Annotated in this window: 51 protein-coding genes (2 of these 51 cut by a window edge); 22 read left to right on the forward strand and 29 right to left on the reverse strand. The window is 63.2% G+C overall.

Translation table 11 applies throughout. From position 1 onward, the window contains the following. Positions 1-114: the start of a multidrug effflux MFS transporter gene (locus MESCI2_RS0100845; RefSeq protein ID WP_027034886.1), read on the reverse strand. The gene continues 1,092 nt to the left of window position 1, outside the view; only the first 114 of its 1,206 coding nucleotides appear in the window; the start codon lies at positions 112-114; its stop codon lies beyond the left edge, outside the window. Between the two features lie 188 nt (positions 115-302). Here MESCI2_RS0100845 and MESCI2_RS0100850 point away from each other — a divergent pair, with 188 nt between their 5' ends. The 4 genes from MESCI2_RS0100850 to MESCI2_RS0100865 all read left to right on the forward strand — a co-directional run bounded on the left by MESCI2_RS0100850 (position 303) and on the right by MESCI2_RS0100865 (position 2,079). Then, complete coding sequence (locus MESCI2_RS0100850) at positions 303-989, forward strand: TetR/AcrR family transcriptional regulator (protein WP_027034887.1); 687 nt, start codon at positions 303-305, stop codon at positions 987-989. 118 nt (positions 990-1,107) lie between these two features. Beyond that, positions 1,108-1,644 (forward strand): SspB family protein, encoded by a 537-nt coding sequence (locus MESCI2_RS0100855; RefSeq protein ID WP_027034888.1) that lies wholly within the window; start codon positions 1,108-1,110, stop codon positions 1,642-1,644. A gap of 16 nt (positions 1,645-1,660) precedes the next feature. Continuing rightward, complete coding sequence (locus MESCI2_RS0100860) at positions 1,661-1,858, forward strand: DUF4169 family protein (RefSeq protein ID WP_027034889.1); 198 nt, start codon at positions 1,661-1,663, stop codon at positions 1,856-1,858. Then, on the forward strand, positions 1,855-2,079 hold the full coding sequence (locus MESCI2_RS0100865) for a ribbon-helix-helix domain-containing protein (protein WP_027034890.1): 225 nt from the start codon (positions 1,855-1,857) through the stop codon (positions 2,077-2,079). Before MESCI2_RS0100860 ends, MESCI2_RS0100865 begins: the two co-directional genes overlap by 4 nt. On the opposite strand, the gene MESCI2_RS0100870 is transcribed toward MESCI2_RS0100865, so the two are convergent. Next, positions 2,076-3,878 carry a chloride channel protein gene (locus MESCI2_RS0100870; protein ID WP_027034891.1) on the reverse strand — a complete coding sequence of 601 codons (1,803 nt, stop codon included), beginning with the start codon at positions 3,876-3,878 and terminating at the stop codon, positions 2,076-2,078. The genes MESCI2_RS0100865 and MESCI2_RS0100870 overlap by 4 nt on opposite strands. Before the next feature lie 157 nt (positions 3,879-4,035). Between MESCI2_RS0100870 and MESCI2_RS0100875 the strand changes: the two genes are divergently transcribed. Further along, a complete protein-coding gene (locus MESCI2_RS0100875) occupies positions 4,036-4,473 on the forward strand; it encodes a MarR family winged helix-turn-helix transcriptional regulator (protein WP_027034892.1) in 438 nt (145 codons plus the stop codon). 23 nt (positions 4,474-4,496) lie between these two features. Here MESCI2_RS0100875 and MESCI2_RS0100880 read toward each other — a convergent pair whose 3' ends face one another. Then, entirely contained in the window at positions 4,497-8,438 is a 3,942-nt protein-coding gene (locus MESCI2_RS0100880; RefSeq protein WP_027034893.1) for an AsmA family protein, read from the reverse strand. 132 nt (positions 8,439-8,570) lie between these two features. Here MESCI2_RS0100880 and MESCI2_RS0100885 point away from each other — a divergent pair, with 132 nt between their 5' ends. Then, entirely contained in the window at positions 8,571-9,533 is a 963-nt protein-coding gene (locus tag MESCI2_RS0100885; RefSeq protein WP_027034894.1) for a Dyp-type peroxidase, read from the forward strand. A gap of 65 nt (positions 9,534-9,598) precedes the next feature. Here MESCI2_RS0100885 and MESCI2_RS0100890 read toward each other — a convergent pair whose 3' ends face one another. From MESCI2_RS0100890 to MESCI2_RS0100900, 3 genes are all read right to left on the reverse strand, one after another. Further along, entirely contained in the window at positions 9,599-10,120 is a 522-nt protein-coding gene (locus MESCI2_RS0100890) for a hypothetical protein (RefSeq protein WP_027034895.1), read from the reverse strand. Between the two features lie 101 nt (positions 10,121-10,221). After that, on the reverse strand, positions 10,222-10,776 hold the full coding sequence (locus tag MESCI2_RS01000000134025; protein WP_032900277.1) for a hypothetical protein: 555 nt from the start codon (positions 10,774-10,776) through the stop codon (positions 10,222-10,224). Beyond that, the gene (locus MESCI2_RS0100900; RefSeq protein ID WP_027034896.1) at positions 10,777-12,195 is read right to left on the reverse strand and encodes an FAD-binding oxidoreductase; all 1,419 of its coding nucleotides are present in this window, start codon (positions 12,193-12,195) and stop codon (positions 10,777-10,779) included. 102 nt (positions 12,196-12,297) lie between these two features. Between MESCI2_RS0100900 and MESCI2_RS0100905 the strand changes: the two genes are divergently transcribed. Continuing rightward, the gene (locus MESCI2_RS0100905) at positions 12,298-12,777 is read left to right on the forward strand and encodes a thioesterase family protein (RefSeq protein ID WP_023813101.1); all 480 of its coding nucleotides are present in this window, start codon (positions 12,298-12,300) and stop codon (positions 12,775-12,777) included. Positions 12,778-13,012: 235 nt separating this feature from the next. Next, a complete protein-coding gene (locus MESCI2_RS0100910) occupies positions 13,013-13,210 on the forward strand; it encodes a hypothetical protein (protein WP_013531006.1) in 198 nt (65 codons plus the stop codon). 16 nt (positions 13,211-13,226) lie between these two features. Here the strand turns inward: MESCI2_RS0100910 and MESCI2_RS0100915 are convergent, their stop codons facing one another. Further along, positions 13,227-13,706: an Lrp/AsnC family transcriptional regulator gene (locus MESCI2_RS0100915; RefSeq protein WP_027034897.1), complete on the reverse strand. Its 480-nt coding sequence runs from the start codon at positions 13,704-13,706 to the stop codon at positions 13,227-13,229. Between the two features lie 89 nt (positions 13,707-13,795). On the opposite strand from MESCI2_RS0100915, the gene MESCI2_RS0100920 reads away from it, so the two are divergent. The 3 genes from MESCI2_RS0100920 to MESCI2_RS0100930 all read left to right on the forward strand — a co-directional run bounded on the left by MESCI2_RS0100920 (position 13,796) and on the right by MESCI2_RS0100930 (position 16,406). Beyond that, positions 13,796-14,704: an EamA family transporter gene (locus MESCI2_RS0100920; protein WP_027034898.1), complete on the forward strand. Its 909-nt coding sequence runs from the start codon at positions 13,796-13,798 to the stop codon at positions 14,702-14,704. Between the two features lie 110 nt (positions 14,705-14,814). After that, on the forward strand, positions 14,815-15,963 hold the full coding sequence (locus MESCI2_RS0100925; protein WP_027034899.1) for a histidine kinase dimerization/phosphoacceptor domain -containing protein: 1,149 nt from the start codon (positions 14,815-14,817) through the stop codon (positions 15,961-15,963). After that, the gene (locus MESCI2_RS0100930; protein ID WP_013531002.1) at positions 15,960-16,406 is read left to right on the forward strand and encodes a response regulator; all 447 of its coding nucleotides are present in this window, start codon (positions 15,960-15,962) and stop codon (positions 16,404-16,406) included. The genes MESCI2_RS0100925 and MESCI2_RS0100930 overlap by 4 nt, the downstream gene beginning before the upstream one ends. A 9-nt stretch (positions 16,407-16,415) precedes the next feature. On the opposite strand, the gene MESCI2_RS0100935 is transcribed toward MESCI2_RS0100930, so the two are convergent. Further along, the gene (locus MESCI2_RS0100935; protein WP_027034900.1) at positions 16,416-17,303 is read right to left on the reverse strand and encodes a dienelactone hydrolase family protein; all 888 of its coding nucleotides are present in this window, start codon (positions 17,301-17,303) and stop codon (positions 16,416-16,418) included. Between the two features lie 268 nt (positions 17,304-17,571). Between MESCI2_RS0100935 and MESCI2_RS1000000136405 the strand changes: the two genes are divergently transcribed. Continuing rightward, positions 17,572-17,727, forward strand: coding sequence for a hypothetical protein (locus MESCI2_RS1000000136405; RefSeq protein WP_197031523.1), 156 nt, complete (start codon positions 17,572-17,574; stop codon positions 17,725-17,727). 9 nt (positions 17,728-17,736) lie between these two features. Next, a complete protein-coding gene (locus MESCI2_RS0100945) occupies positions 17,737-18,171 on the forward strand; it encodes a hypothetical protein (protein ID WP_027034901.1) in 435 nt (144 codons plus the stop codon). A gap of 135 nt (positions 18,172-18,306) precedes the next feature. Here the strand turns inward: MESCI2_RS0100945 and MESCI2_RS0100950 are convergent, their stop codons facing one another. Then, entirely contained in the window at positions 18,307-20,622 is a 2,316-nt protein-coding gene (locus MESCI2_RS0100950) for a glucose/quinate/shikimate family membrane-bound PQQ-dependent dehydrogenase (RefSeq protein ID WP_027034902.1), read from the reverse strand. A gap of 274 nt (positions 20,623-20,896) precedes the next feature. Between MESCI2_RS0100950 and MESCI2_RS0100955 the strand changes: the two genes are divergently transcribed. Continuing rightward, positions 20,897-23,596: an ATP-dependent helicase gene (locus MESCI2_RS0100955; protein ID WP_027034903.1), complete on the forward strand. Its 2,700-nt coding sequence runs from the start codon at positions 20,897-20,899 to the stop codon at positions 23,594-23,596. Between the two features lie 7 nt (positions 23,597-23,603). Here the strand turns inward: MESCI2_RS0100955 and MESCI2_RS0100960 are convergent, their stop codons facing one another. The 6 genes from MESCI2_RS0100960 to MESCI2_RS0100985 all read right to left on the reverse strand — a co-directional run bounded on the left by MESCI2_RS0100960 (position 23,604) and on the right by MESCI2_RS0100985 (position 30,382). Then, positions 23,604-25,172: a DUF262 domain-containing protein gene (locus MESCI2_RS0100960; RefSeq protein ID WP_032900346.1), complete on the reverse strand. Its 1,569-nt coding sequence runs from the start codon at positions 25,170-25,172 to the stop codon at positions 23,604-23,606. Positions 25,173-25,407: 235 nt separating this feature from the next. Then, the gene (locus MESCI2_RS0100965) at positions 25,408-26,451 is read right to left on the reverse strand and encodes an ABC transporter permease (RefSeq protein ID WP_027034905.1); all 1,044 of its coding nucleotides are present in this window, start codon (positions 26,449-26,451) and stop codon (positions 25,408-25,410) included. Next, positions 26,448-27,245, reverse strand: coding sequence for an ATP-binding cassette domain-containing protein (locus MESCI2_RS0100970; RefSeq protein ID WP_013530993.1), 798 nt, complete (start codon positions 27,243-27,245; stop codon positions 26,448-26,450). The genes MESCI2_RS0100965 and MESCI2_RS0100970 overlap by 4 nt, the downstream gene beginning before the upstream one ends. 85 nt (positions 27,246-27,330) lie before the next feature. Next, positions 27,331-28,344, reverse strand: a complete 1,014-nt coding sequence (locus MESCI2_RS0100975; RefSeq protein WP_027034906.1) for a substrate-binding domain-containing protein — start codon at positions 28,342-28,344, stop codon at positions 27,331-27,333. 101 nt (positions 28,345-28,445) lie between these two features. Then, positions 28,446-29,354 carry a sugar phosphate isomerase/epimerase family protein gene (locus tag MESCI2_RS0100980; protein ID WP_027034907.1) on the reverse strand — a complete coding sequence of 303 codons (909 nt, stop codon included), beginning with the start codon at positions 29,352-29,354 and terminating at the stop codon, positions 28,446-28,448. Continuing rightward, positions 29,351-30,382 carry a Gfo/Idh/MocA family protein gene (locus tag MESCI2_RS0100985; RefSeq protein ID WP_027034908.1) on the reverse strand — a complete coding sequence of 344 codons (1,032 nt, stop codon included), beginning with the start codon at positions 30,380-30,382 and terminating at the stop codon, positions 29,351-29,353. The genes MESCI2_RS0100980 and MESCI2_RS0100985 overlap by 4 nt, the downstream gene beginning before the upstream one ends. Before the next feature lie 197 nt (positions 30,383-30,579). Here MESCI2_RS0100985 and MESCI2_RS0100990 point away from each other — a divergent pair, with 197 nt between their 5' ends. Continuing rightward, positions 30,580-31,605 (forward strand): LacI family DNA-binding transcriptional regulator, encoded by a 1,026-nt coding sequence (locus tag MESCI2_RS0100990; protein ID WP_027034909.1) that lies wholly within the window; start codon positions 30,580-30,582, stop codon positions 31,603-31,605. Positions 31,606-31,628: 23 nt separating this feature from the next. Here MESCI2_RS0100990 and MESCI2_RS0100995 read toward each other — a convergent pair whose 3' ends face one another. The 3 genes from MESCI2_RS0100995 to MESCI2_RS0101005 all read right to left on the reverse strand — a co-directional run bounded on the left by MESCI2_RS0100995 (position 31,629) and on the right by MESCI2_RS0101005 (position 36,040). Continuing rightward, a complete protein-coding gene (locus MESCI2_RS0100995; protein ID WP_027034910.1) occupies positions 31,629-31,943 on the reverse strand; it encodes a hypothetical protein in 315 nt (104 codons plus the stop codon). 119 nt (positions 31,944-32,062) lie between these two features. Further along, on the reverse strand, positions 32,063-33,616 hold the full coding sequence (locus tag MESCI2_RS0101000) for a trimethylamine methyltransferase family protein (RefSeq protein ID WP_027034911.1): 1,554 nt from the start codon (positions 33,614-33,616) through the stop codon (positions 32,063-32,065). 12 nt (positions 33,617-33,628) lie between these two features. Continuing rightward, complete coding sequence (locus MESCI2_RS0101005; RefSeq protein ID WP_027034912.1) at positions 33,629-36,040, reverse strand: GcvT family protein; 2,412 nt, start codon at positions 36,038-36,040, stop codon at positions 33,629-33,631. A gap of 309 nt (positions 36,041-36,349) precedes the next feature. On the opposite strand from MESCI2_RS0101005, the gene MESCI2_RS0101010 reads away from it, so the two are divergent. Next, on the forward strand, positions 36,350-37,825 hold the full coding sequence (locus MESCI2_RS0101010) for an esterase-like activity of phytase family protein (RefSeq protein WP_027034913.1): 1,476 nt from the start codon (positions 36,350-36,352) through the stop codon (positions 37,823-37,825). 77 nt (positions 37,826-37,902) lie between these two features. Here the strand turns inward: MESCI2_RS0101010 and MESCI2_RS0101015 are convergent, their stop codons facing one another. Further along, complete coding sequence (locus tag MESCI2_RS0101015; protein WP_027034914.1) at positions 37,903-38,688, reverse strand: L,D-transpeptidase; 786 nt, start codon at positions 38,686-38,688, stop codon at positions 37,903-37,905. Positions 38,689-38,859: 171 nt separating this feature from the next. Here MESCI2_RS0101015 and MESCI2_RS0101020 point away from each other — a divergent pair, with 171 nt between their 5' ends. Next, entirely contained in the window at positions 38,860-40,332 is a 1,473-nt protein-coding gene (locus MESCI2_RS0101020) for an MATE family efflux transporter (RefSeq protein WP_027034915.1), read from the forward strand. A gap of 33 nt (positions 40,333-40,365) precedes the next feature. On the opposite strand, the gene MESCI2_RS0101025 is transcribed toward MESCI2_RS0101020, so the two are convergent. Continuing rightward, positions 40,366-41,577 (reverse strand): MFS transporter, encoded by a 1,212-nt coding sequence (locus MESCI2_RS0101025; RefSeq protein ID WP_027034916.1) that lies wholly within the window; start codon positions 41,575-41,577, stop codon positions 40,366-40,368. Positions 41,578-41,767: 190 nt separating this feature from the next. Between MESCI2_RS0101025 and MESCI2_RS0101030 the strand changes: the two genes are divergently transcribed. Then, positions 41,768-42,343 carry a TMEM175 family protein gene (locus tag MESCI2_RS0101030; protein WP_027034917.1) on the forward strand — a complete coding sequence of 192 codons (576 nt, stop codon included), beginning with the start codon at positions 41,768-41,770 and terminating at the stop codon, positions 42,341-42,343. 18 nt (positions 42,344-42,361) lie between these two features. Here the strand turns inward: MESCI2_RS0101030 and MESCI2_RS0101035 are convergent, their stop codons facing one another. Beyond that, positions 42,362-42,643, reverse strand: a complete 282-nt coding sequence (locus MESCI2_RS0101035) for a hypothetical protein (RefSeq protein WP_023813121.1) — start codon at positions 42,641-42,643, stop codon at positions 42,362-42,364. A 188-nt stretch (positions 42,644-42,831) separates the two neighbouring features. Here MESCI2_RS0101035 and MESCI2_RS0101040 point away from each other — a divergent pair, with 188 nt between their 5' ends. Beyond that, positions 42,832-43,698 (forward strand): SDR family NAD(P)-dependent oxidoreductase, encoded by an 867-nt coding sequence (locus MESCI2_RS0101040; RefSeq protein WP_027034918.1) that lies wholly within the window; start codon positions 42,832-42,834, stop codon positions 43,696-43,698. Between the two features lie 3 nt (positions 43,699-43,701). On the opposite strand, the gene MESCI2_RS0101045 is transcribed toward MESCI2_RS0101040, so the two are convergent. From MESCI2_RS0101045 to MESCI2_RS0101055, 3 genes are all read right to left on the reverse strand, one after another. Further along, entirely contained in the window at positions 43,702-44,127 is a 426-nt protein-coding gene (locus tag MESCI2_RS0101045; protein ID WP_027034919.1) for a low affinity iron permease family protein, read from the reverse strand. 267 nt (positions 44,128-44,394) lie between these two features. Continuing rightward, positions 44,395-45,036: a DapH/DapD/GlmU-related protein gene (locus MESCI2_RS0101050; RefSeq protein WP_027034920.1), complete on the reverse strand. Its 642-nt coding sequence runs from the start codon at positions 45,034-45,036 to the stop codon at positions 44,395-44,397. A gap of 460 nt (positions 45,037-45,496) precedes the next feature. Beyond that, positions 45,497-46,015 carry a CreA family protein gene (locus tag MESCI2_RS0101055; RefSeq protein WP_032900278.1) on the reverse strand — a complete coding sequence of 173 codons (519 nt, stop codon included), beginning with the start codon at positions 46,013-46,015 and terminating at the stop codon, positions 45,497-45,499. 188 nt (positions 46,016-46,203) lie between these two features. Between MESCI2_RS0101055 and MESCI2_RS0101060 the strand changes: the two genes are divergently transcribed. Next, positions 46,204-46,782 carry an SCO family protein gene (locus tag MESCI2_RS0101060; RefSeq protein ID WP_027034922.1) on the forward strand — a complete coding sequence of 193 codons (579 nt, stop codon included), beginning with the start codon at positions 46,204-46,206 and terminating at the stop codon, positions 46,780-46,782. A gap of 10 nt (positions 46,783-46,792) precedes the next feature. After that, entirely contained in the window at positions 46,793-47,665 is an 873-nt protein-coding gene (locus tag MESCI2_RS0101065; RefSeq protein WP_027034923.1) for a 50S ribosomal protein L11 methyltransferase, read from the forward strand. Between the two features lie 43 nt (positions 47,666-47,708). Here the strand turns inward: MESCI2_RS0101065 and MESCI2_RS1000000136050 are convergent, their stop codons facing one another. Further along, complete coding sequence (locus MESCI2_RS1000000136050) at positions 47,709-50,741, reverse strand: autotransporter outer membrane beta-barrel domain-containing protein (RefSeq protein WP_050596424.1); 3,033 nt, start codon at positions 50,739-50,741, stop codon at positions 47,709-47,711. A 639-nt stretch (positions 50,742-51,380) separates the two neighbouring features. Between MESCI2_RS1000000136050 and MESCI2_RS0101075 the strand changes: the two genes are divergently transcribed. Continuing rightward, the gene (locus tag MESCI2_RS0101075; protein ID WP_027034925.1) at positions 51,381-53,225 is read left to right on the forward strand and encodes an aminopeptidase P family protein; all 1,845 of its coding nucleotides are present in this window, start codon (positions 51,381-51,383) and stop codon (positions 53,223-53,225) included. A gap of 94 nt (positions 53,226-53,319) precedes the next feature. Here MESCI2_RS0101075 and MESCI2_RS0101080 read toward each other — a convergent pair whose 3' ends face one another. From MESCI2_RS0101080 to ligA, 4 genes are all read right to left on the reverse strand, one after another. After that, on the reverse strand, positions 53,320-53,616 hold the full coding sequence (locus MESCI2_RS0101080) for an AzlD family protein (RefSeq protein WP_027034926.1): 297 nt from the start codon (positions 53,614-53,616) through the stop codon (positions 53,320-53,322). After that, positions 53,613-54,341, reverse strand: a complete 729-nt coding sequence (locus MESCI2_RS0101085; protein WP_027034927.1) for an AzlC family ABC transporter permease — start codon at positions 54,339-54,341, stop codon at positions 53,613-53,615. Before MESCI2_RS0101085 ends, MESCI2_RS0101080 begins: the two co-directional genes overlap by 4 nt. 165 nt (positions 54,342-54,506) lie before the next feature. Continuing rightward, positions 54,507-55,199: a DUF2461 domain-containing protein gene (locus MESCI2_RS0101090; RefSeq protein WP_027034928.1), complete on the reverse strand. Its 693-nt coding sequence runs from the start codon at positions 55,197-55,199 to the stop codon at positions 54,507-54,509. After that, a protein-coding gene (ligA, locus tag MESCI2_RS0101095) for an NAD-dependent DNA ligase LigA (RefSeq protein ID WP_027034929.1) crosses the window boundary here: on the reverse strand, positions 55,199-56,072 show its 3' portion. It continues 1,331 nt past the right edge of the window; only the last 874 of its 2,205 coding nucleotides appear in the window; its start codon lies beyond the right edge, outside the window — the gene reads right to left on this strand; it ends in the stop codon at positions 55,199-55,201. The genes MESCI2_RS0101090 and ligA overlap by 1 nt, the downstream gene beginning before the upstream one ends.

The following is a 56,072-nucleotide window of genomic DNA, read 5'->3' on the forward strand; positions in this document are numbered from 1 at the left end:
ATGCAGATCCGCGCCGATCGACGGCAGCGCGGGCAGATACATGTCGATGGCGAACGGGCCAATGGCGGACAACAAGCCGAGCACGACCGCGATGCGGAGGAATTTGGGACTCATGATAAAGGCTTCTTTCAAATCTGGTTGCCGCCGCCAGGCGACGTCTAACCTAGGACGTTCCATCCCGTGAGATTCCGACACCTCGAGAGCGAATTCCATTCGTCCCTCTCACGCGAAATCTCTTTATCTTGTGTCCACAAATTTAGACACTCTTGTCTAAATCGTCAATCACCTCTATATAGTTTTTTATGAAGCTGCACGTTTCTCCTGACATTTTCCCGCCACGCGGTCATGAGGCCAAGCGCCTGTCGATCGTCGACGCCGCCGCCACCGTGTTTTGCCGCGAAGGTTTCGCCGGCGCCAACATCGACCTGATCGCCGCCGAAGCCGGCGTCTCGCGCCAGACGATCTACAACCATCACGGCGACAAGGAGAAACTGTTCGTCACTGTGGTCCGCGACCTCACCGAACGCTGCAATGCCGGCATCTTCGCCACCATTGCCACCTTCCCCGACCGGCCGGGGGATCTCGAAGCCGATCTGATCGGCTTTGCCGTGCGCCTGAACCAGAACTGCATCTGCAACCGCGACGGAAAATTCCTGCGCAAGCTGATCCAGACCGAAGGCGAGCGCTATCCCGAACTGTTTGCCGAATGGCGCGAACAGGGACCGGGCAGGACATGGCCGGCAATCGCCGCCCGCTTCGCCCGCCTCGCCTATGGCGGCTACCTCACGATCGAGGATCCCGACGTGGCGGCACGTCAGTTCCTTGGCCTCGTCAATGCCGAACTGCAGACCACCTTCATGCTCGGCGGCTCGCCGCGCGAGGACGAGGTGCTGCAATCCGCGACCAATGGCGTGCGCACCTTCCTCCGCGCCTTCGGCAAGCGCCGCTCCGCATCGTCCGAAAAGCAAAGCGCGCTCGCCAGCGCCTGAGCGATCAAATCGCTGGCAATAGTCTTCGCTTCCGCGCGAGGGTGATCTATATGCGGTTTACGCCGCCCTCAAGCTTGATTACAGCTATGCGGACGATTCAACGGAACCCGACCGCCACATGGCCGACGACCACATCCGCTACGACATTCTGGCCCAGGAGGCGTTGCGCGGCGTCATGCGCAAGGTCCTGGCCGAGGTCGCGCGCACCGGCCTCCCCGGCAACCACCACTTCTTCATCACCTTCCTGACCGGTGCGCCAGGCGTGCGCGTGTCGTCGCGGCTGCGCGAGCGCTATCCCGAGCAGATGACTATTGTCATTCAGTTCCAGTATTGGGACCTGAAGGTGACCGATACCGGCTTCGAGGTTGGCCTGTCCTTCTCCGATGTTCCGGAAAAACTCGAAATCCCGTTCTCGGCCGTGCGCGGCTTCTATGATCCCTCGGTCAATTTCGAACTCGAATTCGACGTCAAGACGGATGGCGCGGCAGCCGAGGAACCGGCTGCGCCAACTCCGGAGCCGTTGACCATCGTCTCCGAGAAAAAGCCGAAGGCCGAGAAGAAGGCCACCGCCGAGGCGGAGAAGAAGCCCGCTGCGGCGGACGCCGCCACCAAAGGCGCCGAAGTGGTTTCGCTCGACGCCTTCCGCAAGAAGTAAGCCGGCGGCTTACGCCATGGCCGACATCGTCAACCTTCGCCAGGCCCGCAAGCAAAAGGCGCGGGACGAAAAGCTGCGCACCGCCGAACAGAATCGCGCGCTGCACGGCCGCTCCAAGGCCGAAAAAGAACGCGACCGCATCGCCGCCGACAAGAGCGAAAAATTCGTTGCCGGGCATCGTCGTGAAAAGCCCGGCGACCCCGACCGTCAATGAGCCCGGTCGAAAAGCGTTCGGTGACCATTCGCGGCCACCGCACCAGCTACTCGCTCGAAAAGCCCTTCTATGACGACCTCGTCGCGATCGCGGCGACCAGAGAGCTGACGCTCGCTGCTCTTGTCGCCGAAGTCGACGAGACACGGCCCCGCGACACCAACCTGTCCTCGGCGTTGAGGCTCTATGTGCTGGAATGGGCGAAGCGAGGAGAGAGTATCTAAAGGCTTTCGACCGCGTCGTCCTTTTTCCCGCGCCTGGTGCCGAAGCCAAGCAAGGTCGAACGCTCGCGCTCCTCGGCCTGTTTCCTGGACCGCACGCGCATCAAATCCTTCCAGCCGACATAGCCGACCAGCAACGAGCCTTCGCGAGTGACGACGGGCAAATGGGAGACGTTGGCCGTCAGCAGCTTGTCGGAGAGGCCTTCGAGATATTCATCCGGATAGGCCAGCGTCACCTTGCTGCCGGCCAGCAGTTCGCCAAGCGTCGTCGTGCGGTGCGTGCCGGCACGTCTCCAGCGCAATATCGCCGGCGGATCGATGAGGCCCAGCACATGGCCGTGCTCATCGAGCACCGGGAAACTCGGATGCCGTGTTTCCGGCGCGGTCAGGAACGCTGCCGCGCCATGCAGTGTCATCGTCGCCGGCACGCTTTCAACCTGTGAGGTCATCACCTCGCGTACCCTGGTCAGGGCGAAAGGGTCGACGCGGTATTCGCGAACCAGATGGTGTCCCCTTCTGGCAATCTTCTCGGTCAGGATCGACCGCTTCATCAGAAGCACGGTGACGGCGTGCGCCGCGGCGCAGGCAGCAATCAGCGGCACCAGCATATGTGTGTTGCCGGTCAGTTCGACGGCGAAGAACGTGGCGGTCAGCGGCGCACGCATCGTGCCGCCCATCGTGGCGGCCATCGCCAGCAGCGCCCAGAAACCCGGATCCGCGGCAGGCAGAACGCCGGCGAGCACAGCGCCCATGGCCCCGCCCATGATCAACAGCGGCGCCAGCACACCTCCCGACGTTCCCGAACCGAGCGCAACCGACCAGATGATCGCCTTGACCACCAGCAGCAGAAGGGCCGCTGTCGCGACGGTGCGGCCATCCAGCATGTCGGTGATGTTGTCATAGCCGACGCCGAGCGCGTGCGGCTCGATCAGCCCGCCGATGCCGACCACCAGGCCGCCAAGCATCGGCCACCACATCCAGTGTATCGGCAGCTTCTGAAAACCGTCCTCGCAGGCATAGACCATCTGCGTCAGCAGTCCCGACAAAAGTCCTGCACAAACGCCGATCGCCACCCAGCCGGCAAGGCCGACAAAGGACACCGCCATGCCGCCCTGAAACGGAAAGATCGGTCCCGGCAGATGCAGCATGGTACGCTCGACCTCGGCGATAACAGCCGCGACCGCCACCGGAATGAAAGAGCGCGGCGTCCATTCGAAAAGCAGCAGTTCGACCGCCAGCATGATGGCGGCGATCGGTGTTCCGAACACCGTGGTCATGCCCGCTGCCGCACCCGCCACCAGCAGTGTCTTGCGCTCGTTGTCGCTGACCGGCAGCATCTGCGCGATCAGCGAGCCGATCGCGCCGCCGGTCATGATGATCGGGCCTTCGGCGCCGAACGGCCCGCCGGAGCCGATCGAGATCGCTGACGACAGCGGCTTCAGGATCGCCACCTTGGCGTCGAGTTTTGAGCGTCCCAGCAGGATCGCCTCGATGGCCTCGGGAATGCCGTGGCCGCGGATCTTCTCGCTGCCGAAGCGCGCCATCAGGCCGATGATCAGCGCGCCGATCACCGGCACGATGACGGCGGCAAGCCCAAGCGGCGTGTCCTCGAGCTTCAGGTCGGCGAGCGAGAACTGGCCGAAATAAGCGATGTTGGTGGCCAGCCGGATCAGCTTCAAAAGCGCGATGCCGGCAACCAGTCCGGCTGTCGCCACCACCACGGCAATGGCCGCGACGAGCAGCACCCTGGCGTCCGTGGTGAAATCACGCAGATGCTCCGGGTTCGAGTGAGGGGTCTTCATGGCGGGCTTTGCTTCCTGGCGGCGGCCGTATGTCTGAGATGCGGCACGGTCGAAGCGGCCAGCCGGGTTTGTCGGTGGCTATGTATCGTAACACGATATAAATATTCAAGGCGGTTTCGCCCGAAATCCGTTTGAGCTTTCGCCGGAAAACGAACACATGTCTGATATGTCGCAGCCACGAGAACAACGTCCCGCCATCAGCCAGGCCGATTACCAGCGGCTATCGGAGTTTCGCTACCTGATCCGCCGGTTCCTCGAATTCAGCCAGGTCCAGGCGGAAGACGCCGGCCTGACCCCGCGCCAGCATCAGGCGTTGCTGGCGATCAAGGGTTTCCCTGGTGGTGGACCGGTGACGGTTGGCGACCTCGCCGAGCGCCTGCGCATCCGCCACCACAGCGCCGTCGAGCTGGTCAACCGCCTCGGCGAGGCGGGGCTGGTTACAAGGGATCAGGACAAGGACGACCACCGCCGCGTGCTGCTGCAACTGACCGAGCGCGCCGACGATTGCCTGGCCGAACTGTCGGCGGTGCATCTCGACGAACTGTCGCGTATCGAACCGATGCTGCGGCGTCTGCTCGATCGCGATGGAGGGTAGTCGTATCGCCCAGAAAGCTCAGCCTACTGCAGCGACTTCAGCAGATTGTCGATCGTGAACGGATTGGACTTCGGCTTGGCCGGCGGCGGATTGTCGTTGGCCTGCGGCAGCGGTGCCCGTTCCACCTTCGGAGCCTGCTGCGCGGCCTTGCGTTCGGCCTCGAGCCTTGCCTTTTCCTGCGCCGCGATGCGCACCGCCTCTTCCGCCTTCTGCCGCTCCTGCTCGGCCTGCGCTTTGGCCGCCTCGTCGGCAGCCTGCTTTTCGGCAGCGGCCTTGGCGTCGGCGTCCGCCTTGGCTTTCGCGTCCGCTTCCGCCTGAGCTTTGGCGTCGGCATCGGCTTTCGCCTGGGCATCCGCTTCGGCCTTGGCTTTGGCATCAGCCTCGGCTTTCAGCCGCGCCGCCTCCTCTTGCCTGCGCAATTCCTCGGCGGCCTTATCCCGTTCGGTCTGCAGCGCCGCGTAGTAGCGCACCTCGCGCCGCAGCCGCTGCTTTTCGAGCAGCGCGGCCTGCATCGCCTCGACGCGTTGCTGTTCCTTTTCCAGCGCGCGCTGCGTCAGGAACTGCGCCAGCGGCTCGCTGTCGAATGCTCGTTTGACCGCGCCGAACGGCCCCTCGGCGGTGAAATTCACAACCGGCTCCGAGCCGACCAATGCCTCGTCGCCAGGCCGATAGGTGATCGCGCCCTTGGCCGACACCATGGCCGCGTTGAGATCCGCCGTGACGTCGGCGGACAAGGTCGCCGCCAGGTTTTCCAGGCTGACAGGCGGCGCCCGCAGCGTGCCGCCGGCAACCGTGAAGGCGACGTCGGTATCGCCGGCGGCAAAGCTGCCATCGGCGGCGATGTCAGGCGCGAAGCCGGCGGTCTTGGCCGCATCGATGTCGCGCCCGATCGCATCCGCCTTGGCAAGGAACGCGGGGAACGCATCTGGATTGATGCCAGCAACTTTCACGCCCTTCAACGCCGCAGTTCCGGAGCCTGACAAGGCAGCCACCATCCCTTCGACCGATTTGCCGCTGCTTGACAGCGCCGTCGAGAAATCGCCGATGCCGCTGATGCCGGCATCCGGCAGCACGGTCGCCAGATCGGCGCCGGCCAGTTTCATCTGGCCAGTGAACAGCCCGGTGCCGTCATTGTTCTTCAGTTCGAACAGGCCGGTCAGCGCCCCGCCCAGCAATTTCGCCTTCAAATCCGAAACGCGGATGCCTTCCTGGTCGAGCTTGAGCGAAAAGGCGGCATCATAGGCGGTGGCGAACCGACCGGCGGCGAGCGCTGCCGTCGTTAGGTCCAGGTCGGCGGTGAACGGCAGGTTGGATTTCTGGCTGAACGGTGTCGCCGGCCACACGCCACCCTTGTTGGTTTCTTCCTTGTCGGCAAGAAAGGCGGAATCGCCGAACAGCGCCACCGCCATCGGATCGAGGTCGAGTTCGTCGAGCATCAGCGCCCCGGCCAGATGCGGCACGCCGGCCTTGCCGTCGACCCCCTCCTTTACATCGATATTGACGTCGCCGGACACCGCCGCTTCGTTGATGGCGCCGTTGAGTTCGTCCAGCACCAGCAGGCCGTTGCCGTAGTCGCCCTGTGCCGAGAACGACGTCGACATGCCCGCCCCCATGCCCGGCAGGCCGATACCTGTCGTCATCAGCCATGGCTCGATGTCGGCGGCATCGAGGCTGAGCTTGCCCTTGGCGGCGAAGCCTTGCGGCGTATCGGCGATCGTGCCTTCGAAACCCGCCTTGAAGTCGTTGCCGGCAAGGCTGAAACTCGTCGCCAGGCCGCCACCCAGCGTTCCCTTGGCCTGAATGTCGGTGCTTGCCTCGCCCAGCATGCCGAGCGGCAGCGCCGGCAGGCCGTAGAGCGCCAGCAGCGTGGTGGCGTCAGGGTTTTTGGCATTGAAGGTCAGCGCCACCGGCGCTTCGAGAAGCTTGTCCACCGCCCCCTTCCCCGACAGCGATGCGGAAAAGGCCGAGCCGCCGGCCTTGCCTTGCCCGCTCACCGCCAGGCCTGTCGTGCCGTCGCCATTGTCGGCCGCACTCGCCACGAGGTCGACACGCGCATCCTGGAACAGCTCGGGATAGGCAGCGGCACGGCTCGCCAGTCCCTTGAGCACGGCGCTGTCGGGATAATGCCGGGCGGCGACGTCGATCAGTGGTTTCAGGTCGACGGCAACCACCGACGCATCGAGCTTGCCGGTCGGGCTCGCCGGGAAATCCTTGATCCTGCCGGTGGCGCTGATCGAGGCGCCGGCCAGCCCGCCCACCGACAGCCGGTCGATTTCGAGCAGCCCGTCGCGCAGCCTGAGCGCCGTGTCGACCGTGTCGGCGGTCAACCCTCCGGCATTGACCGGCCCGGCCTTGATCTGGAAATCGAGGTCGCGGTCGGCAAAGCGATTGGCGCCCTTGTCGCTGACGAAGATCGAGGCGAAGGCGGCCAGCCCGTCGACATCGAGGTCGCCGCCTTCGAGCCGCATCAGCACCGAGGGCTTGGCATCGTCGGGCTGGCTGGAATCGATGCGGCCGGAAAACTTCGCCTTGCCCAGGATCAGTTCAAGATCGCTGAAGGCCTGGCGCTTCTGCGAGAGGTCGACCTTGGCCTTGAAGCCGGCGGCGGGCAAACGGCGGATCGCCTCGTCGACATCCTTCGACAGCCAGGCGGCAAAGCCGGAAGGTTGCGCCACGGCCACCAGCAGCGAACCGTTGAAGCCGAAGTGACCCTCCAAATTGAGCACCAGCATGCCATCGGCTTCCAGCGTGGTGCGGCCGGGCAAGGTCGCAGCAAGCGATTTCACCGACCAGCCACCATCGACCGGCTCGGCGGAAAGATGTACGTCGCGCACCGTGGTGTCGCCGACCACCACCGCCGGCAGCTTGACCTCGACGGTGCCGGGGATGGTCGGCTTCGGCATGTCGAGCAGCGCCTGCTCAAACGCCGCGATCCGCTGATCCAGCGTCAGGCCGGCGCCGGCTTCGGCGCCCACCGCCTCGTCGAACTGCACCTGCGCGCCATTGGCCTCGATGGCGAAACTCGGTTTCAGCCCGAGATCGACAGAAGCCTTGCCATCGGCGGTGTAGGGGTTGTCGAGCGGCCCGGTCTCGAAGCGGAATTCGTCGACGCCGAGCTTCTGGTGGTCGAGCGAAAACTTGCCATTCAGCCGAAAGCCCGGATCGGGCTTGCCGGCTGAGACCTTCACCGTATCGCCATCGGTGCCGCGCAGCTCGGCGCTGTTCTTGTCCGCACCGGAGATTTTGAACTGGCCGGAATAGACGGCAGCGCCATTGACGATGCCGGCATTGCCGTCGGTTTCGATGACCAGCGGATAGGCATCGGGATCGGCCTTCAGCCGCAGCCGCATCTGCCCGTTGCCTTCGGCCTTGCCGGTGGAGGCAGTGACCGCGGTGCGCAACCCGTCCAGCCGCAGCGTGCCGTCCATGCGCCACGGCCCGGCCAGCGACTTGGCCGAGATGGTCGAATTGATCTCGGAAAACAGATGGCTGCGGCCGCCGGCGGCATGGCGCAGTTCGATCTGCCCTTCCGTCACCGTCAGCTTCTCGATCGAGATCTGGTCGAGGTCGAAGGGCGAGGACGGCCGCATCGCCCAGTCGACCGTGCCGTCATTGGCGATATCGATGGTCGCTTTCGGCCGCACCAGCCGCATGTCGAAGATCAGCACTTCGCCGCGCAGGAAGGGCGCCAATTCCGCGTCCATCGAAAACGTCTCGACGGTCATGGCCGGCTGGCCATTGGGGCCGCCGGCGACGGCGACATTCGAGAAGGTCACCGAGGGGAACGGCAACAGCCTTGCCGTGGCGTCGCCCTGCACGGTCACCTTGCGGCCGAGAATGGCGCTGGCCTCGCGCTCGAATTGGGCGCGGTAGCCGGTCCAATCGATAAAATACGGCACCACCAGCGCCGCACACAGCACCAGCACAAAAAGGCCACCGAAGATCACGAACAGGCGAGCGAGCATCAGCTCCGAATGGGTTGATTGAAATTCTGCCGCACTCTACCCGCATCCGCGTGTCGATAAAGAGGCAATTCATCCAGTGTTGCGCGATCCCGGATGATCTGAAACAAATCCTCGCAAAAGCGGAGAATTCGGATGTCGGGCAAGAACTGGGATCGCGTGCCGATCGATGCGCAAAGTGTCGACGCCCCGCTGTCGCTTTCGGCGGTCTTTCTTGTCGTCACCGTCGCCGGCGGGCAGAGCGCGCTCGCCAGGGTTGCCTCCGTGCTCGGCGGGCTCGACGATCTCGTCAAAACCGTCGGGTTCCGCGATCTTTCCGGGCGGCTTTCGTGCATTGCCGGCATCGGCCGCGATCTCTGGGATCGTCTTTCTCCAGATCGGCGGCCGCTGGAACTGAAACCGTTCGCGCCGATCAAGGGTGCCGTTCATTCGGCGCCTTCGACCGTCGGCGATCTTCTCTTCCACATCCGCTCCGAACGCCCCGACATGTGCTTCGAGTTCGAGCGCATCCTGCTCGACAATCTCGGTGATGCCGTGAACGTCGTCGACGAGGTTTCCGGCTTTCGGTACTTCGACGCGCGCGACCTGCTCGGCTTCGTCGACGGCACCGCCAATCCGACCGGCCTCGATCTGCCGGCCTCTGCGCTCATCGGCGATGAAGACGCCGACTTCGCCGGAGGCAGCTATGTCGTCGTCCAGAAGTACCTGCACGATCTCCAGGCATGGGGGCGGACGCCGACGCCTCTCCAGGAAGAAATCATCGGCCGCACCAAGATCGACAACATCGAAATCGATGATGACGACGCGCCGCGCAAATCGCACAAGTCGCTGGCCACCATCGAGGATGCCGATGGCAACGAGTACGACATTTTGCGCGACAACATGCCGTTCGGCAGGCCCGGACAGAACGAATTCGGCACCTACTTCATCGGCTATAGCAGGTATCTCTGGGTGATCGAGAAGATGCTGCAGCGCATGTATATCGGCGAGCCGCCGGGTGCTTACGACCGGCTGCTCGATTTCTCCACGCCGCACACCGGCACGACATTCTTCGCGCCAACCCGCCCCATGCTGCAAACCCTTGTTGAGGGCGCATAGAAGACGCCTGCGACCGCACGGCAGGCCGGCGCCCCCACGATTTCACCCGGCGATTGTCAGAACCCTCAGCGTGCGTCGCGCTTTGCTTGCGCCACCTTGGCCGCCTTGCGCTGCCGGCCAAGCTCCATCGGTCGAACGAGGTCTTGCGCCCTCTGGTTTGCCACCGACCGCATCCCCTTGCGCGCGGTGCGCGAATTGAAAGCAGGGCCTTCCGGCGTCGCCCCTTGCTTCATGACAAATGCCTTGCGCGCGTTTTCGATCAGCGAAACGCTGGCCGCCAGTTGCCGGCGCCGCTCGGCCTCGCCATTCAGCCGCCGCATGGCCATGGCCAGCACCGCAAGCTTTGTCTGCGAACCGCCATCGGACTTTGAGGGTGCAGCGCCTTTCGACGCGCCCTTGCCGCGTATTTCACGCCGGCGGCGGTGTGCTTGGGTCTGCGCCTTGTCGCGCCGCTCCCGCAACAGCTTGACCAGACCGGCAAGATCGCCGTCGGAAAGCTCCTGCACCGCCGGATGGTGCGACTTCTCCACCAATTCCTGTTCGTCAGCGCTCAGCGCACGTGCCGCTTCCTTGCGTGAAATCGCCATGGCATTCCTCCTCCGCTGGCACGCCTGAATGTTCCAGGCCTCGCTGCCGAAGCTTCGAACCAAATGGTGGTGCGATCAAGGCACGGGAAATCCCTGAATGATCAACGTCGCCAAAGCCTATCGAGAAAACGAACCGGTTTGACGTCGCGCACAAGCGCCCGGTGTCCGGCAGTCTCCATCAACACGGTTAAAACCGCCCCCTCATGGAGGCTGGCCGAGAAACTCTCGGCAATGAATTCCAGCGTCGAATCGTGGAACGTCAGGATGAAATGCCTATAGCCTGAAAACAGGTCCGGCGTGTGAGACGAATGAACCCGATTTGCTCGTTCCAGGGAAGCGGTCCACAACGAGTTGAGAACTTCGAATGAGGAATAGGGCTGTAAACCCAGTCCATATAGCCGATGCCCGCTGATGGCTTCGTCATTCGGTGGGCCGAATTGAAGTGCTAGATATGGGTCTACTGTCAGGATCGCGACTGACTGATTGCCCGTTGTAGGCGAAATCGAGCGCGGATTCGTGCCATCAAATGATGGATCCGGAGTGTTGACGATATAGGCAATAAGCAACTTGCCTCCATCCGCAAACACGTGCGGAAGTGGCGCGCCAGCGGACGACGGTGGCACCTCGATCGGCAGCAACCTCTCGTCAGTCGACATCTAATGGGCTTCGCCCGGCAAAATCTTGCCCGGGTTCATGATATCGAGCGGGTCCAGCGCCTGCTTGATCGTGCGCATGATGTCGACGCCATGGCCGAGTTCATGACGCAGGAAGCCGATCTTGCCCTGGCCTATGCCGTGCTCGCCGGTGGAGGTGCCGTCCATGGCGATCGCCCGCATGTTGAGCCGCGCGACGAACTTTTCCGACAGCGCGATCTCCCTGGGATCGTTGACATCCATCAGCACCAGCACGTGAAAATTGCCGTCGCCGGCGTGGCCGACGATCGGCGCGATCAGACCCATCTCTTCTATGTCGGCTTCGGTTTCCATGACGCATTCGGCAAAGCGCGAGATCGGCACGCAGACATCGGTCGACAGCCCCTTGGCGCCTGGCCGCAGCGTCAGCGACGACCAGTAGGCGTCATGCCTGGCCTTCCACAGTTTGGTGCGCTCCTCGGCGACGCTGGTCCACAGGAACGGCCCGCCGCCATTCTCCTCGGCGATCATGCCAAAAGTCTGGGCCTGTTCGGCAACCCCGGCATCGCTGCCGTGAAACTCGACGAACAGGCACGGGCTTTCGGGATAGTCGAGCTTCGAATAGTTCTTCATCGCCCGCATCTGCAGCGCGTTGACCAGTTCGATACGCGCCACCGGGATGCCCATCTGGATCGTCGCGATAACCGCGTTGCAGGCCGCCTCGACGCTCGGAAACGGGCAGACGCCGCCCGAAATCGCCTGCGGGATGCCTTGCAGCTTCAAGGTCAGCGAAGTGATGATGCCGAGCGTGCCTTCCGAGCCGACCAGCAGCCGCGTCAGATCATAACCGGCCGAGCTCTTTTTCGCCCGCTTGCCGGTCATCACCGTCTCGCCGTCGGCCATGACGGCGGTCAGCGACAGCACGTTCTCGCGCATCGTGCCGTAGCGCACCGCATTGGTGCCGGAGGCCCGCGTCGCCGCCATGCCGCCCAGCGAGGCATTGGCGCCGGGGTCGATCGGAAAGAACAGTCCGGTGTCGCGCAGGTGCCGGTTCAAATCCTCGCGGGTGACACCGGGTTCCACCGTGCAGTCGAGATCTTGCGGATTGACCGCCAGGATACGGTTCAAGCGCGATGTGTCGACGGATATGCCGCCGCCCGGCGCGTTGGTGTGACCCTCCAGCGAGGAACCGACGCCGAAGGCGATCACCGGCACGCGGTGCGCAGCGCAGGCGCGGACGATCTCCTGCACCTCGGCAGTCGTCTCGGGAAAGGCGACGCCGTCAGGCGCCTGCGTCGGAATATAGGTGGTGGTGTGCGCATGCTGCGAGCGGATGGCCTGGCCGGTCTGGAATCGCTCGCCGAGCTGCTGCTTGAGGATGCCGAGCACCGCCGCGATGCCTTCCTCGTTGCGTTCGACCGGGTTGAGGTCGCTCAGAGCCATGAATTCCTCCGCGAATGGACCAGCGTCCACGCTTGTTATGCGTCTATGGATGCGTAGTCTTACCCGCCACGCTCTGTCCAGCGCCAGAACAAGGAAGTTTCGATGCCCATCCCCACTCCCTTCGTCTCGAAACCCATGGACATCGAGAAGGACTGGATCGATTACAACGGCCATCTCAACATGGCCTATTACAACGTGCTGTTCGACCGCTGCTCGGACGACGCTTTCGAGGCAATGGGCATGGGACCGAACTATGCCAGGGATCGCCGCCTCACCATCTACACGGCCGAAGTCCATGTCTGCTACGTGCAGGAGCTGCATCTCGAGCACAAGGTCACGGTCTCCTTCCAGCTTATCGACCACGACGACAAGCGGCTGCGGGCCTATCAGGAAATCCGCCATGTCGACGGCTGGCTGGCCGCGACGTCCGAATCGCTGTCGCTGCATGTCGACATGTCCGGGCCGAAGGTGGCGCCCTTCCCCGCCGATGTGCTGGCCAGGGTCGAAGCCATGCGCGCCGCCCATTCGGCACTGCCGATGCCGGAACGGGCCGGCCGCTCGATCGGCATCAAACGCAAATAGGGCGAAGCCGATACTTCTCGTTTCCGGCTTCAAAGCCACACCGGCAATCTAAAATCGCAGAACCCTCCCATCGGCCGGCAGCAGTGCTTGAAGCGGCGCGGCGCCCTCGTTAACCTTACCAATGTTTTAACGGGAACAAGCCATTTGAGCCGTTGCGCGACTCAGCGGGTCGGTCGAAAACGATCCGCATCGAGGTAGCGACACGGGCGGCGCGGCGCCGGTTCGAGGAAAGTGCATGAAAACCGACATCAAGGTCGAGGTGGACAGGCTGGCTGCCGATCCGCGCATCACCGACTACGATTTCTGGCGCTCGCTCAAGAACGTCAACAACGAGATCTTCCACATCGCCAACAACAACGAGCCGATCCCGTTCGACATGATCCGCTGGCGTGCCATCCTGAAGCAGGCGCGCATGAAACGCGGCCACGCATAGGTCCTCTCCCTGTACGTCAAGCCTGGCGCCTCAACGCTGCCAGGGCCGAGCGCGCCACCACCGGCGACGACTGGATGATCGCCGTATTGGTCATCGCATAAGGAATGATGCGGTCGATCACCCGCTCGAGGTCGGCCACCGAGCCGACATGCGCCAGCGCGATGAAACAATCCTCTCCGGTCACCCGGTCGCATTGCACGATCTCCGGCAGTTCGCGGATGATCTCGGCCACCACAGTCAACTGCCCCGGCACCGGCCGGATGCGCAGCCATGCCGACAGCGGCAGGCCGAGTGCCGCCGGGTTGATCCTGACCGAATAGGCCTCGATGACGCCGCTTTCCTGCAGCCGCTTGATGCGCTCTGCCACGCTCGGCGCCGACAGGCCGACCGAGCGTGCCAGTTCCGCCGTGCTGGTGCGCGCGTCCTTTTCCAGCAGACGCAGGATCTTCACGTCAGCGGCATCGAGATCGGCTTTTTCAGTTCGAAGGCGTTTCATGAAAAATTCCTTGCTTCAGGGAGAAAGACCGCCGAAAAGCTGCTCATCATCCATATAAACAGATATATCCGCCTGCGATACTGATCCGAATGGATGATCAAACGCAAGCTCTCGCGGCGAGCCCTGCCCTCGGCAACTCCACCCTGGGCAGGCTGACGGAAAAAATGCCGCCGCATGTCTGGTTCGGCGTCAGCGCGGTCTTCCACTATCTCGGGCCGGCATTCGCCGTGCTGCTTTTCCCGCATGTCGGCGTGCTCGGCATGGCGTGGCTGCGCATCGCCACGGCAGCACTCATCTTCGCACCGCTGACCCGCCCATGGCGAAGCTTCGCCCGCGCCGATCGCTCGACGCGGCTGCTGTTGCTGGCCTTCGGCGCCTGCCTGGCGGTGATGAACTGTTCGTTCTACCTGGCACTCGACCGCCTGCCGATCTCACTGGTGGCGGCGATCGAATTCGTCGGCACCATCGGCGTCGCGGCGATCGGCCTCAGGAGCCCGCGCAATCTTGCCGCCCTTGCCGTCGCCGTCGCCGGCACCTTGCTCCTCATCGACGTCAGATGGTCCGATGACCCCATCGGGCTGTTCTGGGCCTTCCTCAACGGCGCGCTGTTTGTCGGCTATATCGTGCTCGGCCACCGCGTTGCCGCGTCAGGCGCAGGCAGCGGCATTGCCGGCCTTGGTGCCGCCATGGCGATCGCCTTCATCGTCGTGCTGCCGATCGGCTTCACCGATGCGCTGCCGGCCTTTTTCTCACTGCCGCTGCTGCTCGCCGCCATCGGCGTCGGCATCTGCTCCTCTGTCATTCCTTACATCTGCGACCAGCTCGCCATGTCGCGGCTGCCACGTGCGAGCTTCGCGCTGTTGCTGTCGCTGCTGCCCGTCACCGCAACGCTGATTGGCGTCGTCGTGCTGCGCCAGATTCCAAGTTTTACCGATTGCCTCGGCATCGCGCTGGAGGTCGCCGGCGTCGCCTTCCACAAGCCGGCATCACCCGGCTAGTTCCCGAGGCCTCGGTTCCAGGTTTCTGCGAACTGCGACAAGAAGCTCAAGATTGAACCAAATCGGCGTCTGATCCGTTGTCACCCACGAAAATGGCTTGGAGTGACACAATGGAATGGAAACGGACCAGGGAGCCTGCCGACGCATGGCACATGACGGACGATCTGCATGTCGAGCACGGCAAGGGCGATCCGTTCGCGGCGGCTATCCGCGCCACCCGCATGTCGATGATCATCACCGATCCCCGGCAACCGGATAACCCGGTCGTTTTCGCCAATGACGCTTTCCTGCGACTGACCGGATATGAACGTCATGAGGTTCTGGGCAAGAACTGCCGCTTCCTGCAGGGACCGAAGACCGACAAGGCCGCTGTTGAACAGATACGCGCGGCGATCGAGGAAGAAACCGATGTCAGCGTCGATATCCTGAACTACCGCAAGGACGGCTCGACCTTCTGGAACGCGCTCTACATCAGCCCCGTTTCGAACGACAAAGGCGATTTGCAGTTCTTTTTCGCATCCCAGCTTGACGTCTCGGACCGCAAACACTCTGAGAGTCGCATCAACGCGGACAAGGACCGCTTCGAAAAGGCGGTGAAGGAACGCACCGCGGAACTGGAAGCTGCCCTCGATGCGCAGACCACCTTGCTGCACGAGGTCGACCACCGGGTGAAGAACAACCTGCAGATGATCTCTTCCCTGATTATTATGCAGCGGCGGACCATACGGGACGAAGGAACCAGGCGTTCGTTGACCACCATGCTGGAGCGCATCGAAGCCCTGAGCACCGTGCATCGGCGGCTTTATCAGTCGAAGGACGTCAGCAAGTTCGATGTGGCGGATTTCGCCAAGGATCTGGTGACAGACCTGCTGACGGCGTCGGGGCGCGCTGAGATCAGCCCGGCTCTCGACCTGCAACCGATCATCATTTCCGCGGAGAAGGCAACGCCCATCGCTCTGATGGTCAACGAACTCGTCACCAATGCTCTCAAGCATGCCTTCAAGTCCAAGCCCGACGGAATGTCGGCCGGCCGCCTGGGCATCAAGATGAGCCAGCCCGACGGCCACTTGAATATCGAGGTGTCGGACGACGGCATCGGCATGGCCGACGCCAACGGCGATGCCTCGTTCGGCATGCGGCTGATCAAGTCGCTCGCCCGCCAGTTGCGTGCCGAGATCGAATGGCGCGACACCGGCCCCGGCACGAAGGTCGTTATCTCGATCCCGAACGAACCCCAGGAAAAAGGGAATGTGTCATGATTGAGCCGCTCAAGGTCCTGATCATCGAGGATGAAGCGCTGCTGGCAATGGAGCTGGAGAGCCTTGTCGAGGATGCCGGCCACAGCGTCGTCGGCTGGGCGACCTCCTCGGCGGAAGCCATGGCCATGGCGGATGCGACCGAAGCCGACATCGCCTTCGTCGACATCCACCTGAGTGACGGGCCATCCGGCATCGACGTGGCCAAGTACATAGGCGAAAGGAAGAGTTCGACGGTGGTGTTCATGACCGCCAATCCGAAGCGTATCCCCGATCATTTCGCCGGCGCGATCGGCGTCATAGCCAAGCCCTACACGATGAACGGGCTGACCTCGGCGTTGCGGTACCTGCAGGAAGGCGTGCGCCGCCCGCCCCCCGTTTCGGCGCGGCCGGCCGGCTTCACCCTGTCGCCGGCCTTCGAGACCGCCTGGGCGCCGGCGGCATGACGGCTGAAGTCATTTCAGTTTTTCCCGAAGGAAGGCGATCGTGCGTCCCCAGGCGAGGTCCGCCGCCTTCTTGTCGTAGCGCGCTGCCGAGGTGTCGTTGTTGAAGGCATGGTTGGCGCCTTCATAGACATAGACCGTGTATTCGACATGCGCCGCGTCCAGCTCCTTCTTGAAGGCGTCGATGCCGGCATTGATGCGCTCGTCCAGTCCGCCATAGTGCAGCAGCAAGGCCGCCTTGATCCTGGATACATCGGCGGCCTTCGGCTGCATGCCGTAATAGGCAACGCCGGCACTGAGATCGGGCGCGTTGACGGCCAGCATGTTGACCGTGCCGCCACCCCAGCAGAAGCCGATAGCGCCGACCTTGCCGTTGCCGTCCTTGTCGCTCTTGAGGAAAGCGACGGTCGCAACACCATCGGCGATGGTCTGCGCCGGGTCGAGCTTGGCGAACATGTCGCGCGCCTTGTCTTCGTCGGTTGGCGTGCCGCCGAGCGGCGACAGGAAATCCGGCGCCAGCGCCACGAACCCCTCCAGCGCCACGCGTCGCGCGACGTCGCGGATATGCGGGTTGAGCCCCCTGTTCTCGTGCACGACGATGACAGTACCGAGCTTGCCCGTCTTGTCCGCCGGCTTGACCAGATAGCCCTTCATCTCGCCGCTGCTGCCGGGATAGCTGATCTCCTCGCCCTTCACCCGCGGATCGTTGTCGGCGACAACAGCCGCTTGCGCCGAATTTGCCGCCAGAAGCGGCGCAATCGCGGCCGCCGCCGCACCTGATCCGGCAAGCCGCGTCAATTGCTCCATGAACCGGCGGCGATCGAGCGTCAGATGCGTATATTCGTCATAGGCGTCGATCATCGCCTGGGTGATGGCGGGCTTGGCGTCGGGTTTCGTCATGGATCGGTCCTCTGCTTCGGGCTTTAATTCCCAGCTACATAGGAACCAAGCCGGCATGGTCCAGTCGAGCACTCATCGCGGCCGCCGATTGCCTCAGGGCGTATGCCACCGGTCGCGCCCGGGCAGTAAGGCCGGTGCCATGCGCGGCCGTGTCATCACTTTTTGGTCATTGGCGATAAATCCTGCTGGCGCTGCCACAATCGTGAGGGAAGGTGGCGATCGACGGTATCTTGACCGCGTGCCTACACGTCAGACCCAGAAGGAAGCGATGACCATGACCATGCCTTCCCCGATCCTCGCCAGCGCGCTCGTCCTTGCGGCGGCCGCCGCTTTGGCCCTGCGCGCGATGGTTGCGAGTGCAGGCAGACGATCGTTGATCAGGGTCCGCACTGAGCGGAACCGCAACACGAAAACCCAGGGTTGAGGTGACGCCATGAACGTCCAGGACATCGTCAACACCGTCTCGCAGAAGGCGGGCCTCGACCAGGCGACGACGGAGAAAGTCGTCGGCACCATTTTCTCGGTGCTCGAACGCGAGGCGGAAGGCACAAGCGCCTCGGCGTTCTTCGCAAAGATTCCCGGCGCCGACGGCCTTGCCCATCAATATGACGTGATGGCCGCCGATCCGGCCGGCGGTGGCGGTTTTCTGTCGTCGTTGCAGGGCGCGCTTGGCGGCGTTCTCGGCGAGAAGGCCGGCGCGCTGATCAATGGCATCGCCGCGCTCAAGGCATCCGGTCTCGACATGGCGCAGATCCAGAAGGCCGGCGCGACGCTGATCCAGCAGGCCGAAGCCGCCGCCGGTCCCGACCTGACCAACAAGGTGCTCGGCTCGGTGCCCAGCCTGAAGGGCCATCTGGGGATTGGCTGATCGACAACGGGCCCATTGGAAGATTTGCCGCCTCATCGCCCAGTCGGGCACTTTTCCCCGTCACCATACGGGGAAAAGATACCGGCACAGATGAGGGGGCTGCGCGACCTCTGAAAGATCGCGTCCCCCTGTCGCCTACTTCGGCAGCGCGTAGGCCATCACATAGTCCCCAGGCTTGGTGCCGACCGAACCGTGGCCGCCGGCGACGATGACCACGAACTGGCGGCCGTCGGCCACCGTATAGGTCATCGGCGTCGATTGCCCGCCGGCCGGCAGCCGCGCCTGCCACAGCTGCTTGCCCGACGTCAGGTCATAGGCGCGCAGATAGTCGTCGACCGCGGCCCCCAGGAAGGCGACGCCGCCAGCGGTGATCATCGGCCCGCCGATGCCGGGCACGCCGACCTTCAGTGGCAGCGGCAGTGGCGTCATGTCATAGACGGTGCCGTTGCGGTGCTTGTAGGCGATCTTGCCGGTCCTGAGATCGGCGCCGGCGACATAGCCCCAGGGCGGCGCCTGGCAAGGAATGCCGAGCGGCGACAGGAACGGCCCCATCACCACCGCATAGGGCGCGCCCTCGTTGCGGTTCAGCCCCTGCTCGCTGCCCCGCCCTTCGTCCGGCGGCGGCACTTGATCGCGCGGGATCAACTGCGATTTGAACGCCAGGTAGGTCGGCATGCCGAACAGCACCTGCCGGACCGGGTCGACGGCGACGCCGCCCCAGTTGAAGGTGCCGAAATTGCCGGGGTAGATCAGCGAGCCCTGTACGGAAGGCGGCGTATAGCGGCCCTCATAGCGCAGGCCCTGGAATTCGATCCGGCAGGCCAACTGGTCGAACATGGTTAGGCCCCACATGTCGGCGCCGGTCAGCGGCTTCGGCATGAAGGTGAGATCGGAGACCGGCTGCGTCGGCGATGTGTGGTCGCCTTCGATCGCGCCGCCGGGCGCCGGCACTTCGTTGACCGCAATGACCGGCTCGCCGGTGCGGCGGTCGAGCACATAAAGATCGCCCTGCTTGGTCGGCCCGACCAGCGCCGGCACCACCGTGCCGTCGGGTTTGGTGATGTCGATCAGGCTCGGCTGCGCCGGTACGTCCATATCCCAGAGATCGTGGTGCACGGTCTGCCGCACCCATCGCACCTGACCGGTGTTGAGGTCGAGCGCGGTGATCGACGACGAGAACTTCTCGACATTGGCGCTGCGCCCGGCGCCGAGCTGGTCCGGCGTCTGGTTGCCGAGCGGCACGTAGAGCAGGCCGAGCTTCTCGTCGGCGCTCGGCGTCGACCACATGTTGGGCGAGTTGGCGGCATAGGTCTGGCCGGCCGCCAGCGGCGTCGTCTGGTCCGGATTGCCGGAATCCCAGTTCCACACCAGCGCGCCGGTGGCAGCGTCGTAGGCGCGGATGACGCCGGACGGCTCCTGCGTCGAATAATTGTCGTTGACCGCGCCGCCGACAATGATCTTGCCGCCTGAGATCAGCGGGGCCGAGGTCGAGTAATAATAGCCCGACTTCGGATAGGGCATGTTGGTCAGAAGGTTCAGCGTACCGCCCTCGGCGAAAGCCGGACAGATCTGCCCGTTGGCGGCGTCGAGCGCGATCAGCCGCGCATCCGAGGTCGGCAGATAGACGCGGGTCGCACAGGGCTGCCCGGCGGCGCCGGCGGCATCGGCGTAATAGGCCACGCCGCGGCAGGTCTGGTGCTGGCGATCCTTGTCGAGCTTGACCTTGGGATCGAAGCGCCATTTCTCCTTGCCGCTCGCGGCATCGATGGCGATGGCGAAATTATGCGGCGTGCAGATGTAGAGCGTGTCGCCGATCTTCAGCGGCGTCACCTGATAGGTGGTCTCGCCGACATCGTCCGGTCCCTTCACGTCGCCGGTCTGGTAGGTCCAGGCGGGCTGCAGCTTGGCGACATTGTCCGGTGTGATCTGGTCGAGCGGCGAATAGCGCTGGCCGAACTGCGTGCGGCCGTAATAGTGCCATTCGCCGGCCGGCACATCATTGCCGAGATTGGCGTTGGCAACCACCTTGTCGGTGCCGAGTTCGCCGGCAATGTCCTTCGGATCCGAAGTCATCGAATAACCGGCGACGGCCAATGATGCCAGCACGGCAAGGATCAGCGGCGCGCGTGCGTCAGGGCCGACAAGACCCCGCCTCGCCCACGGCGTCAGCAGCCACAAGGCGAGAAGCACGATAATGCCGCCGCGAGGCCCGAGTTCCCACCAGTCGAAGCCGATTTCCCAGACCGCCCAGGCCAGCGTGCCGAGCACGATCACCGCGTAGAGCCACAGTGCGGTGGACCGGCGCCGGTAGAGCAGCCAGGCGGCGATCAGGAAGGCAAGGCCGGCAACGACATAGTACCAGCTGCCGCCCAGCATCGCCAGGCGGATGCCGCCGCCGCCGAGTGCCAGGCCGATGAGGAAAAGAATGAGGGAAGTGATGGTGACAGCCAAGATGATACTCCTTCGACTGTTGCGCTTCGCGGCTTCGATTGTTGCGCTTCGCGGCGCGGCCATGGCAACCCGGCATTGCGTCGCTGCCCGAAGCACAACTTTCTCCTGACGGTCCCGCCTGTCAAGCACGGGCCTGAAGCGCAAGCCGGAATGGTCCATCGCAATTGGGATAACATCGACCGCACTGAGAGCGCGGGGCAGCAATCGGGCACTTTAGCGGAACAAAACGTAGACAGTTCTGGTCTTTCCCCACCGAATCACTACATTCGGGGCGATGTCCGGCTTTTCCGAAGACATGCCCTTTTTCGACGAACCCAATGCGCGGCCCACGGCCCCGTCGGGCATCGCCGCGCGCGCCATGGCTGCCCGCAGCGGACACAACAACGCGCCCGACTATCTGAAGGGCCTCAACCCGGAGCAGCGGCTAGCTGTTGAAACAACGGAGGGTCCGGTTCTGGTGCTGGCCGGAGCCGGCACCGGCAAGACCCGAGTGCTGACCACGCGCATCGCCCACATCCTCGCCACCGGCAAGGCGTTCCCGTCGCAGATCCTCGCGGTGACCTTCACCAACAAGGCCGCGCGAGAGATGAAGATCCGCATTGGCGTCCTGATCGGCGAAGGCAATGTCGAGGGCATGCCCTGGCTCGGCACCTTCCACTCGATTGGCGTCAAGCTGCTTCGCCGCCATGCCGAACTTGCCGGTTTGCGCTCCGACTTCACCATCCTCGACACCGACGACGTCGTGCGGCTGATCAAGCAGCTGATCCAGGCCGAAGGTCTGGACGACAAGCGCTGGCCGGCCAAGCAATTCGCCCAGATGATCGACGGCTGGAAGAACAAGGGGCAAGGCCCGGCCGACATCGCCGAGGGCGATGCGCGCGCCTTCGCCAACGGCAAGGGCCGCGAACTCTACAAGGCCTATCAGGAGCGGCTGAAGACGCTGAACGCCTGCGACTTCGGCGATCTCCTGTGCCACCCGATCCGCATCTTCCGCGCCAATCCGGATGTGCTGAAGGAATACCACAAGCGCTTCAAATACATCCTCGTCGACGAATACCAGGACACCAACACCGCCCAGTACATGTGGCTGCGCCTCCTGGCGCAGCGGCCTCAAGGCAAGCCGATCTCCCCCCTTGAGGGGGAGATGTCCGGCAGGACAGAGGGGGGCGCCTCGCGCCGACAGGCTGGAGGGACAGCGCCCCCCTCTGTCGCCTCCGGCGACATCTCCCCCTCTAGGGGGGAGATTGGGCGCTCTTCGACTGACACCCGCGCCACCGTAAACATCTGCTGCGTCGGCGACGACGATCAGTCGATCTATGGCTGGCGCGGTGCCGAGATCGACAACATCCTGCGCTTCGACAAGGATTTTCCCGGCGCCACCATCATCCGGCTGGAGCGCAACTATCGCTCGACCGCGCACATCCTTGGTGCTGCCTCCCACCTCATCGCCCACAATGAGGGCCGCTTCGGCAAGACGCTGTTCACGGACCGCAACGATCCCGAAGACGGCAAGGTGCATGTTCACGCCGCCTGGGATTCCGAAGAAGAAGCGCGCGCCGTCGGCGAGACCATCGAGACCTACCAGCGGCAAAAGCACAATCTCAACGACATGGCGATCCTGGTCCGCGCGTCCTTCCAGATGCGCGAATTCGAGGACCGTTTCGTCACGCTCGGCCTCAACTACCGCGTCATCGGCGGCCCGCGTTTCTACGAACGCATGGAAATCCGCGATGCGCTGGCCTTCTTCCGCGTCGTCGCCCAAGGCGCCGACGACCTCGCCTTCGAGCGCATCGTCAATGTGCCCAAGCGCGGCCTGGGCGAAGCCACCATCCGCCAGATCCACGATACCGCGCGTGCGCTGCGCATCCCGATGCTGGAGGCCGCCGCCAAGCTCGCCGAAAGCGACGAGCTGAAGCCGAAGCCGCGCGCCGCCTTGCGTGAAGTGGCCGCCAATTTCGAGCGCTGGCAGAAGGCGCTGGAAACCACGCCGCACACCGAACTCGCCGAGACCATCTTGGAAGAGAGCGGCTACACCGACATGTGGAAGAATGACCGCTCGGTCGAAGCCCCCGGCCGGCTGGAGAACCTGAAAGAACTGATCCGCTCGATGGAGGAGTACGAATCGCTGCGCTCCTTCCTTGAACATGTCGCACTCGTGATGGACGCCGAGCAGAATGCCGGGCTCGACGCCGTCAGCATCATGACGCTGCATTCGGCCAAGGGCCTCGAATTCGAGACCGTCTTCCTGCCCGGCTGGGAGGAAGGCCTGTTCCCGCACCAGCGTGCGCTGGATGAAGGCGGCCGTTCCGGGCTGGAGGAAGAGCGCCGCCTCGCCTATGTCGGCCTGACCCGGGCCAAGAAGAACCTGCATCTGTGGTTCGTCTCCAACCGCCGCATCCACGGCCTGTGGCAGTCGACCATCCCGTCACGCTTCCTCGACGAACTGCCGGAAGCCCATGTCGAAGTCGCCGAAAGCGGCAACAGCTATGGCGGCTACGGCAATTCCTACGGTGGTGGCTCTTTTGCCTCCGGCCGCGGGGGCCAGGGCGCAGGAAGACAAAACCCCTATGGCGCCTCGCGCTTCGACAATGTCGGCGCCGACAGCGAAAAATCCGGCGCCTTCTCCAACACCTATGCGACGCCGGGCTGGCAGCGCGCGCAGGCCAACCGCACCGAGGCGACCGACCGCAACTGGGGCTCGCGCTCCGGCCATCAGGTCGAGCGCATCGGCTATGGCGAGACGGACAGCGGCTACGGCGCCGGCCGCACCTCCGTCAAAGGCCGCACCATCGACGGCGAACTGGTCGCCAAATCCGTCGCCGACAAGCCATCGCCCTTCAATGTTGGCGACCGCGTCTTCCACCAGAAATTCGGCAACGGCAATATTTCCGCCATCGAAGGCAACAAGCTGACCATCGACTTCGACAAGGCCGGCCAGAAGCGTGTGCTGGACGGGTTCGTTGCGGCGGTGTGAGCGAGTTTTAAATTCCGCAGAGTTCCTTTACCTTTGTCGCTAGCGCCACAGATCTTTCAATGACAAACCCCTCAAAATCATCATCAAACAGAGTATCGTTAGAGAAACACGAATCCATAATTAGATCTACGTTTCCTTGCATTTTAGCACGATAGACTGAGGGGGCATCACCCCCAAGATTACGATTGTCCGCACGAGACATGAAGCAAAAATTAGCAAGAACACTTTCGTTATAAGCGGCCTGACCCGTATCTTTCAAGAAAGCTCGAGGCATCATATGATGAAATTCATTCCTATTGGCCATCTTAATCTTCTCTTTGATATTTATCGGTTCACCAGAAATAAATGACCGAGAATTCTTCGTGGCGAGAAGAAGAACGAAGCTCTTCGTATTAACATTATTTATTCCAAATCTATTTTGAATAAAGAACCCGTCATCAAAATTAAACGTTATGTCCGCAATGCCAATATCCCCGCCCTCTCTTAGTTTCTTCATTCCTTCGATGTCAGAATTCAGATTCCGTAGAACACCAGAACTATATCTTTTGGAAAAGCTAGAGCGCCAAAACCACTTATTGATCGCCTCACGTTGAGCGTTTGACGCGACAATTTCTTTGCCATTCGGCACCGCAAAGAAAACAGACAGGGGGACCAATTGCGTTGAGAACGGCAGGTTGGACAGAGTCTCAACCCCAAAATTATTCTTCAGGTAGTCAACAGCATATCGCACCCCATTAACGACCCGTTCAAATCCTTCTCTCACCTCTGCTCCATTCATTTCCATCAGTGCTTGGGGGGATGCATCTCCCTTAAGCACTGCGAAGCAGCACCTCAGCAAAAGATTCGTATTCTCACTTAATTCTGAAAAACCAAACGGCTGAAGCTCCTCAGATAAATCCGAAAACTGCTCCTGTAGTTGAAAATCTTCACTCCACGTCCAAGCTGAGAGAAGCTGAAGCGTGTCAAGTTCTACGCCTTGCCTATTAACCCTTTCGAATATGATCGCTACAGTTACTTTGTCCTTGGTATCTGTAGTCTGAATCGGAATCTGGGTCTCTTTAAAGACCGACTGCATGTCGTCTATTTTCTTTGCAACGTCTTCATTTAGGTCTTTTGTCGCAGCGCGATACGCCACAGTGTCGAACAATGCCTTGAGAGGAAAATGGCGATTCGGGTCAATCTCCTCATCTGGCAGGGCTACAAACTGTGTATCCTGAGCGTTTTCCTCTGCAAGAAGATCAAAGTAAACATCTAGCCAGTCTATATCGATCTCCGGCTTAAGTTCCGTCTGAAAAACTCCAAAAATTGACGTTATTCTTTGCTGTCCATCAAGAACATAATCAACAGGATAATCTTCGGCCAGGGCCGGCATTTTGAATGGGCCTAAATCCCGCTCAACTTTTAGTTTTTCGTCTGTTCGCCAAAATAGCAGTTGTCCAAATGGATATCTCTTGTAGATGCTATCCATCAGATATGCGACACGATCGGGCTCCCAGACAAAACCGCGTTGAAAAGCGGGTATGCGTATCTGCCCATTGTAAACAGAATCAATAATTTGCCTAATTGTCTTGGCCAAATCGCCCTCCCCCAAGCCGATTCCAATACGTCGAAATAGGCCGCACGGGAGACTATCCCATCGCGGATTCTTGTTTTGCCTACCTTGTGTACTTAGGACAATGTAGCATCCAAGTCGTAGGGGTAGTCCATAGCCAAAGTTTCTTTCAACACAAACAAATGTGCGATTAAGACCGTAACCCTTAGCACCCGAACAGTCGTCACTTGATCGCGTGACACAACCATGTGGCAGCCCCTCACCGATACCGCGCCTGGTTCCACTTATGCCCGAGCAGCGACAGGATGATGATCAGCCCGTTGAAGAACTGGACGTAGAAGCCGCTCAGGCCCGCCGCCACGACGCCGGTCTGGATGAACGACACGGTGACCGCGCCGATGGCGCCGCCGACCACGGTGCCGATGCCGCCCCAGGTCGGCGTGCCGCCGACGAACACCGAGGCCAGCACCGGCAGGAGATAGCCGTCGCCGGCGGTCGGCCACCAGGTGAAGTTGATCATCACCGAGAAGGTGCCGGCGATCGCCGCCCCGATGCCGACGAAGACGAACACTTTCACCCGCACGCGCTTGACGTCGATGCCCATCTGCTGGGCGCTGTCGGGGTTGTCGCCGACCACCCTCACCTGCGCGCCGAAGCGATGGCGGTTGTAGAGCATCGCCGACAGCACGACAAAACCGATGGCCCAGAAGATCTGCACCGGAATGCCGAGGAGCTGGCTTGAGAAGATCATGTAGGCCCAGCTGTCGCTGAGGCTGGTCAGCGCCATCGACTTGCCTTCGTTGATGATCTGGATCAGGCCGCGCAGCAGGAAATTCATGCCGAGCGTGGCGATCAGCGACGACAGCCCGCCATAGACGACCAGCGAGCCTACCAGGAAGCCGAGCAGCATGCCGGTGACGAGTGCGGCGGCGATGCCGAGGAACGGATCGTAGCCGGCCTGCACGACCAGCGCGAAGACCCATGAGGCAAACCCCATCGTTGCCGGAAACGACAGGTCGATCTCGCCGCAGGTGACGACGAAGACCAGCGGCACCACCACGAACAGCGCCACGGGGAGCGTCGTCAGCACCGAGCGGTAGAGATACCAGGTGGTGAAGACGGTGGGGTTGGCTATCATGAACACCGTCATCATGACGATGAACACGGCGAGCGTGCCGAGCGCGGCACGGTTGTCGAGGATGAAGCCGCGCATCCAGTGATCGGATGGGTGTCTCCACTCCTTCGGGGAACTGGGGATGCCGGCGGACGGCTCGTGCAGGTCGGGCTCCATGGTCTTGCTCATCGTGCTCTCTGCTCCGCGTCGCCGGCATCGTGCAGTCCGGCCAATCCGCCGGGATGCGCGACCTCTTCCATGAAGTTGATGAGATCTTCGGCCGACTTGACCTCGCTGCGGTCTGTCGTCAGCGCGACCTTGCCGCGATCGAGCACGACGAAGCGATCGGCGATGTCGAAGACATGATGGATGTTGTGGCCGATGAACAGGATCGAGCGGCCGCTCGCCCGCACCTGGCGCACGAAATGGAACACCTTGGCGGTTTCGGTCAGCGACAGCGCCGTCGTCGGCTCGTCGAGGACGATCAGCTCGGCCTGCTTGTAGATGGCGCGGGCGATCGCCACGCCCTGGCGTTCGCCGCCCGAAAGCTGGCCGACGATCGACTGCGGCGTGAACACTTTCGAGGTGAAGCCGATCTCGCGCATCAGCCGGCTCGCTTCCTCGATCTCCTTGTTGACCCTGAGAAAGCCCATGAAGCCGGTCAGCTCGCGGCCCATGAAGATGTTGCGAACGATGGTCTGCTGCACGGCCAGCGCCCGGTCCTGGAACACCGTCTCGATGCCGGCCTCGCGCGAACGCGCCGCACTCCACCCGGTCACCGGCTTGCCGCGCACGAGGATCTCACCGCTGGTCGGCTTGACCACGCCGGAGAGGATCTTGATCAGCGTCGACTTGCCGGCGCCATTGTCGCCAAGCAGGCCGACGACCTCGCCGCGGTCGACGCTGAGATTGACCCCGCCCAGCGCATAGACCTGGCCATAGGATTTGCTGATGTCGCGCAGTTCGATGAGGCGTTCTGCCATCGGATCCTCGCTTTGATTGTCTGTTGCTGCGTCGCCAGCGGTCCCGCCGGCCGGGGCCTGAGATCCCGGCCGGCGGCTTGGGAGGTCAGCGCAGCGCCTGCTTGGCGAGCTCAGCGACGATCTCGTAATTTTCGGGCGTGACGAAACCGGCGCCGGTGTCGACATTCATCGGCGCCAGCCCCAGCACAACCTGCTGGCAGAGGCTGAGGATCGGCAGATAGCCCTGCAGGAACGGCTGCTGGTCGGCGGTCAATTGCACCCAGCCGCCCTTGAAGCCCTCGACGATCTGCGGGCTGGTGTCGAAGCCGAAATTGAAGATCTCGCCCGCCTTGCGTCCGGCCGCCTGCATATAGGTCGAAACATTGCCGAGCATCTGCCCGCCGGGATAGCCGACCGCCTTGACGTCGGGATTGTTGAGCAGCGCCGCGGTGATGACCGGAATGGCCAGATTGGGATCGGACGCCCATTCGCCGCTCGGCGGCGAGGACAGCTGGATGACCTCGACGCCGGCCTCCTTGAGCGCCGCCACCGTGCCGCGCTCGCGCGCGCCGCGGCTTTCGTTTTCGAACGGACCGATCATGATCGCCTTGTCGCCGGCCTTGAGCTTGCCGAGCTTGAACGCCTCGGCGCCGAGCGCGCGGCCCTGCTGTTCCTGCTGGGCGCCGACATAGCCGCCGCCGAACGCTTCCACCACCTTCGGCACCGGCACGTTCTGGTACATCATCTTGATGCCGTCCTTATGCGCCTGTTCGGCCAGCGGCATGATCGACGCATCGCCCGGATGACCCATCATGGCGATGCCGTTAGGCTTGACCGCGACGGCCTCGCGCAGTTGCTGCACCATCTTTTCGATGTCCCACTGGGAGAAGATGTAGTCGACCTTCGGTCCGAGATCGGCCTCTGCCTGCTTGGCGCCATTGTAGACGATGGTGCCGAAAGCGTCGCCCTCGGCGCCGCCGACAAAAAAGCGGATGTGGACGTCCTTGCACCATTTGGCGTCGAGCGCCTGCGCGGGCAAGGTGGAGATCGCAGCGGCAAGCATCGTGGCGGCGGCCACGACGGTCGAGCGCAGAACTGTCCTTCTCATCGTCATGCTCATGCACTTATCCTCCCTTTTTGTCCTCGCAAGCGAGGGTTCGACATTCGCTTCGGCAATGTGCGTTGCAGACATCCCGGCCGGCTCCTCCCGCCGGCCGATCCTCACATCGGGTTCGGCAGGTAGCTGGCCCCTCCCCGGCATTGCTTGAGATATTCCAGCGCCCGCACCTGGCCAGTGATCTCGAGGTCGCCGCGATAGACCGGGTCGTGCCAGCCTTCGATATCGATGGCCCCCTTGTAGCCGGCCAGCCGCAATTCGCTGATCACCCGCGTCCAGTCGCTGTCGCCGAAACCGGGCGTGCGCATCTGCACGAAGGGCAGCCGGCCGAACACGCCATGCTCGCGGATAACGTCCCAGCGCACCGTCGCGTCCTTGCCGTGGACGTGGAAGATCCGCGGCGCCCATTTGCGGATCTGCGGCATCGGGTCGATCAGATAGACGAGCTGATGGCAGGGCTCCCATTCCAGTCCGAGATTGTCGTCCGGCACTTCGTTGAACATCATCTCCCAGGCGTCCGGATTGTGGGCGATGTTCCAGTCGCCGGCGGCCCAGTTGCCGTCCATGGCGCAGTTTTCGAAGGCTATGCGGACCCCCTTGTCGGCGGCGCGCCTGGCCAGCGGCCCCCAGACCTCCCTGAAGCGCGGCAGGCTGTCGGTCAGCTTCTTGCCGCGCAGGCGGCCGGTGAAGCCGCTGACCATCGAGGTGCCGAACAGATGCGCGTTGTCGATCACCGTCTCCCAGGCCTTGAGCACGCCGCGATCCACCTCGCCGTCTTCCAGCGGATTGCCGAACACGCCGAGCGAGGACACGGTGACGTCGGCATCGCCGATCGCCTCGCGGATCTGGCCGGCGAGAAGCGACAGGTCCTTGCCGCCAAGCGTTTGCCAGAAGAAAGGCTGGATGCTCTCGAAGCCGTGCGGCAGGATCGCCTTGATGTAGGCCGCCGGGTCGTCGAGATTGGCCCGCACCATGGTGCCGATCCGGATGTCGAGAAGCGGGTTCGGCGTCATTGTACTTCCTCTGCGATCGTCACGCGGCGGCCGGTCTCGGCGCTTTCGATGGCGCCAAAAACCATGGCCAGGCTCTTGATGTTGTCGGCGCCGCGCGTTTCCGGGTCGGTGCCGGTCTCGATGGCGTGCATGAAATCCCGGATGATGCCGAGATGGCCGCCGATGCGGTCGGACGGGTCGAGTGGCGGCACGTCGATCGGCTGGGTTTTGTCGATCAGCCCGTCGCGGCCGGGAACCACCACTTCTGCCTGCAGCCCGTCATTGCCGTCCCAGATGAGGCTGCCACGCTCGGCGACGATGCGCCACGTACTTTCCCAACTGGTGCGGAAGCCGGCGGCGCACCAGCTCCCGGCATAGGTGAAGACCTTGCCGCCGCCGAGATCGAAGACGGCGCTGGCCGACGATCCCTGCCGGTACCAGGAATTGGCCGGCTCCCATTCCTGGCAATAGACACCGGCCGGCTCGCCGGCGATCATGTAGCGGGCGGCGTCGAAGGTGTGGATCGCCATATCGAGCAGCAGCACATGTGCCATCTCCTCGCGAAAGCCGCCGAAATGCGGTGCGACGAAGAAGTCGGCATGGATGCTGGTCGGCGCGCCGATGGCGCCAGAATCCAGAAACCTCCGGATGCGCCTGACATTGGCAACGTAGCGACGGTTCTGCACAACCGCATGAATGCGTCTGGCCCGGCGCGCAGCCTCGACGATGGCACGCGCATTCTCCGGGCAGTCGGCGAGCGGCTTTTCCGTCAGCAGATGGCAATTGTGGGCAAAGGCGGAAAGCGCGACCGCGCGCCGGGCGGCGGGAACCACCACGTCGAACACCGCTAGCGGTTGGGTCTGCTCGAGCACGGCGTCGAGATTGTTGCCGATGACGACATTGGTGAGATCGTATTCGCGCGCCCTCGCCCGTGCCCTGTCGGCATCGAGATCCACGAGGCCGACAAGGGTGAGCCCGTGGATCTGCCTGATGGCATCGAGCCAGGCCTTGCTCATCGCTCCGCAGCCGACCAGGACGACATCGATCATCCAGCGCTCCTCCTCCGCTCGGTCCCTCCAGACCGATCGTCACGGCATCCACGGCAGGACCGTAAACGTTTTTCCGTAAACGTTTACGAGAACACACCCGAAGGCGTAGAATGTCAATCGGCCCTTGGCGAAAATCGTCCTGTCGGCTTGGCCTGAGCGGCTACCGGTGCTAGCCAAGCAAGGGGGAGTACAGTCACTTGGCATCCAGCATTCACGACCTTGCCCGTCACCTGAACATTTCGATCGGCACGGTGTCGCGGGCGCTGAACGGCCGCGCCGACGTCAATGCCGACACGCGCCAGCGCGTACTCGAGGCGGCCAGGACGCTCAACTATTCGCCGAACCAGTCCGGCCGCAGTCTCAGGCAAGGCGCCACCCATTCGATCGCCTTCATGCTGCAGCCGCATCCGGGTGACCAGCAATATGGCGAACCATTCTTCATGCCGTTCCTGATCGGGCTGCAGGCCAAGCTCGCCGAAAGCGGGCTCGACCTGATTGTGGTCATGGGTGCGCCCGGCGACTACCAGCAGGAGCGCCTGCGCCGCGTCGTCGAGACGCGCCGCGCCGATGCCGTGGTGCTCGCCTGGACCCGGCGCGAGGACGAACGCATCGATTACCTGACCCAGGCTGGTTTCCCCTTCGCCACGGTCGGTCGCAGCCGCTCCGGGGCCAGGCCCTATCCCAGCCTCGACCTCGATTTCGAAAAGGCTGGCGCCGATGCGGTCGACCGGCTTGTGGCGCGAGGCCATCGCCGCATCGCCGCCATCCGCCCGTCCCTCGATCTCAATTTCAGCTATCTGTTCCTCGACGGCTATAGCAAGGGCTTGTTGAGACACGGCATCGAAGTCGACCCGGAACTGATCGCGGACGGTTTCATCAACGAGGCCGGCGGCTACGCCGTGACACCGAGGGTCATGCGTTCCAAGAACCCGCCGACCGCCATCATCTTTAACAATGACGTGATGGCGCTCGGAGGCTGCAAGGCGCTGGCCGAGATGGGCATCAGGCCGGGCCAAGACATCGCGGTGACAGTCATCGTCGACACGCCGCTCTGCCGCTATTTTTCCCCGGCTCTGACCGCCTTCCGCCCGGCGCTGGAGCCGATGGGACAGCGGCTCGCCGAAATGCTGCTGGCCTCGATCCCGGCCTTCGCCGGCCCCGAGGGTCCACGGATCATCCGCGAAGTCTGGCCGCTGGAACTGGTCGCGCGTGACAGCGATTGACAGTCGGAAGCCGGCAAAGGCGTTTAATCCACTTTCTTCTCGCCTCGCTCCCCGGCCTTGACGATGTCGCCCGTGGTGAACAGGATTTCCTTCAGTTCCGCGCGCCAGTCCTTCTTCTGGCGCAGCAGGAATTCGAGATCCATGCCGAAATGCTTGAACTCTTCGCTCTGCGCATTCTTCATGATGGCGCGCGCCTGCGGGTCTTTCTCCACCGACATGCGCTGTTCGTACCAGCTGATCGCTTCCGCCTCCTCGATCAGCGAGGTGATCATGCGGGCAAAGGTCCGCACCTCCTGCGTCAGTTCCTCGGGCGGTTCGTGATACTGGTCGAAACCCATGTCGTCCTCCCCTCAAACAGCACACCGGCGCGCAGTGCACCGGCCGCAAACTTGAATGCGCGGGAGGCGCTGTAGGTTCCGGATAACGCCACAACCAGGGCGATCAGCGAGAGCCAGCCTTAAGACACCGGCGCTGCTCCGCCCTCTGCCGTGCGCCGCGCGATGAATTCGTCCAGCACGCCTGATGTGGCGACGGCCGAGGCCGGTGGCGCGAAATCGGCAAGCACCCGCCTCCAGACACCGGTGGCGCGCTCACTCGCCGTCTTCGAGCCGCTTTGCGTCCAGTTGCCGAAATTCGACCAGTCGGCCACCAGCGGTTCGTAGAAGGCGGTACGGTAGCGCGCCATGGTGTGGCCGGCCGAGAAGAAATGGCCGCCCGGCTGCACCTCGGCGATCGCTTCGAAACCGATGGAATCGCTGTCGCCAGGCGTCGCGGCACAAAGTTCAGCCACCGTCTGCAAAGCCTCGATGTCGGTGACCAGCTTTTCGAAGGAAACGCTTAAGCCCCCCTCCAGCCAGCCGGCGGCATGGATGCACATCGTCGCCCCGGCCAGCACCGAGCCCCACAGCGCGAACTGCGTCTCGTGCGCGGCCTGCGCGTCGGAGATGTTGGCCGCACTGCCGCCGCCGGACCGCCAGGGCAGCCCGGTGAAGCGCGCCAGCTGGCCGGCGCCCAGCGTCGCCTTGACATGCTCGGGCGTGCCGAAGGCGGGCGCGCCGGATTTCATGTCGACATTGGAGGAGAACGAGCCGTAGACGACCGGCGCACCCGGCCGCACGATCTGCGCCAGTGTCAGCCCGGCCAGCGCTTCGGCGTGCTGCAGTGTCAACGCACCGGCGACCGTGATCGGCGCCATGGCGCCCGCCAGGCAGAACGGCGTGATGACGGAGATCTGGCCCGCGCGGGCGAAATCGATGATGCCTTGCGCCATCGGAATGTCGAGCTGGCGCGGCGAGTTGGTGTTGATGACGGTGTAGCAATGCGCGCTTGCCAGAAACTCGTCCTGCGACAGGCCGCGCGCCAGCCGCAGCATCTCGAACCCGTCCTCGACTTGCAGCGTGCCGCGGGCGAAGACGAACGGGAGCTTGTCGGACAGCGTCAGCTGCGCGCGGTTGACGGCATAGTGGCGAAAGCGGTTGTCGACATCCTGCGGCTCGATGCAGGGTCCGAGCATATGCAGCACGTCGAAATGCTGCACCAGTCGCATGAGATCCTCGAAATCCGCCAGCGTTCCCGGCCGCCGGCCGCGCTCGAGATCGGTGACGTTCGGTGCCCCGCATCCGGCCAGGAAGGTCATCGAGCCGAGCTCCAGCGTCAGATCGCGGGCGCGCGAACCGGCATGGGCGTGGATCGATCTCGGCGCCGAGGCGAGTGCCGCCGCCACCATGCCGCGACCTATGCGCACCATGTCGGTGTCAGGGTCGACCAGCGCGCCGGCGCTGGCGAAAAGCTCACGCGCCTGCGGCAGCAGCACCTTGATGCCGAGCTCTTCCAGCACCCGCAGCGCCGTATCGTGAATCGCGGCCACCTGATCATCCGAAAAGATCGGCTGCGGCAGGAACGGGTTCTTCAGCGAATGGTAATTGGGACGGCGGCTGCTTTCGCTGCCGGCCTCGCCCGTGCGTCCACGCCGGCGTTCGCGCCTGCCGTCCCGTGCCGCGTCATCGACCATCGGAAATCCTCCTCATTGCCGCATTGCCTTGCCCAGGGGATCGTAGGGCGAGGCCGCGACGACATGCGCCGGCCGCTCCTCACCCACGACATGCACGGAGAGCGCGGTACCCTCGCCCGCAAAATCGCGGTCGACGAGAGCCAGCGCCAGGCTTTTGCCGACCGTATAGCCATAGCCGCCCGAGGTGACGAAGCCGATGCGTCGGCCCTGATGCCAGACCGGCTCAAAACCGCTGGCATCGGCGTCGAGCGCATCGATTTCCAGCGTCACCAGGCATTGGCCGCTGCCGGCCTCCCGCTGTTTCGACGCTGCTTCGCGGCCGATGAAGTCGCTCTTGCCGAAAGCGATGAAGCGGTCGAGACCGGTCTGGCCCGGCGTATAGCCTTGCGTGAATTCACGCGACCAGATGCCAAAGCTCTTCTCCAGCCGCAGCGCATTGAGGGCATAGTATCCGATTTCGGCCAAGCCGAGATCCTCGCCGGCAGCCAGCAGCGTGTCGCGCAGAGTGGCATGCATGGTCACGGGGCAATTGATTTCGAAGCCGAGTTCGCCCGCGATCGACAGCCGCGCCACACGTGCCTGCACCATACCGATGTCGAATGCGCCACAGGCCATGAACGGCAATGCTATGCCGGAAACATCCTGATGCGTCGTTCGCTCCAGTATTTTGCGCGCGTTCGGCCCGGTCAGCAGGAAGCCGCTCATCGTGTCGGAGAGGTCGGCGACGGTGACGCCTTCAGCCGCATGGCTCTCGAACCAGCGCATGTGGAATTCCCGGAGATAGTAGGAGCCCATAAGCCAATAGCTGCCGCCGCCCCAATTGAAGACGGTGAGGTCGCCCTTCAGCCGTCCGTCATGGCCGAGCATCGGCGCCAGACCGGCCCGCCCCGGCTTCGGCAGCCGGCAGGCGAGCAGCCGGTCGAGCCACGCTTCAGCGCCGGGCCCGGACACCGCATAGCGCGAATAGGCCGAGATATCGACGAGACCTGCGGCGCGCCGCACCTGCAGCGCCTCGTCGCCGACGATGTCGAAGGCGTTGGATCGGCGCAGCGTCGTGTTCTCGGCAAACCCCATCGGCGCGAAATAGGCCGGGATTTCCAGCCCCCAGGAAGCCATCCATTCGCATCCCGCATCCGTCATGCCGTCATAGGCGCCGGGGCGTTTCAGCGGCCGGCCGGCCGGCAGCCGTTCATTGGGAAAGGTCATGACGAAGCGGCGCGAATAGAACTGGCGCGTCGTCTGCCTGAGATATTCCCGGTTGGCGGCGAAGGCGCCGTAGCGGGCGATGTCCATGCCAAAGATGTCGGCCTGCGGTTCGCCGTAAATCATCCATTCGGCCAGCGACTTGCCGACGCCCCCGCCCTGGCTGAAACCGGCCATGACGCCGCAGGCGACCCAGTAGTTCTTTAGGCCGCGCACCGGCCCGACGATCGGATTGCCGTCCGGTGTGAAGGTGAAGGCGCCGTTGACCCATTTGCGGATGCCGGCCGTCGCCAGGCAAGGGAAGCGCTCATGCGCCTTGGCGAGTTCCGGGCTGATGCGGTCGATGTCTTCCGGGATCAGCTCGATGCCGTAGTCCCACGGCGCGCCATCCATGTTCCAGTGCTTTGGATTCTGCTCGTAGACGCCAAGCAGCACGCCCTTGCGCTCTTGCCGCAGATACGAGAAGCCGTCGAGATCGACGGCGATGCCGATTTCCCGGTCAAGTGCTGCGATCTCGGGAATGTCCTCGGTGATGAAATAGTGGTGCTCCATCGGCGTTACCGGCAGGTCGACGCCGGCCATGCGGCCGAGCTGCTTTGCCCACAGCCCGCCGGCATTGACGACATGCTCGGCGATGATGGTGCCCTGCTCGGTGATGACATCCCAGCGCCCGTCGGCACGCGCCTTCAGCTCGACCACTCGGTTGCGCAGGATGATGTCGGCGCCGCGCTTTTTTGCAGCGCCGGCATAGGCGTGCGTCGTGCCGTACGGGTCGAGGTGACCCTCGTTGGAATCATGCAGGCCGCCTAGCACGCCGCCGACATCAACGATCGGGCAGATCGCCTTGATCTCGTCGGGCGTGACCAGGCGCGCGGTCTCGATACCGACCGACTGGAACACCGCCCAGGCCGATTTCAGCCACTCCCAGCGCGCGGGATCGCTGGCGATGTTGACGCCGCCCGTCATGTGCAGGCCGATATCCCAGCCGGATTCGGCCTCGATTTCCCGGTAGAGATTGATGGTGTAGTCCTGCAGCGCCGCCACGTTGGGATCGGCGTTGAGCGCATGGAAGCCTGCCGCCGCGTGCCAGGTCGAACCGGCCGTCAGTTCGGCACGCTCGATCAGCGCCACATCGCTCCAGCCGAACCGCGTCAAATGGTAGAGCACCGAGGCTCCGACCACGCCACCCCCGATGACGACTGCGCGGTAGTGCGACTTCAAGGCTTCCCCTCCACGGTTAGTCCGAAGGCTGGACCATATACGCACTAGACATAAGTGTCTAGCGCCGGCGGGCGCGGCTCTTTTTACCGGTCTGAGACTGACTGAGTGATCAATTCTTTCCGCCAGGCGCACGTTTCTATCGGCACGTGAAGAAGACGGCGGGCATGCACCGCGCGCTGTCACGCAAGCATCATGTTCGCGCCGTAGACCGCGTTTCGGGGAGGCGCGCGCGGCATTATCGATGTCGCACCTCTTTCAGTTTTTCGTCCCGCGGCCGCTCCGGCACATTTGTCACAAAGAGGATTGTCCATGAAACACCTGTACCGAACCGCGTCGCTCGGCGTCGCGCTGGCCTTGTTCACCGCCTTGACGCCGGCGCTCGCCGAGAGCACCGCGACCGTCGGCGGCCTCGTCAACAAGGGGCTGGTCGGCGTCGGCCGCATCCCGGCCGCCCAGCGCGACAAGTTCGGCGAGACGTTCGGCTCGGGCTCCGGCATGTCCATCGATACAGCAGGCTGGACGCATGATGCGGCCGGCTACAAGGGTTCGCTCTGGCTGCTGCCGGACCGCGGCTACAATGTCGTCGGCACCACCGACTACCGGCCGCGCCTCAACACGATCGGCATCGAGTTTGCCCCAGTCGCACCAGGTGCCGCGCCCGCTAGCGGCCAGGAGCAGGCGGGCGTCAAGGCGACGCTCGCCGACACCATGCTTCTCACCGACGACAAGGGCGCTGATGCCACTGGCCTCGATCCGCTCAACGGCGAGCGCGCGGCGAGCGGCGACATGCCGATCCTGCCCGAAGCCAACGGCAAGCTGGCGCTCGACAACGAGGCCATCGTGCGCCTGCCCGACGGTTCGATGTTCATCTCCGACGAATACGGCCCGAACATCTATAGGTTTTCCGCCGACGGACATCTGTTGTCGGCGACCCAGCCACCGGCGGCGCTGGTACCGATGCGCCACGGTGCGCCGAACTTCGCCTCGGACAATCCGGGCCCAGGTGCTGCCGAACCCGATCCGAAGGATCCCGACACCGGCCGCCAGAACAATCAGGGCCTCGAAGGCATGGCGATGACGCCGGACGGCAAGTTCCTGATTGCGGTGCTGCAGTCGGCGCCCCGCCAGGATGGCGGCGATTCGCCCGCGACGCGCCAGAACACCCGCGCGCTGGTCTATGACGCCTCCGACCCCGCTCATCTCAAGCTTGCGCATGAGTATGTCGTGCCGCTGCCGATGTTCAAGGATGCCAAGGGCAAGACCAAGATCGCCGCGCAGAGCGAGATCGTGGCGCTCTCCGACAAGACCTTCCTGATGCTGGCGCGCGACAGCGGCAACGGCCAGGGGCTGAAGGGCGACACCTCGCTGGTGCGCCAGATATTCGTCGTCGACGTCTCGGCCGCGACCGACATCGCCGGCGGCGCCTTCGATGCCGCCGACAAGCCGCTGGCACCCAAGGGCGTGCTCGACCCGTCTGTGACGCCGGCCAAGCTGACGCCGTTCATCGACATCAACGACAAGGGCGAACTCGGCCGCTTCGGCCTGCACAATGGCGCGCCGAACGACAAGAACAACTTGTCGGAGAAGTGGGAGGCGATGTCGGTGGTCAGCGTTCTCGATCCGAAGCTGCCCGACGACTACTTCCTGTTCGTCGCCAACGACAACGACTTCCTCGCCCAGGACGGTTTTCAGGTCGGCGCACCCTACAAGGCGGAAGACGGCGCCAATGTCGACACCATGTTCCTGGTCTATCAGGTCACGCTGCCGGGTCTGGCCAAGAAGTGACCACCACTGCCCGGGCGGGCGAGCTTGGCGCGTCCGCCCGAAGCACTATTGCTGGTGTTGCTCCAGGCAGAGAAGGCTTACTTCAAGAACTCCGCGTCCCTCGGCACGCCCGCATCGATCGGCTCGGCGGTTCTGCTCGACACGGCCATGATCTTGCCTGCAGCCGACAGGTTGGGGCGCACGAAGACCTGGGCGGGGCCGTTGACGCGGCTGTAGAGGTCGATGATGTCCTGGTTCATGAAGCGCACACAGCCCGACGATGCGTTCTTGCCGATGGAATCCCATTCCGGCGTGCCGTGCAGTCGGTACATCGTGTCCTTGCCATCGCGGAACAGATACAGCGCGCGGGCGCCCAGCGGGCTCTGCGGGCCGGGCGGCATTCCGTCCTTGTATTTCGCCAGTTCCGGCCGGCGCTGGATCATTTCCGGTGGCGGCGTCCAGACCGGCCACTTCTTCCTCGCCTGGACAACGGCGCTGCCGGTCCATCCGAAACCGGCTTTGCCAAGGCTGACGCCATAGCGGATAGCTGTGCCGCCGTCGCGCACCAGATAGAGGAAGTGCTCAGACGTATCGACGACAATCGTGCCGGGTTTCTCTCCGGTCGGGTCAGCCACGATCTGGCGCACGAACTTCGGATCGACCTTGGCGACCGGGATTGCCGGCAGTTGATAGCCCTCGTCGACACGCGCCGCATACATGCTCGCGGCATCGCCGAAAGCCGGATCGCTCGGCGGTGCTGCAACCGGCGGCGGCGGCGCCACGTCTGTTGTGGTGCACGCCGAAAGAGCCAGGGCACCCAAGGCGGATGCACCGAGGAACGCGCGCCTGTTCATGCGCTCAAAAAATAGCGGAATATCGGACATGACCCCCCCCGGCTTATCCAAGAACTGTAGGAATGCGGCCCCACGCATCGAAGATCAATATCCCATTCCGGAAGCTTTGAGAACATGATTAGATCACGGCATGACCTGTCCCGTTGAATCGGCAATCATCGCGCACGCGACTTGAAACGAACCTTCGCCGAGCTGCCCGCCATGGACGAAAAAAATCCCCCGCGCCGGCGCACCGGCGACCTGACCAGCGGCCCGATCCCGCGCACGCTTCTGCTGTTTGCCCTGCCGGTGCTCGGCTCCAACGTGCTGCAGTCGCTCAACGGTTCGATCAACGCCGTCTGGGTCGGCCGTTTCCTCGGCGAATCCGCACTGACCGCCACCTCCAACGCCAACCTCGTCCTGTTCCTGATCCTCGGCACTGTGTTCGGCATCGGCATGGCGGCCACCATCCTGGTGGCCCAGTCGGTCGGCGCCCGCGACCTGCCCGAGGCGCGCCGCATCGTCGGCACCAGCGCGACGTTCTTCTTCCTCGTCTCGGTTATCTTCGCGGTCTGCGGCTGGATCTGGGTCGACGCCATTCTCAACACGCTCGGCACACCGGCCGATGCCTTGCCGCTGGCGCGCTCCTATCTGCGCATCATCTTCGTCGCCGTGCCGATGATGAACCTTCTGTCCTTCGTCATGACCGTGCTGCGCGGTGCCGGCGATTCACGCACGCCCTTCTTCTTCATGGCGCTGGCCGTCGTCCTCGACATCGTGCTCAACCCATTGCTCATCCGCGGCATCGGACCGTTTCCCGAACTCGGCATCGCGGGCTCCGCAACGTCCACGCTGATCGGCCAGACGGTAAGCGTGATCGCCATCCTGATCGTGCTCTACGTGCGCAAGCATCCGCTGCGTCTGGCCGGCGCCAACCTCGCTCTGCTCCGGCCCGACCCCGCCTTGCTGCGCATCGTCGTCTTCAAGGGCGTGCCGATGGGCCTGCAGATGATCGTCATTTCGGCGGCGGCACTGACGGTGATGGGCATCGTCAATTCCTACGGCTCACAGGTCGCCGCCGCCTACGGCATCGCCGCCCAGCTGTGGACCTACATCCAGATGCCGGCGCTCGCCATCGGCGCCGCGGTGTCCTCGATGGCGGCACAAAATGTCGGCGCCGGGCGCTGGGACCGGATCGGCCGCATCGCCGCCTCCGGCGTGGGCTTCAACCTGGTCCTGACCGGCGCGCTGGTTGCCGTGCTGTCGGTTTTCGACCGTTCGGTGCTGAGCCTGTTCCTGAGCAGCGACAGCGCGGCGATCGACATCGCCGTCCACATCAACAATGTCGCCTCGTGGTCGTTCATCCTGTTCGGCATAACCATCGTGCTGTTTGCCACCGTACGAGCCACGGGTGCCGTGATGCCGCCGCTGATCATCCTGGTCATCTCGGTGCTGGTCGTGCGCACCGGCTTTGCCTATTTCATGCGCGGCGTGATCGGCGAGGAAGCGCTGTGGTGGAGTTTCCCGGCGGGTTCGATCAGCTCGCTTGTACTCGCCGCTGCCTACTACCGTTTCGGCCGCTGGCGCACCACGCACATGATCGAGAACAGGCCGGCGGCCGGCGAGCCGCCGGACACCGGTCTTGGCGTGCCGCGCGGACGCGCGCATCTTTCGCCTGAAACCCCGAACGGCTGAAGCCAGCCCGGTTCCGCTGGACCGCTCCAGGGCTCAACGCCCGTGTTGTTTCAGCCCAAAAGCCAGTGCCACCAACGCAAACGCCACGATCATGCCGGCGAACGCCAGGCTGGCAGTGATCGGACTGGCATAGGTCGAAACGATACCGATGCCGATGACGGGCAAGGCGTTGCCGACAAAGCAGCAGATGAAGAAGCTGGACACCACTTCGGCGCGGCGTTGCGGCGGCGCGATCTCGTTCACCACTTGCAGCCCGCCACGGTAACCAAGCGCCGCCGCAACGCCGCAACAGGCCGTCGCAGCAACCATCAGTGCGATCGAGGCCAGTATCTGCGCCGCCACCACCAACAAGACGCTTGGGATCATCAATGCCAGCGCGGCCAGCATCGCCTTGTTGCTCTTCATGTGCATCAGAACGACGATGCTGATCGCGGTGACGATCGCCAGTTCGAAGAACAGCGCGCCGGCGACGGCGTGGTTGGTCACATGCAGTTGCTGCGCCAGGATGCTCGGCGCCAAGGCGGCGTAGAACCCGACCAGCGCCATCGCGCCGAAGCCGGTCACCGCCGGCGCGACGAAGCGCGCACGGATTTCCTCCGGGACGGAAAGTCGCGGCCGTAAGGAGATCCGCCCGAGGCCGCCCGGCTTCGCCACCGTTTCACGAGTGCGCCAGACCAGGATCGTTACCACCACAAGTGCTGCCAGATAGACGATGAAGATCAGCCGCAACGGCCATGGTTCATATTCCGCCAGAAGTCCCGAAATCAGTGCGCCGAAGCCGAGGCCGAGGAAATTGGTGCTGGTGGCAATCACACTGGCGCGCGACTTGTCCGCGCCGGGAAGAAGTTCTGCAATCCACGCGGTTCCGGTCCCCGCGCCGACGCCGATGCCAAGTCCGCTCAGGATGCGGGCGACGTCGAGCGAGGCGACGTTTCCGGCAAACAGGAAGACAAGCGCACTGACGATGGCGACAAGCATCGCTGCCAGGCTCGCGGGCCGGCGCCCGACGACATCGGACACCCCGCCGAACATCAGCAATGCCGCCAGATTGCCGACGACATACACGGCGTAGATCAGCGTCAGGGTGATTTGTGAAAAGCCGAATTGCTGCTTGTACACGATATAGAGCGGCGTCAGCACCGTGCTGCCGGCAAACAGCACCGCAATCATCGCGGCGACGGTGGGGATTGCCAGAGCATCGCCGCGGGCCTCGTTGTGCGTATGCGCCAAACCGCGAATGGTCATGGCCAACCTCGTCACCGGTTTCAGGGATAGCGACCTTAACGCGCTTTCATCTCCGACGTTCCGGCCGGCCGGCAGGCTCCTGACAGCATGGAGGGCATTGACCAGGCGCCACGTTCGTTGTGAGCGCTCAACCCAGGCGATGGCATATTGGGACTTCCTCCCGTAACCTATGCTGAGGCCAGGAGGATTTATGGGCAAAGGCAGGGTCGAGGCATTCACCGATGGCGTCGTGGCTATCATCATCACCATCATGGTGCTTGAGTTGAAAGTGCCGCATGGCGAGGATTTCTCCGCCTTGGTGCCGTTGTGGCCGATCTTCTTCTGCTACGTGCTGTCCTTCATCAATGTCGGCATCTACTGGAACAATTTGCACAACATGTTCCACACCGTGCAGCGGGTCGACGGCCGCGTGCTGTGGGCAAACCTCAATCTGCTGTTCTGGCTGTCGCTGATGCCGGTGACGACGGCCTTTATGGGCGAAAACCACTTTGCGCCGGTGCCGGTTGCGGTCTATGGCACCGACCTCGCGCTATGCGCCATCGCCTACACCATACTCGCCGCCGCGCTGCATCGCCTGCACGGCAATGATACCGCCTTTGCCAAGGCGCTGGGAACTGACCGAAAGGGGAAGCTCTCGCTGGCTGTCTACATCGTGGCCGTCGTGCTGACCTTCGTCAGCCAGTGGATCGGCGTCGCGCTCTATGTGCTGGTCGCGATGATATGGCTCGTACCGGATACGCGCTTTGCGCGAGTGATCGAAAAGTAGCTGCTTCCCGGAGCAGCTCTACTTGCGCATCGCTTTCAGTTTTTCCGCCACCGATGCGGCAAGGTCGGCATAGCGCTCCTCCAGCCGTTCCGCCGCCTTGATGATCGAGAAATCATGGCCGAATTTTTCCAGCGCCATGCGCAGTTTCTCGACGAACTCGGCCTGTTTCTCCAGGGCGGAAAAGAGCGTCTTCACCTGCGTTTCGCTGATGTCGGGGTTGGCCAGCATCTGCGGCACCTCGCGGCCCATCTGGTCGCCAATGGCGGTCTGTTCCTTCAGAATTGCAACCCAGTCCGTCAATCAGGAAATCTCCGTTTGTCCCCAGGGCCAAAGTTTGTTTTGTCCCCAGGGCAAAATCTCTTTCGCGGAGGCAGAGGGCAACATGCGCAGCCTCGACCGAACTGGTCAACCCGACAAGGCGAGCAGAGGCTTGCACCGGCCGGTTCCGACGCTAAGTTCGGCGCCATCGAACAAGGAACCCATCGCCCATGATCACCGACGCTGAGATCCAGACCGCCCTGCCCGCGCTTGCCCCAGGCAATGCCGCCGTGATCACCGGCGCCGCCAGCGGCATCGGTCTGGCGGCCGCCAGGCGGCTTGCACTGATGGGCATGAAGATCGTGCTGGCCGACGTTGGCGGCGCGCGACTGGACGACGCCTCGCGCGCCGTTTCTGCGATTGCCGGCGACGATGCCGTGCTTGCCGTCGCCGCCGACGTTTCGAAGGCGGATGAGGTGAACCGCCTCGCCGAGAGGGCGTTCGGCGCCTTCGGCGGCGTGTCGCTTCTGATGAACAATGCCGGCGTCGGCGACAACCCCGGAAAACCATGGGAAAACCGCGATGCCTGGAAACGGCTGCTGGACATCAATTTCTGGGGCGTCGTGCATGGCGTGGAGGCCTTCGCGCCGCGCATGCTGGCCTCGGCCAGGCCGGGTCTGATCGTCAACACCGGCTCCAAGCAAGGCATCACCACGCCTCCCGGCAATCTTGCCTACAATGTCTCCAAGGCAGGGGTGAAAACCTTCACCGAGGGTCTGGCGCATGCGTTGCGCAACGAACCCGGCGCCCATGTCGCGGCCCATCTGCTGATCCCCGGCTTCACCTTTACCGGCCTGACCGAGGGCGCGACGGAAAAACCTGCCGGCGCCTGGACCGGCGAACAGGTCGTTGATTTCATGCTGGAATCCCTGACCAGAGGCGATTTCTACATCCTGTGCCCGGACAATGAGGCGGCGCGGCCGCTGGATGAAAAGCGCATGGCCTGGGCAATCGGCGACATCATCGAAAACCGCCCCGCTTTGTCGCGCTGGCATCCGGACTACAAAGCGCCTTTCGCGACCTTTATGAAAGGCTGATCTTCAAGCCGCTTGCTTTTTCGACCCGCGCTTCCTCGCCACAACCTTCTTCGCCGCCATGTCGGCGATCTGTTCGTCATGCCGCTTTGCCGCACGCTCGCATTTGTCACGAATCTCCTCGACTTCGGATTCCGTCAGGTGCTCGATGCCGATGAAGTGGTTGTGACCCTCGCTGACCCGGATCAGTTCGTCGAGCTTGGCCTGAATCGCCGCACCGTCGCGATTCTGGGTGTTCTGGATGAGGAACACCATCAGGAAGGTGATGATGGTCGTGCCCGTGTTGATGACGAGCTGCCAGGTGTCCGAAAAGCCGAAGAACGGACCGCTTACCGCCCAGACGACGACAATCAGGCAGCAGACGGCAAATGTCAGCGGCAGGCCGGTGACATGAGCGACCCAGTTGGCGATCTTGGTGAAAAGCTTTTCCATCTTGTCGAAATCCCTCAACGCTGCGGCGCGATGAGAAACAACCGACGACCGTTTCAGGTTCCCGGCGCAGACAAATACCTCGCGCGCAATTGAATACACCCATAAAGTGCATAGGGCGAAAAACACACTTTATGGGTTGAATGTCACAGTAACCGTGCAGGCAAGAGTGCCTGTTCCTTCCGCTTCACAGCGGTTTGCCTCCAGCCCCTTCCGCCGCGCCACCCCCGCATGGCGGAAGGGGTTTCAATCCGACATGTTTGCGCAAGCTCAGACGGCGTCGTTTTCCCAGCGATCGAGGAACGCTTCGATCGGCATTGCCTGCATGTCGGGAACCGCTCTGGCGAGCTTTTCGACCGGCCAGTCCCACCAGGCGAGAGCTTCGATCCGCGCCGCGATATCCGGAGCGAAGCGTGGCCGGAGAGCCTTCGCCGGCACGCCGGCGACGATCGCGTAAGGCGGCACATCACGCGTCACCACTGCGTTGGCGCCAACCACCGCGCCATTGCCGATGGTGACCCCGGGCATGATCACCGCGCCGTGGCCGATCCAGACATCATGGCCGATGGTCACGGCTTTCGCCTGCCGCCGCTCGCGGAAGGCGGCATCGACGCCCAGCCAGCGAAAATACTCGTTCGGCCGGTAGCTGAGCTTGTGCTGGGTCAGCCGCTCTATGGGGTGCTCCAGCGCATTGATGCGGCTGTTGGCTGCGATCGAGCAGAATTTCCCGATCGTCGTGTAGATGGCTTCCGAATGGCGTTCGAAATAGGAGAAGTCGCCGACCGTGACCTCGCGCAACACCACCCGCTCGCCGATCGAGGCATAGCGGCCGAGCTTGCACGCCTTTAATTCCGCGGTCGGATGGATGCGCGGCTCGGAGTCTTTCGGGACGAGATTTTCGGAACGGTCCATGCCGGCGGCTTTACCTCCAGGCGATTGGTCCCGCAAGCCGGGTTCCCGACGAGTAGTTGCTCCCGTTACAGAAGCTCAGTTTATAGCACCCAGCCGCTCGGTTGCGAGGCTGACGCACTGGTCGCAAATCAATGAGATCTTTTCAGCCATAAACCGCCTCTTTCCATCATTCTGGAAATCACATACCGAGCACACGCAGGTCATTGAACTTGCTTCTGATATCCCAATCAGGTGAAGTCCGCCCTTGAATGCAGGGGCAATGCATTGCTCGCACGTGTATCTAGGAAGACCAGCAACGAATTTCCTGGCGTGGTCATATTTCGCGCCGCAGAAGTCACATGAAATTGCCCGAGGTCGGCTCCAGGGTGGCGGGGACATCATCAGGTCTCCTCAAGCATGTCGTAAAGAGCAAGCTTCTGTCTTTAATTCAGTGGAGCCTATCGGGGAGCAATCGTCCAGCCTATTGCGGCTTGCCTTTGCTCCACACCACGTTCTGGCCGTAGAGCGGCACGGTGGTGACCGACATTTTGGCCGAGCCGTTCTGCACCTGGCGCGAATGCGACAGATAGATCAGCGTCTCGTTGGCCTTGTCGTAGATGCGGTTCACCACCTGCTTTTTCCAGATCAGGCTGATGCCTTGCTTGAACACTTCCTCGCCGCCCTCGCTCATGTCGATGTCGCCGATCGTGATCGGGCCGGTCTGGCGGCAGGAGATCGACGAATCGGACGGATCCTCGAACCAGTTGCCCTTGTGCAGGCGATCGATGATACCGCGATCGAAATAGGAGACGTGGCAGGTCACGCCTTCCACTTTCGGATCCTTGATCGCCTCGACGATGATGTCGTTGCCGAGCCAATCGACGCCGACCTTGCCGACTTCCTCGGCCACGGCCGCCCCAGCGCCAAGGACAAGGCAGGCGGCCAAGGCGCCGCCGATCAGTTTTCGCCCAATCAATCCGTGCCCAATCAGTCGTGGCAAAAGAGCCTCCTGCGGTTCGAGTTGCCGGTCACAGGTGGGGCGAGCAGCCCGGCTTTGCAAGCAGATACATCAACACCGCCGCGGTTGCGGCAACGCGGCACTTTGCCTGCGCGGGGCCGAACCGCTAAGACAGTCGCACAGGCGCGGCATTGAGCCGGCGCGGCGATTTCTGCAGACGGACTTTTCTGATGATGCGTTCTATCCTGGTCGGCATTCTCGTCCTGATGGCGGCCGGCATTGGCTGGCTGACCTTCGACTGGTACCGCGGCCACTATGGCGGCGAGCCTTTTGGCGCCGCCTTTAGCCTGGTCGACCAGAAAGGCGCGCCGATCACCGAAGCTGCCTTCAGGGGGCAGCCCAGCGTCGTCTTCTTCGGCTTCACCCATTGTCCCGAGGTCTGCCCGACCACGCTGTTCGAGCTGGCCGGCTGGCTGAAGACGCTCGGCGACGACGGCAAGAACCTGCATGCCTATTTCGTCTCGGTCGATCCCGAGCGCGACACGCCGGAAGTGATGAACGCCTATGTCAGCAATTTCTCCGACCGCATCGTCGGCATCACGGGCGCTCCCGACAAGGTCCATGCCATGGCCAAGTCGTTCGGCATCTACTGGAAGAAGGTCGACACCGGCGACGGCGACTACACAATGGACCACACCGCCTCGGTGCTGCTGCTCAACGCCAAGGGCGACTTCGCCGGCACAATCGCCTACGGCGAAAGCGCCGATACGGCCATCGCCAAGCTGAAGCGGCTGGCGGCGAAAGGCTGATTACCATTTCATGACCCAGACGCGCCTTTACTTCACCACCGGAAAGATCGAGTCCGTCAGCATTTTCGCGGCACTCGAGGCGGCCTTCGAGGAAGAGGGGCTGCCTATCGCCGTCCTGGAGGTCGACGAGGACAAAGACATCCACGAAGTGTCGCTCTATGCCGATGGCGACGTCGATGCGGTCGAGACTCGGCTGAAGGACATCCTTGCCGGCCTTTCCCTGTCGAAGCCGATCGAGCGCGAGGCCCTGCCCGACATCGACTGGGTAGCGCATTCGCTGGAAGAGCTGAAGCCGGTGCGTGCCGGACGTTTCTTCGTCCACGGCGCCCATGACCGCAGGAAACGCCACAGCGGCGAACTCGCCATCGAGATCGAGGCCGGCCTTGCCTTCGGCACCGGCCATCACGGCACCACCGCCGGCTGCCTGGAGATGCTGGAAAGAGTGGTGCGGCGCGAACATCCGCGCAATGCGCTCGATCTCGGCACCGGCAGTGCGGTGCTGGCGATTGCCGTCGCCAAGCTGGCGCATATTCCGGTGCTGGCCACCGACATCGATCCGGTGGCGGTGCGGGTGGCTGCCGCCAATGCGCGGCTCAACCACGTCAAGGCACTGGTGGAAACGGCAACGGCGCCGGGCTTTCACCACCCGATCTTCGGCAAGCGCGCGCCCTTCGATCTCATCGTCGCCAACATATTGGCGCGGCCGCTGATGCGGCTGGCGCCGCAAATGGCTGGCCACATCGCGCTCGGCGGCTCGATCGTGCTGTCAGGCATTCTCGAGCGCCAGCGCGACGCGGTCATCTCGGCCTATGCCGGCCAGAATTTCCGCCATGTGCGCACCTTGCACCGCGAAGGCTGGGTGACGATCCATCTGAAGCATTAGACCGGCAAGTCTGTCGGTCACTCGCGAATCGTCCTTCAGCACTCTAGAACTTCACGCCGAGGCTAGCCTTGAAGCCGTTGTCGAAGGCATCCGGTCCGAACTTTCCGGCATAGGACAGACCAAGTGTTGCGTTCTGCGCCAGTTGAACATCGAACCCGGCTTCGACCAGCATCGCATCTCTGGCGATCGGCACACCGGCGACGGTGAAACTGTCGCCACCCGCGAAGGCGAAGGTCGACAGCGGCGTCACGTCGCCGAAGGCATGGCGCCAGCCGAACAAGCCGCGCGCGGTGGCTGCCAAGCCGCCAACGGTGAAGTCGGTGGAAGCCCTGATGCCGAGCGTGGTGAAGGTCGCGTCGGTCGTTGAACTGCTGCCTGTCAACGCCGCATCACCCCCCGTCTCGGCAAAACCATCGGTATGCAAATTGACGTAAGCGAGATTGGCGAAGGGCTCGAAGGCAAACGTCCCGGCATCGGTCTTGTAGGCCAGTTCGCCGAAAGCCTGCGCGGTGGCGGCGTCGTAGTCGGCTGACAGACTGTCGGCGAAGCCGTCGAAGGCGACGAAGCGCGAGGTCGAGATGCTGTGCCATGTGTAGGCGGCACCTGTACGCAAGGCGATCGCCCCCCAGTTGGTTCCGCCATAGAGGCCGAGATGATAATTGTCGCTGTCGCCCGAGGAATGGCGATCGTCGGCATCAAAGCTGGTGCGGCTGTAGCCGCCTACCACGCCGATCCGCCAGTCACCCGCCATACCGTCGGCGGCCATCAACAGGCCGGCAGTGGAACGATCGAGGGCCGCGGCATTGCCGTCGCTGTCGGCACCGCCCCAGGAGCCAAAACCCTGCGCCCAGACGGCGAAGCGATCCGTGTCGGCGGCGACGGGCTGAACACCGTCCTCGCCATAGGCCATGACCGGCAGCGAGGCGGTCTTGCCGCTGTCGCCGAAGGCGGCACGCAGGCGCGCCGTCACCGCGTCCTGCAGGAAGTGGCTGTCCTGCACCAGCATGCCCTTGGCCGAGGCATGGATTTCGCCCGAAAGCTGGTCGAAAGCAGCCTGCGCGGCGACATCGCTCGGTAAGGCAAGCACAGCGCTGACCAAGGCGCTGCTGGCCGCGCTGTCCAGCCCCTCGCCGGTGGCGATCTGGTTCGGCGTCAGGCCGGCCGAGCCGAAGGTCTTCGTCTGGGTGACGTCGACATAGGCATGTGTCGTATCGGATCTGGTGCTCAGGCTGGCGAAGGCGGAGACCTGCGGATCACCCACCAGGGTGAACGTTCCGCTGACACTGGCGGCTTGAAGCACGACGTAGCTGGTTCCCGCCACCAGGCTGCCCAGCCCAATATTGGTCACCGTCAGCCCGGCGCCTGAATTTATGCTTGCCGTGCCCACGGCAATGATCCGATCGGTAGCGCCAGCGGCGTTCAGTTCCACTGCATAGGTCGAACCGGATGCGAAGCTGGCGTCGCCATAGACCGAGAGCATGCCGATCCCGCCCTTGCCCGGCGCGACAGTGCCGGAAACAGCGAGCGGGCCAACCGCGCCGGCGCCGGCGAGCGTGGCGCCGCTGTTGACTGTAACGGCCGAACCGATGAGAGAACCGGAGACCAGCAAGGTGCCGGCCTTCACCTCGGTCCCGCCCGACAAGGAATTCGAACCCGACACCTCGAAAATTCCTGTCCCGTCCTTGATCAGGCCGTTACTGCCGGTGATGACGCCTGAAAATACCGTCGAGCCGTTGTTGCCGCCGGTCGTCAGCTTGCCTGTCCCGGTGTTAACCGCCCCCGCGCCGGCAAGCGAGCCGATCGCCTGGTCGAGATTGTTGAGATCAAGAGTCGCACCGCTTTCGATCGTATAGGCGCTGTTCGCGCTGAAGATGTTGGCGGTAAGGCCCGCCTTCAGCGTGCCCTGGGCGACGTCGGTGGCCGTAGTGTAGTTGTTGTTGCCAGCGAAACCGTCCACCGTCAGCGTACCGGCTCCTGTCTTGGTGAACGTCCCGCTCGGCGTATCGTTGTCACCCATGCTGGCGGTTGTGCTGACGTCGAAACCGTTAGTGTCGATGATGCCGCCCGCAGCGCCAAAAAGGATCGAGACGTTCGGAAGATTGAGGTTTGCGCCCGCCTGCAACGTGCCGCCATCCAGTGTGATCGGACCCGAGCCCAGCGCATGATCGTCAGTGACCCGGATCGTTCCCTCCTCGATCATAGCCCCGGAGCTGAAACTGTTGCTGTTGGTCAAAACAAGCGTGCCGGCGCCAGTCTTGACGATCGCGGTTGGATCGCTGAATTCTGAAATCTGACCGGCATAGGTTCCGGTTGCCCCCGAGCCGACATTCAGATTCATGCCGGCATACATGGTCAGGTCGTTGTTGATCGTGATGCCGTTCTGGATGTCAATGGTCGTGCCGCCGTTGGTGTATACAGCCCCCGTCCCAAGAGCCGCATTGTTGCCCAGGCTGAGCGTGCCGCCATAGAGATTGGTACCGCCGGTGTAGGCGTTTGCGCCATTCAAGGTAAGCAAGCCGTCACCGCTCTTGGTGAGGCTTGCGCCTGAGATCACTCCATCGGCCGTAAAATGAGCACCGGAATCGACCGTGACGACGGTGTCGGAGACGAGATTGAAACTGGCGCTGGCGTCCAGGTCGGGAATGAAATTGTTCGTCTGCACGTTGATCGAGGCCTGCCCGGAGGCCTGGAAATCCAAAACGCCGCTTGAAAACCGGTAACCGCCGGAGGTGCTCGTGGCACTCAAGTTCAGCGTGCCGACCGTATAGGGTCCGCCAGTCAGGAAAACGGTATAGCCGAGCCCCTGGTCCGGCGCATCATGGTTGAAGTTCGCGACCGCATCGACGCCGTTGGGAACTGTTGCGGGAGTCCAGTTCGCAGCCGTACCCCAACCGCCGCTGTTGTGAGCGAAATCCTCGGCCGAGGCGACACCGGAGATGATCGGCGTTACAGCGGTCGCAATCAGCCCGGCTATCAGCACAGCCGGAAGCGACGTGGACAACAGAAGCGAGCCCGCAAGCCGCGCATTCATCTCGCCATCGCCTTTGGCACGCGCTGCGGAAACAGAATGTCTCATCCAAAATCCCCCCGACCAACCATCCAGTGGCTGAATCGACCCATTAAGCCCGTGGCGACGCTACGAAACCCGCTGCCGAGAGACAAGCGAATGTAAGCCGTAAAGATTACGAACCAAGCAACACGCAGCCCAGACAAGAAATCAGAGCAGATCCGTTGCGAATTTGCATCAATCAATAGTTGGCCGCACCAGGCCGGACTGCGAACAAGCGCGGTTTTTGCCGACTGACTGGCTCAGGATATAGTCCTCATTTTCAACATCGACCCTGCAAGCGGCGCATGGCCAGCATCATGGCTTTCAACAGCGTGCCGAAATTGGTTCCCCCGGGCACCCCTGACCGCAGGCCCCCCTATGGTCAAGACAAGAAACCCGAGATAACTTGCCGTACGAAGTGACGCACGCTCAAAAAGCAGGCGTTGCTGACTTTTTCTGGTTACAATTCCCGTGTGCTGGCGGGCAGCGCAGCAAAGCCGCGTCGTGTCGGGGATGAACAACGACAACCCAGCCTTCGTACTGCGGCTGGACCAGCCCCATTTGGTTGTCAGTCAAGCGATGCTGTAGCAGGTTGCGCCCAGCCGGAAATCGATTCCGATTTCGGCGACCGTACGCTACGGTTGCGCTGACTGCAGGAGGCCCACAATGTTCCAGACCTTCGATTCCGCCGGCGACCCGGCCGTCGGCAAACCGCGCGTGGCGCTGCTGCGCCAATGGCTTGAAGCCAACGGGCTGGACGGCTTCATCGTGCCGCGTGCCGACGAGCATCAGGGGGAATATGTCGCCGACCGTTCGGCGCGGTTGAAATGGCTTACCGGTTTCAGCGGCTCGGCCGGCGTCGCCATCGTCCTGCGCGACCGCGCCTTCGTCTTTGTCGACGGTCGCTACACCCTGCAGGTGCGCAGCGAGGTCGACCTGGACGTCTTTTCGATCGAAAGCCTGGTCGACAATCCGCCGGCTGTCTGGCTGAAAGACAATCTTGGCAAGGGCGCACGGCTCGGCTTCGATCCATGGCTGCACACGATCAGCGAGGTCAAGGCGCTGCAGGCCTCGGCCGACAAATCAGGTGCGGTGCTGGTGCCGCTCGGCAAGAACCCGATCGACATCATCTGGAAGGATCAGCCCGACGCGCCGGTGGCATCAGTCGAGCTCCACCCGATCGGCTTTGCCGGCGAACTTGCCAAGGACAAGCTGGCGCGGCTGGCGGCGGCGATCGCCAAGGACGGCGCCACTCATGCGGTGCTGACCGACCCCTCCTCCATCGCCTGGGCCTTCAACATCCGTGGCGGCGACGTGCCGCACACGCCGCTGGCGCTCGGCTTCGCCATCCTCGCCGCCGATGGGTCGCACCAGCTTTTCATGGATAAGCGCAAATTCTCGCGCCAGGTCGCCGCCTACCTCACCCAGCTCGCCGAGCCGCATGAGCCCGGCGAATTCGAGGCAGCGACCATGGCCCTCGCCAAAGGCGGCGCTAAAATCGCGCTCGACCCGGTGCTGGCGGCCGACAGGCTGCGCATGCTGGTCGAGGCCAATGGCGGCGCCGTCATTGCAGCGGCAGACCCCGCCCGCATCCCGCGCGCCACCAAGAACCAGGCCGAGATCAATGGCTCGCGTGCCGCGCATCGGCGTGACGGTGCGGCCGTGGCGAAGCTTCTGTGCTGGCTGGAGCGGCAAAAACCCGGCTCGCTCGACGAGATCGCTGTCGTCACCAGGCTGGAGGAACAGCGCCGGCGGACCGGCGAGGAAACCCAGATGCCGCTGCGCGACGTCTCCTTCGACACCATTTCGGGCGCCGGCCCGAACGGCGCCATCATGCATTATCGCGTGTCGCGCGCCACCAGCCGCAAGCTGCAGGCCGGCGAACTGTTCCTGCTCGATTCCGGCGCGCAGTATCAGGACGGCACCACCGACATCACGCGCACCGTGCCGATCGGCCAGCCGACGCAGGAGATGCGCGAACGCTTCACCCTGGTGCTGAAAGGCATGATCGGCATTTCCACCTTGCGCTTCCCCCCCGGCACCCGCGGCTCCGAGATCGATGCCGTCGCGCGCATGGCGCTGTGGAAGCACGGTTGCGACTTCGCCCATGGCACAGGCCATGGCGTCGGCTCGTATCTGGCCGTGCATGAAGGGCCGCAGCGTATCGCCCGCACCGGCACCGAAAAGCTGCTCGAGGGCATGATGCTGTCCAACGAGCCGGGCTACTACAAGGAAGGCGCCTACGGCATCCGCATCGAGAACCTGATCCTGGTGACGCCGGCGCAAGAGATCGAGGGCGGCGACATCGCCATGCACGGCTTCGAGACGCTGACGCTGGCGCCGATCGACACAAGACTGGTGCAGTCGGACCTTCTGACGCGCGACGAGTTGCATTGGCTCGACGCATACCACGCGCGCGTGCTGGCCGAGATCGGCCCGATGCTCGACGGCGAAACGCTGGCCTGGCTGGAAAAGGCCACCGCGCCGCTGCCGCACGACGCCAAGATTTGAGGTGAGCTTTCTTTCTCCCCGTTCACGGGGAGAAATGCCCGGCAGGGCAATGAGGGGCAGCGCCTCCGTTCGAGGTAATTGCTGCGGCAGAGCCTTATCCGACGAACTGCCGCGCCAAAATCAGAACCGCAGCCCCCGCCAGAAACATCGCCATCAGCCCGCCGCGAAGCGAAACCACCGCAGTGACCACCAGTGCGGCCCATTCCGCCGCGCCGGCGTTCAACAGCTCGGGCGCCACCAGCGTCGTCAGCACTGCCGCCGGCACGGCGTTGAGACCGGCCTCGACGCGCGGATGGATGGTGTCGAAGCGGGAGATGACCAGATGCCCGCCGATGCGGGTGAGATAGGTGGCGATCGCGCCGGCGATGATGATCCAGAAGGTCGTGCTCATGGCCGTGCCTTTACGCCGCTGTGATGGGGAGGCAGGATGACCGCCAGCAGCACACCAGCGACAGCGCCAATCGAGACATGCCAGGGCGAGCCCACGGTCTTATAGGCGATGATCGATGCGGCAGCGCTGGCAATGACCACCGGCAGCCACAGCGGCCGCTTGCGGAAGCCCAGCACGAGACCGAGGAAATAGATCGGCAGCAGGAAATCGATGCCCAGCGCATGCGTGTCGGGGATCAGCTTGCCGAACAGCGCGCCAAGCGCGCTTTCGACGATCCAGAACAGATAGACCGGCAGACCGAGCCCCAGATACCAGGCAAAGCCGACCGTCTGGCCGGATTGCGCCCTCGCCTCGGCCACCGCGAATTGCGGGTCGGTGAGAATGAAATAACCGAGTGCTTGGCTGATGACGGGCCAGTGCGCGATGCGCCGGCCGATGCCGGCGGAATAGAGCACGTGGCGGAAATTGACGGCGAAGATCGACAGCACGATCAGCCACGGCGCCACATGCTGGCCGAACAGTTGGATGCCGACCATCTGGCTGGCGCCGCCATAGACCAGCGCGCTCATCAGGAAGGCTTCCAGGACCGAGAAACCATTGTCGACGGCGAGCGCGCCGAACAGCACCGCAAACGGCGCCGACGCCACCACGACAGGCATCGACAACCGCACGCCCTGCCAGAAATCGCTTCTGTCGCCGCTCTCGGAAATTGCGTCCGTCGCCATCAACCACTCCTGATGCATGTCGCCCAAAAGTGCGTAGCGGGGACAACGACATGCACAACAACAAGGGAAGCGCGGTATGTAGGTGGCGCGCCTCGCCGTGTCACACGAATTCGCTTGAGCCAAACGATCAGCGGAAATGATCGCTGGATCGACTGAGTTACGCGCTTATTCCTTCGGGATCTTGCCCTCGATCGCCCTGCCCCAGTCGAGCAGCGGCTTGGCGCGCAAGGTGAAATCGACGAGTTCGTCGACCAGATCAGCCGCATGGATTCCGGCCGGATCGATGACATGCTGGACATAGAAATGCCGGTGCCGGATGGCGGCGACCAGATCGGGATCTCTGATTTCCTCAAAGCCGCGTGGCGTACGCTTCATACGGCCTTCGGTCTCGAGTTCAAGCCGGTTCTTCTTCAACGCCGCCACCAGGGCGCGAAAATTGTCCGGCTTCGCCGCGATGGCTTTGCGCATCGCCAGCAACAGAGCCGGCTCCGGCTGCCACCAGGCGATGTCGGCAAAGCAACGCTCAAGCCCGATATGCACGTAGAACACGCCCTGCTCCATCTTGGTGCCGTCGGGCGACAGGATGGCCGACAAATGCCGGTTGTAAGGCCGCTTGTCCTTGGCGAAGCGCACATCACGATTGATCCGGAACAGCGACTTCTTGCGGTCGCCGCGCAGGCCGAGCCCGGCCTTTGCGAAGCGCTCGGTCAGCGTGTCCACGAGATCACTGAGCGGATTGCGCAATTCCTGTTCGAACAGGTCGCGGTTTTCCAGGAACCATTCGCGGCTCTGGTGGAAATCCAGCGCCTTGAGGAACGGAATGGCTTTTGGCCCGAACCCTTTGAACGCACCGTCCATCAGGCCTTGCCGATCCGCGCCAGCCAGGCATCCTCGTCGATCACCTCGATGCCGAGTTCGCTGGCGAGCTTGAGCTTGGAGCCAGCACCTGGCCCGGCGACCACCAGATCCGTCTTCGCCGAAACCGAACCCGCGACCTTGGCGCCGAGGCGCTCCGCCATCGCCTTGGCTTCGGAGCGTGTCATCTTCTCCAGCGAGCCCGTGAACACGACCGTTTTGCCGGCGACCACGCTATCGGCCGAGACGTTGACGACATACGGCTTCGGCTTGACCTGATCGAGCAGCGCGTCAAGCACGTCGTCGTTGCGCTCATTGCCGAAGAAGTCGCGCAACGCGTCGATCACGGTATCGCCGATGCCGTTGACCGAGGGGAAAACCGTGTGTGGGTCCTCCGCTGCCGCTGTCTCCTTGCCGACGCGGATCAGTTCCTCGATGGTCGAGAAGGTGCGGGCAAGCACGGCGGCCGTCGTTTCGCCGATATGGCGGATGCCGAGCGCGAAAATGAAGCGGTCGAGCTCCGGCTCGCGGCGCGAATCGATGGCGGCGAACAGCTTGTCGAGGCCCTCATAGTTGCGATCCTCGACGCTGCGCACATTCTTGCGCGTCTTGCCCGATGCGGCCTCGCGCTGCCTTGCCTGCTCCTCGCGGCGCTCGGCCAGGGCCCTGGTGACAGCCGGACGGCGGTCCCTGAGCGTGAAGATATCGGCGGCGGTCTTGATCAATCCCGCATTGAAGAACGTGTCTATGTTCTCCGCGCCGAGGCCTTCGATGTCCAGGGCCCCGCGTGACACGAAATGGCGCAATCCCTCCACCGCTTGCGCCGGGCAGATCAGTTCGCCGGTGCAGCGGCGGCGCGAATCTTCCTTGCCGGTC

The organism is Mesorhizobium ciceri WSM4083 (genome assembly GCF_000519305.1).
Lineage (GTDB): Bacteria > Pseudomonadota > Alphaproteobacteria > Rhizobiales > Rhizobiaceae > Mesorhizobium > Mesorhizobium ciceri_B.

What these genes read in the sequence shown, in the direction of transcription:
- MESCI2_RS0100850 (WP_027034887.1), top strand. Translation starts at nt 303, where the DNA reads ATGAAGCTGCACGTTTCTCCTGACATTTTCCCGCCACGCGGTCATGAG.
- MESCI2_RS0100855 (WP_027034888.1), top strand. Translation starts at nt 1,108, where the DNA reads ATGGCCGACGACCACATCCGCTACGACATTCTGGCCCAGGAGGCGTTG.
- MESCI2_RS0100860 (WP_027034889.1), top strand. Translation starts at nt 1,661, where the DNA reads ATGGCCGACATCGTCAACCTTCGCCAGGCCCGCAAGCAAAAGGCGCGG.
- MESCI2_RS0100865 (WP_027034890.1), top strand. Translation starts at nt 1,855, where the DNA reads ATGAGCCCGGTCGAAAAGCGTTCGGTGACCATTCGCGGCCACCGCACC.
- MESCI2_RS0100870 (WP_027034891.1), bottom strand. Translation starts at nt 3,878, where the DNA reads ATGAAGACCCCTCACTCGAACCCGGAGCATCTGCGTGATTTCACCACG.
- MESCI2_RS0100875 (WP_027034892.1), top strand. Translation starts at nt 4,036, where the DNA reads ATGTCTGATATGTCGCAGCCACGAGAACAACGTCCCGCCATCAGCCAG.
- MESCI2_RS0100880 (WP_027034893.1), bottom strand. Translation starts at nt 8,438, where the DNA reads ATGCTCGCTCGCCTGTTCGTGATCTTCGGTGGCCTTTTTGTGCTGGTG.
- MESCI2_RS0100885 (WP_027034894.1), top strand. Translation starts at nt 8,571, where the DNA reads ATGTCGGGCAAGAACTGGGATCGCGTGCCGATCGATGCGCAAAGTGTC.
- MESCI2_RS0100890 (WP_027034895.1), bottom strand. Translation starts at nt 10,120, where the DNA reads ATGGCGATTTCACGCAAGGAAGCGGCACGTGCGCTGAGCGCTGACGAA.
- MESCI2_RS01000000134025 (WP_032900277.1), bottom strand. Translation starts at nt 10,776, where the DNA reads ATGTCGACTGACGAGAGGTTGCTGCCGATCGAGGTGCCACCGTCGTCC.
- MESCI2_RS0100900 (WP_027034896.1), bottom strand. Translation starts at nt 12,195, where the DNA reads ATGGCTCTGAGCGACCTCAACCCGGTCGAACGCAACGAGGAAGGCATC.
- MESCI2_RS0100905 (WP_023813101.1), top strand. Translation starts at nt 12,298, where the DNA reads ATGCCCATCCCCACTCCCTTCGTCTCGAAACCCATGGACATCGAGAAG.
- MESCI2_RS0100910 (WP_013531006.1), top strand. Translation starts at nt 13,013, where the DNA reads ATGAAAACCGACATCAAGGTCGAGGTGGACAGGCTGGCTGCCGATCCG.
- MESCI2_RS0100915 (WP_027034897.1), bottom strand. Translation starts at nt 13,706, where the DNA reads ATGAAACGCCTTCGAACTGAAAAAGCCGATCTCGATGCCGCTGACGTG.
- MESCI2_RS0100920 (WP_027034898.1), top strand. Translation starts at nt 13,796, where the DNA reads ATGGATGATCAAACGCAAGCTCTCGCGGCGAGCCCTGCCCTCGGCAAC.
- MESCI2_RS0100925 (WP_027034899.1), top strand. Translation starts at nt 14,815, where the DNA reads ATGGAATGGAAACGGACCAGGGAGCCTGCCGACGCATGGCACATGACG.
- MESCI2_RS0100930 (WP_013531002.1), top strand. Translation starts at nt 15,960, where the DNA reads ATGATTGAGCCGCTCAAGGTCCTGATCATCGAGGATGAAGCGCTGCTG.
- MESCI2_RS0100935 (WP_027034900.1), bottom strand. Translation starts at nt 17,303, where the DNA reads ATGACGAAACCCGACGCCAAGCCCGCCATCACCCAGGCGATGATCGAC.
- MESCI2_RS1000000136405 (WP_197031523.1), top strand. Translation starts at nt 17,572, where the DNA reads ATGACCATGACCATGCCTTCCCCGATCCTCGCCAGCGCGCTCGTCCTT.
- MESCI2_RS0100945 (WP_027034901.1), top strand. Translation starts at nt 17,737, where the DNA reads ATGAACGTCCAGGACATCGTCAACACCGTCTCGCAGAAGGCGGGCCTC.
- MESCI2_RS0100955 (WP_027034903.1), top strand. Translation starts at nt 20,897, where the DNA reads ATGTCCGGCTTTTCCGAAGACATGCCCTTTTTCGACGAACCCAATGCG.
- MESCI2_RS0100965 (WP_027034905.1), bottom strand. Translation starts at nt 26,451, where the DNA reads ATGAGCAAGACCATGGAGCCCGACCTGCACGAGCCGTCCGCCGGCATC.
- MESCI2_RS0100970 (WP_013530993.1), bottom strand. Translation starts at nt 27,245, where the DNA reads ATGGCAGAACGCCTCATCGAACTGCGCGACATCAGCAAATCCTATGGC.
- MESCI2_RS0100975 (WP_027034906.1), bottom strand. Translation starts at nt 28,344, where the DNA reads ATGAGCATGACGATGAGAAGGACAGTTCTGCGCTCGACCGTCGTGGCC.
- MESCI2_RS0100980 (WP_027034907.1), bottom strand. Translation starts at nt 29,354, where the DNA reads ATGACGCCGAACCCGCTTCTCGACATCCGGATCGGCACCATGGTGCGG.
- MESCI2_RS0100985 (WP_027034908.1), bottom strand. Translation starts at nt 30,382, where the DNA reads ATGATCGATGTCGTCCTGGTCGGCTGCGGAGCGATGAGCAAGGCCTGG.
- MESCI2_RS0100995 (WP_027034910.1), bottom strand. Translation starts at nt 31,943, where the DNA reads ATGGGTTTCGACCAGTATCACGAACCGCCCGAGGAACTGACGCAGGAG.
- MESCI2_RS0101000 (WP_027034911.1), bottom strand. Translation starts at nt 33,616, where the DNA reads ATGGTCGATGACGCGGCACGGGACGGCAGGCGCGAACGCCGGCGTGGA.
- MESCI2_RS0101010 (WP_027034913.1), top strand. Translation starts at nt 36,350, where the DNA reads ATGAAACACCTGTACCGAACCGCGTCGCTCGGCGTCGCGCTGGCCTTG.
- MESCI2_RS0101015 (WP_027034914.1), bottom strand. Translation starts at nt 38,688, where the DNA reads ATGTCCGATATTCCGCTATTTTTTGAGCGCATGAACAGGCGCGCGTTC.
- MESCI2_RS0101020 (WP_027034915.1), top strand. Translation starts at nt 38,860, where the DNA reads ATGGACGAAAAAAATCCCCCGCGCCGGCGCACCGGCGACCTGACCAGC.
- MESCI2_RS0101025 (WP_027034916.1), bottom strand. Translation starts at nt 41,577, where the DNA reads ATGACCATTCGCGGTTTGGCGCATACGCACAACGAGGCCCGCGGCGAT.
- MESCI2_RS0101030 (WP_027034917.1), top strand. Translation starts at nt 41,768, where the DNA reads ATGGGCAAAGGCAGGGTCGAGGCATTCACCGATGGCGTCGTGGCTATC.
- MESCI2_RS0101040 (WP_027034918.1), top strand. Translation starts at nt 42,832, where the DNA reads ATGATCACCGACGCTGAGATCCAGACCGCCCTGCCCGCGCTTGCCCCA.
- MESCI2_RS0101045 (WP_027034919.1), bottom strand. Translation starts at nt 44,127, where the DNA reads ATGGAAAAGCTTTTCACCAAGATCGCCAACTGGGTCGCTCATGTCACC.
- MESCI2_RS0101050 (WP_027034920.1), bottom strand. Translation starts at nt 45,036, where the DNA reads ATGGACCGTTCCGAAAATCTCGTCCCGAAAGACTCCGAGCCGCGCATC.
- MESCI2_RS0101060 (WP_027034922.1), top strand. Translation starts at nt 46,204, where the DNA reads ATGATGCGTTCTATCCTGGTCGGCATTCTCGTCCTGATGGCGGCCGGC.
- MESCI2_RS0101065 (WP_027034923.1), top strand. Translation starts at nt 46,793, where the DNA reads ATGACCCAGACGCGCCTTTACTTCACCACCGGAAAGATCGAGTCCGTC.
- MESCI2_RS1000000136050 (WP_050596424.1), bottom strand. Translation starts at nt 50,741, where the DNA reads ATGAGACATTCTGTTTCCGCAGCGCGTGCCAAAGGCGATGGCGAGATG.
- MESCI2_RS0101075 (WP_027034925.1), top strand. Translation starts at nt 51,381, where the DNA reads ATGTTCCAGACCTTCGATTCCGCCGGCGACCCGGCCGTCGGCAAACCG.
- MESCI2_RS0101080 (WP_027034926.1), bottom strand. Translation starts at nt 53,616, where the DNA reads ATGAGCACGACCTTCTGGATCATCATCGCCGGCGCGATCGCCACCTAT.
- MESCI2_RS0101085 (WP_027034927.1), bottom strand. Translation starts at nt 54,341, where the DNA reads ATGGCGACGGACGCAATTTCCGAGAGCGGCGACAGAAGCGATTTCTGG.
- MESCI2_RS0101090 (WP_027034928.1), bottom strand. Translation starts at nt 55,199, where the DNA reads ATGGACGGTGCGTTCAAAGGGTTCGGGCCAAAAGCCATTCCGTTCCTC.